The organism is Catellatospora aurea (genome assembly GCF_042663325.1).
GTDB lineage: Bacteria > Actinomycetota > Actinomycetes > Mycobacteriales > Micromonosporaceae > Catellatospora > Catellatospora aurea.
Genome location: NZ_JBHTAC010000012.1, coordinates 114,608 through 171,132, shown reverse-complemented (window position 1 = coordinate 171,132; position 56,525 = coordinate 114,608). Strand labels below are relative to the sequence as shown.

Sequence of the window (56,525 nt, the reverse complement as noted above, 5' to 3'; positions counted from 1 at the left end):
CACCAGACCATCTTGCCCCGAGACCGGTCCGGGCGGGCGCGCGGCGCGTCTGGCACACTGGTCGTCGGCGATACGCCAGGAGGGTTCGCCTAGTGGCCGATGGCGGTGGTCTTGAAAACCACTAAGGCAGCGATGTCTTCAAGGGTTCGAATCCCTTACCCTCCGCCGACGAGCAGCGAGGGCCGGCAGGAAGCGACCTGCCGGCCCTCGGCGTTCACACGGCCCGGGCGGGCGGCTCGTCGCCCCGGATGCGGGCGTGCAGGTGCATGTCGTGGCGGCCGTCGGCGTGCACGGCGTCGCTGCGCTTGGTGCCCTCCAGGGCGAAGCCGGCCTTGACGGCGACCCGGCAGGAGGCTTCGTTGCGGGTCGAGTGGTCCAGCTGCAGCCGGTGGAAACCGGCCTCGCCCAGCGCCCATTCGCTCAGGGCGTTCAGCGCGCGGGAGGCCACACCGGCTCCGCGGGCGGCGGGCAGCACCCAGTAGGCGCACCCCGCGACGCCGTCGTCGAGGTTCAGCGAACCGATGGCCAGGCGCCCCAGCACCTCGCCGCCGCCGCGGGTCACCGCCCAGCTCGCGCCGGTCTCCTGTGCCCAGGCCTGGCGGTACTGGTCGAACCATTCGCGGACCTGGTCCTCGGAGCGGGGCTGGCGGGTGTGCCAGCGCTGGATCGCGGGGTCCTGGTAAGCGCTGAGGAAGGCGGCGGCGTCGGCGCTCTCCCAAGGCCGCATGAGCAGGTCGCCCGGGGCGGAGAGCAGCGGCTGCGGGTGGGCGGCGAGACTTCCGGCGGGGATGGCGGCGGGGGTGGTGATCGTCCTCACGGCTCATCCTTTCGCGACGGCGGCGGCCGATGTCAAGCGGAAGCCCCACCCCGCAGCGGCGGGGTGGGGCCGGCCCTTACATTGGGGAGGTGCGGCCCTCGGACCCAGGATGTTCGAGGGCCGCACCCGTTTCAGGCCGTCACGCCGCGGCGAGCCGGCACGCCACGTCCGCCGTCGCCGGTGGCACGCTCAGCAGGGTGAGCTTCGTGGTGCAGAGGGTGTAGGACAGGTCGCCCAGGGTGCAGGCGAGCCCGTACTCGAGGCCGCCGTAGCCCGCCGCAGCCAGGAACGCGCTGCAGTCGCCGGGGGTGGCGTGGGCCGGGCTGGCCGTGATCGCCGACGCTCCCGCGAACGCGACGGTGGCCGCGCCGATGACGGCGAGCCGCTTGCCGATGCCGAGCTTGCGCATCGTGACACCTCCATAACTAGGAGTGATAGGAGATGTCAACATATCGATTCGTTCGGATCGGCGATAGCTCCCGTCACTCCTTCGGATACGGAGTGAATCGCCGGTGGAGGCGCGCGGATCGCAGCTCACGCCGTTCATCTACATAGGAATCGAAGTCGTGCCGTGGTCGTGGGGGCACGGCGGGGCCGACTCGTGAGAGGGTGCCGCAATCAGCGCAGGCAGCAGCCGGAGCAGACCTTGGGTTGCGGCAGGGTGAAGGCCAGGCAGCAGGTGCGCCGGTGGATCTCGGGCTCACCGCCGTCGCCCGTGCCGATGTCGACCAGGTCGCCCAGATCCAGCGCGTCGAGCAGTTGCTGGGCGGTGCCGGCCGCGGTCGAGCCCGGCAGGGCGGGCGCGCTGCGCAGCACCGCGTACGCGATGCCGGAGGCGACCGAGCCGAGCAGGGTGCGCCGGCCGACCTTGACCTCGGCGCGGATGCGCTCGGACAGCGGGTCGAGGTGCTGGTCGAGCAGGCTGGTGCGCAGCGTCTTGAGCAGCAGCGTCTCGTCGGGCACGACGGTGATGCCGGGCATCCCGGCGTGTGCCAGCGGGTCGTCGGGCAGCACCGCGACCTGGGGCGCGCGCAGACCGACCTGCACCAGGGCCGCGCCCGGCTCGTCGCCGCCGAAGCGCAGCAGGGTGCGGTCGGTCTCGATGATCGGCACCCGGCGTGCCGCGGCCCAGCTGAGCACGGCCGGCATGGCGACCCAGTAGGTGTACGACTTCCAGGCGAGCGTCGCGGCGGCATGCGGGGCCGCGCCCCAGCGCTTCACGGCGGTGTCGAACAGGGCGGGCAGTGCCGAACCGTCGAGCAGCCGGGAGGCGGGAGTCCAGCCCTCGTCGTCGGTGACCAGCAGCGGGTCGGCGAGCCCGTGCACCGCGGAGAACCCAAGGCGACGGCGAGTCGCACTGAGTGTGACGGTCAGGGGGCGCAGGGCGTCGGTCAGGACGAGAGGCGTCAGCGTACGCACTCGTTCCTCACCGATCCTCTCCTGCACAAGCACCAGCCAAGACGGGGTTGAGTTCACTGTACCCCGATAAGGCTAGGCTAACCAGACCAGGGTCAGTTTACTCACCCTGTGTCACTTCTGCGTCGGTTACGTGGAGTCCTGCACGGCCCGGCCGCTTGATCGCCTGTCAAGGTTTTTGTCAGGTAATCAGCAGTTCTCATTAACTGGTCCTCGGGCCACGAAGAATGAGGATTCACGACGAGCGGAGGAGGGGGCGAGGTGTGGCATGACCGAGCGGAGCGGGGCAGGGTCATGAGCGTTTCGCCGGTGGAACGTGCCGTCGAGGCGTTCGCCGCCGAGCTCGGCCGGTGGCGGATAGACCGCGGCATGACCAAGAAGCAGCTCGCCAGCAGGATGGGGTTCGATCCCTCGTACATCAGCCACATCGAGGGTCGAAGACATCGGCCGACCGAGGACTTCGCCCGCCGGGCCGAGGCCGTGCTCAACGCCGGCGGCGCGATCTGGCGGCGTTTCCAGGAGTACGAGGAGGCCAGGCAGGCCCGCGGACCGGCCACCCTGCTCACCAGGGAGCCCGCGGTGCCCACCCAGTGGCTGCCGCCCGGCACGGGCCTCGTCGTCGAGCTGGAGGAAGCCCAGCTGACCTACGTGGACGGCGACTACCACGTCATCGTGCGCCGCGCCCTCTACAACGCGGGCAACGAGCCGGTGACGCGCTACCTGATCCGGGTGGCCGTGGACCGCTACCCCGGCCAGCCGCAGCGTTCCAACGCCCACCACCGGGCGTACCCGCTCGGGCTGGACGAGCTGCACCTGGTGGCGTTCTGCGGCGAGCCCGGCGCGGCCGAGCCCATGGTGTGGCGGGCCAAGCAGGACCGCGACGCGTTCAAGGAGATCTGGCTGCTGTTCGAGAACGCCGACGGCCGCTTCCCGCTCTACCCGGGCGAGCGGACCACGGTGGAGTACCGCTATCGCGTCGACGAGCTGAAGTGGGGCACCTGGTTCGAGCGGGCGGTCCGGCTGCCCACCCGGCGGCTGGTGGTGCAGATGCGCTTCCCGGCCATGCTCGACCCGCAGGTGTGGGGCGTCGAGACGTCCATGGCCGCCGAGGAGGCCCCGCTGCGCACCCCGATCGTGCGCGAGCTGGAAGGCGACCGGGCCGTGTTCACCTGGCGCACCGAGGACCCGTCGCTGAACGCCCGGTTCCAGCTGCAGTGGCGCTTCCGCGCCGTCACCTCGGCCCCGCCCGTGGCCGCGGCACACTGAGAAACGAAGAGGCCCGCCGGTCAGGCGGGCCTCGGACCACGGACGCGGGCGCTCAGTGCTCGCTGAACGCGTCGTACCGGATGCGCGTCTGCGGCACCTTCAGCTGCGACAGCGAGCGCAGCGTGCCGCGGACCATGCTCGGCGAGCCGGAGACGAAGAAGTCGTGCTCCATCCACGGGCCGAACCTCGACAGCGCGTCGGCCACCGTGCCCTCCTCGCCGCCCCAGCCCGGGTCGTCGCTGCACACCGGCACGATGGACAGCCACGGGTAGGCGGCCGCCAGTTCCTGCAGGGACGCCAGGTCGTACAGGTCGTCGCGGTTGCGCGCGCCGAAGAAGACGTGCACCCAGCGCGTGCGGTTGAACGTGGTCAGGTCCTCCAGCAGCGCCTTGATGGGCGACAGGCCGGTGCCGCCGGCGACGAAGACGATGTCGCGGGTCGACCGCCGGTCCAGCACCATCGAGCCCATCGGGGCGGCCAGCCGCACCAGGTCGCCGGCCTGCACCCGGCGCACCAGCGCACCGGAGACCCAGCCCGCGCCCAGGGCCCGGACGTGGAAGTCCATGGTGTTGTCGGTGCGCGGCGCGTTGGCGACCGAGTAGGTGCGCCACACCCGCGGGTGGAACTTGGGCACCTCCACCGACAGGTACTGCCCCGCGCGATACTCCAGCTGCTGGAACGGGCGCACGGTCAGCATCGCGATGTCGCGGGAACGGCGCTCGTGGGCGACGACTTCGGCGTGCCACCAGGCCGGGTTGCTGTCGGCCGAGGCGCCCGCGAGCATCTTGCGCGCGATGACGTCGTACGCGTCCCGCCAGGCCTGGTCGTACTCGTAGGACCACTCGGGGCCCGCGAACGTGCGCATGGCCTCCAGCAGCGCCGCGCCGACCACCTCGTAGTGCTCCGGCACCACCTGGAACTTGCGGTGGTCCCGGCCGAGCGAGCGCAGGTATTCGTCGAACCGGTCGGGATCGTCGACGGACTGCACCGCGGTCACGATCGCGCCCAGCAGCCGGGCCCGCTGCACGTCCATCGTCACCGGGAACATGTCCCGCACGCCCGGATTGTTGAGGAAGATCCGCGCGTAGAAGTAGCCGGCCACTTTGTCCTGCTGTTCCTCGACAAGTGTCCAGCTCTCTTTCAACAGCCGCTGAAGGTCGCTCACGTTCATAACGATGTCAACGCAGCGCGTTCGGCCGTCGCACAGACTGTGCGACCCTGTTGTGTCATGGCTGCTGAAGAGCTCGTCCGGGGGATCTCCACCCCCACCCGCCCGGTCCTGCGCAACGAGGTCTGGTTGCTGCTCGGCGTCTCCCTCGGGCACTCCGCGGTGTGGTCGGCGCTGTCCCTCATCGACAAACTGACCCGCCCCGCGCCGCTGAACCAGCAGGCGTCCGAGCTCAACGTCGCCCGCACCCCCGACCGCCCCTGGCTCGATCTGGCCTTCCAGCTCGCCGGCATCTTCTTCGCGCTGGTCCCGGCCCTGTTCGCGGCCCACCTGCTCAATCGCGGCCCCGGCTGGGACGGCCGCTTCGGCGCGCGCGGCCTGCTCGGGCTCGACGGGACCCGTCGCGGTTTCGACGCCGGCTCCGGGGCACTGCTGGCCGCCGTGATCGGCATTCCCGGGCTGGCCCTCTACGTGGCCGCGCGGGAGTTGGGCCTGAACACCACGGTCGTCGCCGAGGGCCTCGGCGAGGTGTGGTGGGCGCTGCCGGTGCTGCTGCTGGCCGCGGTGCAGAACGCGATCCTGGAGGAGGTCGTGGTCGTCGGCTACCTGATCACCCGGCTGCGCCAGCTGTCCTGGGGGGTGCCCGCCGTGATCGCGGCCAGCGCGCTGCTGCGCGGCGCGTACCACCTCTACCAGGGCTTCGGGGGGTTCGTCGGCAACGCGATCATGGGCGTGGTGTTCGCGCTGTTCTTCCTGCGCTACAAGCGCACCGGGCCGCTGATCGTCGCGCACTCCCTGCTCGACATCGTCGCCTTCGTCGGATACGCCCTGCTCGCCAAGCATCTCGACTGGATCTGAGCGATCTTCGCCGCTCGGGGTGAGGATGGTGGCATGCGGACTCTCGCGACCGTGCTCGCCCCGCTGCAGTCGGGCGCGGCCTACCTGCTGCTGATCCCGTGGGACCTGCGCAACCGGCCGGAGCACCCCGGCGAGCTGATCGAGACGACGCCGGTGCGCACCTGGGCGGTGGTCGTGTTCACGCTGGTGCTGCTGGCGCTGGGGCTGTGGCTCGGCCGCTCGGGCGTGCCGCCCTGGCAGGCGATGCCGCTGGCCGCCGGGGTGCCGTCGGCGCTGCTGCTGGTGTCGTACCTGACCCACCGCACGCCGGACGCGAACCCGTGGCCGCCGGCCTGGGTCTGCTTCACCGTGCTGATGGCGGGCGGGGTGCTGCTCGCCGCTCTGGCCGGACGGTTCTCCGCCCGATGACGGGCGAGGGGGCGGCACAGGCCGATCGACGGCGGAGGGGGAGGGACCAGAGGGGGCGGGGCCGGGACGTCACCGTCCCGGCCCCGCCGTTCTCGCGAGTGGCCCGCTCAGCTGAGCACGATCACCGTGTTGCCGCCCGCCGGAACGGACACCGGTGTGGCGCTCGCCCGGTCGGTGCCGCCCCACCAGTTCCATCCGTCGCTGCCGATCCAGCGGATCTTCACTGTCTGCGGGCCGAGCACCCGGAACGTCGCCCCCTCGGCGAAGTTCTGCTCGGTCCAGCCCGCGCCGGAGATGTCGCCCGCGGCGGCGTTCTCGACCACGATGAAACCGTTGTCCAGCAGGCCCGGGATCTTGACGGTGATCAGGTTGCCCCGGGTCATCTTGTAGTCGTAGGTGGTGGTCTGGCCGGCCGTCACCGTGATCCGCTCGGAGATGAACCGGTTGCCGGTGCCGCCGCTCCACTGCGGAGCGTGGTCCAGCGCCTTGAACAGCAGCGGCCACTGGTACGGCCCGAGGAAGTCGATGGTGTACCGACCGTCCGTGCCGACCTCGACCGAGCCGATCCCGCCGCCGACGTTGAAGCTCTCGTCCAGCACCCGGACCGTGCCGTACTGGATGGTGCCGGTCTTCGTGGTGACCTTGCCGGTGATCGTGCCGGCGCGGTCCATCTTGATCGTCGGCGCGGTGAAGGTCTGCCCGGCGGTGAGGGTGAAGTCACGCGCCTGACCCTGCAGGCCGGTGCCGCCGTTGGCGCCGAGCCACTGCGCGCCATAACCGGGCGCTTCGGCCGGGAAGGCGAACAGCTGCACCTTGCCCGGATCCTCGTTCATGGTGACCTTGCCGTCGGTGCCCGTGAGGTCACCGCAGCCGTCCGGCACCGTCGGGTGGGCCGGCTCGATCGTGACGACGCAGACGCCGGCCAGCGGCCGGCCGGTCGCCTTGTCCACGACCTTGACGGTCAACTTGGCCTGCGGGGTCAGCAGCAGCGTGACCGTGGACTGCTGGCCCGCGGTGATGGTGACCGGGACGTCCGCCGACGCGTAACCGCTGGCCCACGAGTTCACCAGGTAGTCCCCGGCCCGCAGGTCGGCGAAGGTGACCACGCCGTTGTCGGTGTCCGCCGAGTTGTTGCCGACGTACACCGAGAACGTGTCGATCGCGGCTCCGGTGAGCGCGTTCTTGGCCGTCACCCGCAGGCTGCCGCTGGGCAGCTTGACGTCGTCGACCACGGTGTTCTGGCCGGCCGTGACGGTGACCCGGTCGGCGGAGCCGAAGCTGGTCTTGCCGTGCGCCCACTGGTCGACGCCGTTCCCGCCGTCGAACCGCACCACGTACTGGGCCGTGGGCAGCTCGGGGAAGGAGTAGCCGCCGTCCGCGTCGGTGGTGGCCGAGGCGTCCAGCCAGTTGCCGTCGGCGTACTGCAGGCCGACCTGCACGTCGGCCAGCCCGTTGCCGCCCGCGTCGGTGAAGTGCCCGGAGAGCGACCCGGTCGGCAGCAGCTGCTGGTTCACCGTGCGCACGTTGCCGGCCGTCACCGCGACGGACCCGGCTGCCTGCTCGGTCCACACGTTCGGGTACCACTGCTGCAGGCCGGACTCGCGGGTCACGCGCACCCGCCAGTCGCCGACGAACACGCCGTCGATGAGGTAGGAGCCGTCGGCTTCGGTGCGTGCGCTCGGGCCGTAGCTGCCGTCGGTCCCGAACAGCTGGACCTCGGCGCCGAAGACGGGGCCGCCGTCGACGGCGGTGATCCGGCCGGCCACGCTGCCGGTCGGCAGTTTGGTGTCGTTCACGGTGACCGACTGGCCGACGGCGACGTCGAAGAACGTGCCGTCGCCGTTGTCGCGCTTGCCGTACGCCCACTGGGAGGTGCCGTTGCCGAACTGGAACTGCACCTGGTAGCGGCCGGCGTGCACGCCGAGCGTGTAGTTGCCGTCCGAGGTCCAGGTGGAGGAGCTCAGTCCGGTCTCGCTCTGCGCGCTGACCCACGCGCTGAGGCCGTTGCCGTCGGCGTCGGCCAGGCGCCCGGTGATGCTTCCGTACGGGAGCAGGGTCTCGTCGGCCGTGGTGACACCCCCGGCGGTGACCGGGATCTGGGCCGCCTCGTCCCAGGTGCGGGCGTTGTGGGCGTACTGCTCCGGGTGGCCCGCGGCCTGGAACTGAACGACGTACGAGCCGGGCGTCAGCCCGGTGATCTCGTACCGTCCGGTCGCGTCGGTGGTGGCCGAGCCCCATCCGTCGCCGTATGCGTTGACCTGGGCGTCGGCGACGGGTTGGCCGTTGTCGGTGAGGTGTCCGGTGATGGTGCCGGTGTCCGGATCGGCGTGGGCAGGCGCGGACAACCCCATGGTGGCGATCGTCGCGGCGAGCAGCACGAGTCCGAGCCGGCGCAGTGGTGTCCTGCGCATGTGGTCCTCGACTGGTGAGAAGGAGGGGATGAACACAGCGCGGGGAAGTCCCCGTGCGCGACACGGTATCCGTTTTGCTCAAGGCCGTGGGGGCACGGTATTCTTCTGCGTCGGTGGTCATCGGGGAAACCCGGAGACCGCCATGGAGGCTTCGCCTAGTTCGGTCTATGGCGCCGCACTGCTAATGCGGTTGGGGTCTTAAAGCCCCTCCCGGGTTCGAATCCCGGAGCCTCCGCGCAGGACCACCTGAACGACCGGGAATCCGGCCGTGTATGCTGATCCCGCACCGAGCGCCCGTAGCTCAATGGATAGAGCATCTGACTACGGATCAGAAGGTTAGGGGTTCGAGTCCCTTCGGGCGCACGTAGGCCCCCCTGAGCAGCAATGTTCAGGGGGGCGTTTGCGTTTCCGGCCTGAGGCGCGGTGTCCGGGCCAGGCGGGTGCGCGGCCGGATCCGGCGCACACGCCGTCGCGCCCGCACCACCGTGGCGGCGCGGGCGTGCAGGCGTCGGAGGGTCAGTCCTTGCGGTTGGGGTCCTTGACGAAGACTCCGTCCCCTTGGCGTCCCTCGATCAGGCCCTCAGCCTTGAGCACCAGCATCGCGCCGCGGACCGAACCGTAGCTGATCTGGTACTCCTCTCGGATCTGGCTGATGGACGGCAGTTTGTCGCCCGGCTTCAGCTCCCCCGAGCGGATCTTCTCGCGGATGGCGTTAGCCAGCCGTTCGTACTTCGCGGTCATACCATCTCCCATGGCTCGCTTCAGTAGTAGATCACCGTCACTCGCCCCGAATCAACTCTTCAGCTGGATATCTAGACATAGTCAACTAGCTCGTTTATGGTGATGGCGGTCTCTCTCCCATGGCTCGCACCCCACGGGAAGAGAGATCGATGGTGTGCCGACTGCTGCGAGGGACGCGTAGGCGGTACGCCGGGCGCGGCGGACGCATCCGGGTTGGTGTGAGCCGCCGCGCCCTCCATCGCGCGCCCGGCTCGGCCGTCCGAATTGCATGGTCGGATGTCTATATATGATCCAGTCGGCGTCCGTACCTGGCCATTCGGTCGAGGGGAACCCGCTGCGCACAGCACCGTTACCAAACCGTTACTGATCGGTAAATCTCGACGGTGTGTGATCGCGACCACCCATGAATCGGGCGTCTCGGAAGAAAACCGAGATCGCTGATGACGATGCGTAGGCGTCGTGATGGCAACACGCCACCGACTGTTACTGGTCAGTAGCTTGCCACTTGTGGTCCGCGTCATAAGGCGGAAACATCGTCGGCACCCCGGCGCGGCCTCACCCTGCGCACGGCGAAGACAGACCCCGCAGGCGGAGCGCCGCGGGACGAAACCATCGCGAGGAGGTTCCTGTGAAGGACTCGCAAGGCAATCTGGTACTGGGGCGTACCAGATGGCGGCGCTTCGCCGCCGTGGTGATCCCGGCGACCATCGCGGTCTCCGGCCTGATGGCCGGCGTGGCCAACGGCGCCGTCCCGGTCACCTTCCACGTCTCCGGGCAGACCGCCAAGATCTCGGCGGACGCCCTGGTGGCCAACGGCTTCAGCCAGTACGGCAGCGTGGTCTTCGAGAAGAACGGCACGCCGCACCCGGTGGCGATGTCGGCGATCAAGGACGCGACGCTGACCAACCTGTGCCAGTCGGTCACCACGCCCATCCCGGGCCTGGGCAACGTCACGCTCTTCATCCGGGCCGGCCGTGAGGACGGCGCGCCGGTGAAGGCGAGCAACCTGCTCATCGGCATGGACAGCCTGGAGGGCGACGCCGTCTTCACCAACATCAACATCGGTGCGGACGCCTCCGAGCTGACCGCCGGCGGCCCTCACCACGGGCAGGCCGGACTGTTCGGCCAGGAGGCCGACAAGGCCGAGATCCAGGGCGTGAAGCAGATCGCCCGGTTGACCCAGGCCGGCACGTTCGCGCTGAACGGGCTGTCGCTGACGGTCTCCATGGACAGCACGGGCTGCTTCGCTGGCTGAGCTGTTGACCGGGGACGTGTTGGCTAGGCACGTTCCCGGTCTCCCGGATTCTTGGAGGCACCCGTGACCCTGTGGCAACGGTTCAGCGCCTGGCGGCGCAGCCGGCCCTTCTGGGGTGGTCTGCTGGCCGTGCTGGCCGGCGTGGAGATCATCGCCACCACGAAGATGACCCTGGACGGGGCCACCCTCAGCGTGGGCATCAACGGCTTCCAGGCGCTGCTCATCCCGCTGATGCTGGTGCTGGCCGGGCTGCTGGCCTGGTTCACGCCCGCGCAGCGGATGTTCTACGGCCTGATCGCCGTGTTCGTCGCGATCTACTCACTGCTCGCGGTGAACCTGGGCGGCTGGTTCCTCGGGACGCTGCTCGGCATCGCCGGCGGCGGCCTGATCTTCGCGTGGAACCCGGCCGAGCCGGGCGGCGACGCGGCGGACGGCGGCGAGCCGGAGCCCGACGGCGACCAGCACGCGGACATGGACGGCCTGCTCGACGGGCCGATGACGGACACCCTGCCGCAAGCGGTGAACCCGCTGCGCGACGGTGTGCCCGGCCCCCGGCAGCCCGCCGCCGACGAGACCGTCGTCGACGAGCGCCGGGGCGGCCCGCGCCACGCCGCCATGGTGATCGCCGTGGCGACGCTGGCGACCAGCGCACTCAGCCTGGTCGTCGCACAGCAGCCCGCGCGTGCCGCGGACTGCGGCACCACCCAGACGGCGGCCCGGACCGGGCCGGTACGCGAGATCATCGGCGGCATCGTCGAGGCGGTCGGCGGCCTGCTCGGCGCCGACCAGGCATCGCCGAGCGCGTCGCCGTCGGCATCGCCGTCACCGGAGCCGTGCCCCTCGCCGGAGCCGTCGCCGACCGGGGGGCCGAAGCCGTCGGCCTCCCCGAAGCCGGAGCCCTCCGGCAGCTTGTCGCCGAGCGGGACGGCCTCGCCCGACCCGACCGGCAGCCCCACCCCGTCGCCCGCGCCGACGCTCAAGGCCGCCCGCGGCCAGCAGCCGGTCGCCGAGCGCCCCGCGCTCATGACCGGCAGCCGGGTGACGATGTACGGGCTCACCTTCGACGGGATCGTGGAACTGCCCACGAAGGACGGCGGGACCGTGCGGACCCTCCGGTTCTCCATGGACAAGTCGGACACCAACGACTTCCGGCTGCGGGTGTACGGCAAGGACAGCTGGGTCACCGACATCACCACGCCCAAGCTCACGGTGGAGGGCGACCGGGTGTACTTCTACACCAGCCGGTTCCGGGGCAAGGCCCTCGGCGTGCTGGACGTGGACTACTCGCCGGACGAGCCGCCGCTGCTGACGCCGCCGCTGGTCTTCTTCACCGACCCGGTGATCGACCTGGTGTACGTCGACTCGCCCAAGCTGCGGGCGCCCGACATAAAAATCGACGAGCACAAGATCTGAGCACAAGTGCGAAGGCCCCCGGCCGCGGAGCGCTCCGCGGCCGGGGGCCTTCGTCGTGGGTGAGAGTGGATCAGCCGGCGACGACGGTGTCGAGCGCGATCTCGACCATCTGCGAGAACGTCTGCTCACGCTCCTGCGCCGTGGTGGCCTCGCCGCGCTTGATGTGGTCGCTGACGGTGAGGATGGTCAGCGCCCGCGCGTCGTAGCGGGCCGCGATCGTGTACAGCGCCGCCGACTCCATCTCCACCGCGAGCACGCCGTAGTCGGCGAGGGTGTCGTACAGGTCGGGGCGGTCGGTGTAGAAGGCGTCCGCGGCCAGGATCGGGCCGACGCGCATGGTGATGCCGCGCTGCTCGGCCACCTCGACGGCCTTGCGCAGCAGCTCGAAGTTGGCCACGGGCGCGTAGTCGATCAGGCCGTCGAAGCGCATCCGGTTCATGTTCGAGTCGGTGCTCGACCCGATCGCGGCGACCACGTCGCGCAGGTTCAGCGACTCGGCCAGGGCTCCGCAGGAACCCACCCGGATCAGCGTCTTCACGCCGTACTCGTTGATCAGCTCGTGGGCGTAGATGGAGGCCGAGGGCATGCCCATCCCGGAGCCCTGCACGGAGACCCGGGTGCCCTGGTAGGTGCCGGTGAAACCGAACATGTTGCGCACCGTCGAGTAGCACTTGGCGTCCTCGAGGTAGTTCTCCGCGATCCATTTGGCCCGAAGCGGGTCGCCCGGCATGAGGACCCGGTCCGCGATCTCACCAGGCTTGGCGCCGATATGCGTACTCATGACGCGATCTTCCCACGTGGCCGCAGGGCCCCGGCGGCAGATCAGGCCCCGGACGGCCGCACCAGCTCGATCTGCTCGCGCATCCCGGTGAACTCGGCCCGCGCCTGCTCGACGGTCGAGGAGTACCAGAGGATCCAGCCGTAGCTCTCCCGGTCGGCCCAGCCGCACGCCGGCAGCACCTTGCCGAGTTCGGGGACCCGCACCGTGCCGCAGGCGGCGCGTCCGCCGAGTGGGCCGGGCGGCACGTCGGCGCTGCCGAGCACCGGGAAGCCCTGCTCGGCCATCCCGGCGAACAGGTTGTCGAACGCGACCTCTTCACTCGCGAAACCACCCACCTGGGCGTACATGAGCAGCCCGTACTCGCCGTCCGCACCGCGGTAGAAGCTGCCGGTCCGGTGCACCCCCTCCTTCAGGAGCAGGTCGGGCAGAGCCTTGAGCAAGGTCTCCACGTGACGCGTGTCGTCCATCCGGGGACGGCCGCCGAGCACCGGCGGGGCGATCACCGAAATCTGCCGCGGTTCCGGCTCGGCGAGCACGGCCCGGGCCGTCAGCGCCGCTCCCACAGCGCCTGCCAGCAGGCCGCCGACCACGAGCCCCACGATCACGGCGGTGCGCCGGGAACGCCGCGCGGGCGGCGGCGCGGGGGAGTCGGGCAGGGCGGACTCGGGTACAGCGGTCTCAGACATGGTGCTCTTTCGGGGCGGGTAAAGGAGAACGCCCGGCTGTCCGTGAAGGACTGCCGGGCGTTCTGCCGTTGGCGGTGGCGGAGGGATTTGAACCCTCGGAGGAGTTACCCCCTCACACGCTTTCGAGGCGTGCTCCTTAGGCCGCTCGGACACGCCACCGCCGAAGACTCTACACGAGGGTTCAGCAGGCCCCGAAACCGGTATTGAAGAGTCGGGTCAGGTACTCCCCGTAACCGGCCACGGCCTTCTGCACGGTGGTCCCGTCGTGCAGGAACAGGTAGCCGCGGTCGCCCTCGGTGACCAGCAACCCGTCGAAGCGGTGGCTGCCGGCGGGCGCGGTCAGCACCTGCGCCTTCGGGTAGGCGGCCCGTGCCTCCTGCACGGTGCTGCCGGTGTGCACGCCCTCCGGGGTGCGCAGCGGCGCGTCGAACCACATCATGACCAGCCGGTCGTCGGCGGCGAAGACGAGATTGCCCTGCGGCATGCCGGTGACCTGGGTGCTGCAGCCGGTGCGTGCCTTGTCCAGGCGGTGTTCGAGGTCGGCGCGCTTGGCCCCGAAACGCACGTCGCGTACACCCTGCAGGTGCACGATGTCCGGGCCCTGGACCACCGGCGTGGCGCTGACGACCGGCGCCTGCTCGGGCACGGCCGGCGACTGGGCCGTCTGGGCGCACGCGCCACCCAGCATCATCACTGTCGCGAGGGCGAAAGCTCCGCGCATGGCTGTCCCCCTAAAGACACCGGCCTGTGAGGCGACTCCCACCGGGGGTGAGGTCGTGCCCTCGACTATACGACTACATTCCGTAACTGCCACTTCACGCTGAGGCTTTCTCGGGTCCGCTGGTTGACATATACATCCACTCACGCGCGGTTTTATGTATCACGAATACCTTCGAACAGGCACCAATCGGGCAGGCGATCGCGGTAAAGATTTTTCATGGCCACCGGCGAGGGAGGCCTGACCTAGGGACAACGGACGGTCGGTTTCGGCCGCTATGGTCTCGGCGCTGACGGAGGTCCCACATCACCCCGTGCGCGTGCTCCGTTCACCACTCACCTCGCGAGGACGCATGCGCAGTCATCTGCTGCGCCGGGTCGGGATCATGCTGCTCGCCGCGACGGTCGCCACCCCGGTGTCGATCCCGGCGACCGGGGAGAAGGTCGTCGTCTACCCGGACAGCTGACCCGGATACGCCAGGAGCCCGGATCGTGGTGATCCGGGCTCCTGCACGTTGCTGCTCAGTGAGCGGAGGATACGAGATTCGAACTCGTGAGGGTTTTATCCCAACACGCTTTCCAATGCTGTGGTCTGCTGTTCGGCGCGATGCGCTAGAGGATTTTCGCAGGTACCTGCAACTCCATGAACGCGGTTGAACGGCCCCGGACGACGCTGAATGAGACCAACTTTGAGACCAGCCGCAAGTGTAGGGCTAGATCAAGCCAGATAGATTCAGGCTGGTGACTGTGATGGCTGAGAGCATGGCCACCGCGCCGAGGAGCACGATCTTGCCGCGTGCAATCGCGGTTCTGTCGTACTCCGTGACGAGGTATGGGGCCATGACAAGCAGGACCACGAACAGGCCCAGGTAGATCAGCGTTCCCAAGATGCCGAGCAGTAGCGGAATCGCGAAGATTGCCACGGCCGGCTTGGTTGCTGGCCTCACGTCAGCGAAATAGATGACAAGCCATGCAATTACTTCGAAGACCAGCGAAATCACGGCCGTCGCAACGACGAAGCCGGTCAGAACGCCAAGGTTCCCGTAGGAATCTTCGTCGGGCTCCTCGTCATCTGGCGCTGCGCGGTTGGCGGTCTTGCTGCCAGACCTTCCCAGTAACACCGTGACGCCCCCTCCTCCGGTTGCGGCCTGTGCGGCAACGGGCCGGAAGAGGCTTACCGCTTGGAGTAGCGCCGCCGCTGCGCCCACTGCGCCTGCTAGCGCGCTTAACCATGTCAAGACCATAGCCACGCCTGCAGGATGGCATCACCGGGCAAGTTGATCATTCACCGGCGGGGCACTTTAGTCGTCAACATCATTACCCGGCAGGCTCAGAGGCTTTCAAGACGGAACCCTGAACCGTCTTTGAGCTGCGGGAGTGTTGATCCATTCGACAATCTGTCCGTGCACGGTCCCTGAGTGAGTGGTACCAAAAACTGCGAACGCGATATATGACCAAGTTGATGATGTATCTTTCCCGCGTCCTTTGCCGGAGGACAAAGGTGTGCCGCCCGTGTTGACCAGTAACGCGGATGCAGACAGGGGCACGCGGCTCGTACGCTCAGGCTGTGTCCAATACTTTCAAGGAAACGTGCCCGCATTGCGGCGCATACGCCATGTTCAAGATCGTATGGGAGTCCGGACAGGGCGTACGTTGGGGTACGGATACCGCGGTTCCCCTGGCCGCGGAATGTGCTGCCTGCCTGTACCCGGTCGCATGCTTGTTCACACCCTACGGACGTCGGCTACAGCTATGGCCCAAGAAGGTTAGCGGCAAAGACTTCCTCGATGTCCCGAACCACATCGCCAGCGCCGCAGATGAAGCACATCGCTCACTGTCTATGAATCTCAATCGCGCTGCCGTTCTCTTGGCGAGAGCGGTTGTGGAGGCTACCGCCAAAGAGAAGGGCGTAACCTCCGGTACCCTCGCCACGAAGATCGATGTCTTGTATGACCGGCGACTCATCCGCGAGCACGTCAAGGAAGGTGCCCACGAAATCCGCTTCCTTGGAAACGAGATGGCGCATGGGGACTTTGCAGATGAAGTTAGCGACGAAGACGCCACGGTGACGCTCGTGCTCATGGATGAGATCCTGCTTGAGGTCTTTCAGTCCCCCGCGCGCGTTTCCAAGGCTCGAGAGGCAAGACTTGCAAAGACCCCCCAGACATCGTGATCAACGCGGACAAACGACCACGTTGATTAAGTACCCGCTCCTGTGCTCTACGGTCTGAACCTTTGCTGAAACACAGGGGGCGCTGCTCTGTGTTTCAGCAAAGGTTCAGACCGTGCAACGTCGCCGCCGCAACCGGTCGCGAAGCGTCCGAAGGAATGAGGCTCGCGAAGCGAGTCCCCCTTAGTCCTCGTCTTGCCAATAGGACCGGCCAGGCGGTGACACGATGACAACCGGGCCCTCCAGGCCGCACCTGCCCAGCTCAAGCCCTTCCGAAGCTTGTCACCGCTTGCCGGTGACAAGCGGTGACAACGGTGACAGCGAAGATCGACAGTCCCGGGCGGTTTGGTTGGCCGATATGAACGTTGCGCGCGCCGCCCTCGCCCGGCCCGTTTGATCTCCGGTTGCCGCACAGGTTCGCCATTGGCGGTGCAAGCCAATCAGCGCTAGCGCTACGGACGAGCCTGATAGACGTTCTGTTCCTTTAGGGTTTCAGCCGATATAAGACCGTTAGCCATCGCCTTCATCAGGACATACGGCTGTAGTAACGGGTTGAGAAACCTATACCGGAATTTGTGGCTAGTGCCACGCTTATGCAGAATCGGTCCCCGCGTTACCTCGCAGAAGTCAGTTAAATGCCGCACGAAGGCCGGGATTTGATAGTTCTTCCCGGTGACCATCTGAAGAGGTTCTCTAACGTCTGAGGGCGCAAAGAATCCCAAGTCGTCACACTTAGCGAGAGCACATGCAGTTAGAACTTTTTCGTAAAGATGCTCTCGCTGAGGGCTTGTCGTTGCGGCATGATAGAGGCTCTTGATGCTTTGCTGTGCGCCTGCTACCGCCTGCGCGATTGCCTCCCTGACGTCTTCCACGCGAATCCGCTTCCGACCGCCGGACGCCGCACTTCTCGCAGCTTTCTGAGCGAGCAGATGAGTGTAGTGTGGAAGGCCCTGCGAAAGCCTGACCAGTTGGCTAATTGCGGCGGGCTCAGCAGTCATCTCTGCAGCTCTCAGGCCCGTCTTTACGATGTCCTGCAATTCTTCGGAGTTCATTCTGGGCATAAGAATTTGTACGAGGTTACGTCCAATCGACTCGTGCTCCATGATGAGCTCGTCGACCGTGTCGGCAACACCCACGAAAATAATCGTCGCGCGCACATTGTAGTCGGACAAAGCTTTCACGGTGTTAGCGAAAAGCGTCTTTGTCATATCATCGAGAACTGTGTCGAACTCGTCAATGAATACGACTACACTGTGGGCCTTAGCCAATATTGTAAGGCCGTCCACTGCCTCGCGGGGGCCGACCTCCATAGCCCCTAAGGCCTCAGCCGCCCGTTCAATCGCTTTAACCGAACCGGTCGGCAATTCACCGGACTCATGCATCCGACTCAGAGCGTCGACAAACTTTCCCCAAATCGAAGCAAAATTGTCAGTAACATCGCAATTTATCTTTACTGCGACAAACTGCCTACTGTTTGCGAGGGCACTCCTGCAAACTGATGCCAGGCTGGTCTTACCCACCCCTCGTTCGCCGTAGACGACACCGTGTTGACCGTCCGTGGTAGCAATTTCAACGAGACTTTGAAGCTGTGCAATGCGCCCAGCAAATAAATCGCGATCATCGATTGGTACTGAGGGCCGGAAGACACGGTTAATCCTGGCGACCATCGAAAGAAAGTCGTGATCGGGGTGGGACTTCGCTTGACCCACGCAGGCCTCCTAAGTAGGTACTTGCCGCTCGGCTGGCGGACGTGCCGACAGTCGCACATGTCGAGACAGGACACAACGCAGATGCCCACGTAGTCAACGAGAGTAGCGGTATGCTCGTGGGTTCCCTGGCGTCGACCCGACAGACTACCCAGCAGTAGCTTAGGCTTCCCCTTGATTTCTTGCCCTAGCCTACGTTTATCCAGGTCCGCGGCGGCGGAGGCGCAGCCACGCGCCTCAGCCGGCCAACCGCGTAGGTCAGTAGATAGGGCGCTTGGGTAGCGACCAGCCGCCGCGCGCCGGCCACGTCGCGAACGCCCGCCAGCAGCATGTGTCCCGATGACTAACGCACTGCACAGCGCAAACGCGCCGAGCTTCGTCTCTCCGGACAACCGCAGCAACCCCACGCTTGCGCCGCCCCAGGCCCGCAGGCGGCCAGCGTGAACGCGAGGGCCGCCAGCGGCGGCCCTCGCATGCCCTCCTTGAAGCTGTCTTGATCTCCATATGGAAGTCCTAGATCAGTGGATCCAGCTCACGGCCTCCACGAGCAGCGCCATTCCGCGTGGGCCACTAGCGATTGCGGCGGCTCCAGCGCGCCTCAGCACTTCGCTCTTCCCCTCCTTGTTCGCGAAGCCGATGCCCCACACGCCGGTTGCCACCGACACCTCCATATCCGTGCGTGAGTCACCTACAAGCACAGCGGCTTCGGCAGGCTCGCCGAGCCGGTCTAGGGCACTCAGTACGGACCAGGGGTGCGGCTTCATCAGATCCGGACGGGCGTGCGCTCGGCCAACAATCGGGCCGATGGCAGACCTGATCTGGTGCCTTTCCAGATACGCCTCTACCGCCTCTGCCGAGTTGTTGCTGACGATCGCGATCTTCTTGCTGGCCGCGACAGCCGCGCGCACGAATTCGATGGCGTAGGGCGTTGGCGCGGCCAGGGCCACGGCTTCAATCTCCGCCAACCGGAAGCGGTCATCAACTGCTGTAACGGTGGGGTCCCCCAGTGTGGCCGCGAACCGCAGCACTTCGAGTGGATCATTCTGGGGTTCTACTGCGGCTGGGACCTCGAAACCCAACCTGCGAATTTCCTCCCTGAGCACGTCTGAGACGGTCATGTCCGTGATGCCGGAAAACACGCCACACACCGGTCCGTCGAAGTCGAGCAGGATGGCGCGAGAACGGCCGAGGATTTCGGCTGCTACCTGAACCTCGCTCACCCGGCCACCTCGCGAGCGATTGTTGACCAGACGGTGTCGAACCAGATTTGCGCCTGCTCGATGAACTTGGGGTCGGTGGCGGTCGGATCATCCGTCGCCAAGAAGTGCATCAGCGTGGCGTCTTTGCCCATGGCGTCGTAGATCGCCACCTGCTCACCCTTGATGGCAACGACGTGCTCTACGACTGGATAGAAACCGAAGAACGCTTCCTCGCCGTTCAAGATGTAGAGCTTGAACAGCGGTCCGGCTCGATGGAACCGCACTTCGGTGCGAGCCTCCTTGACCAGCCCGAGTGCGCCGAGTTCTGCGACGGTGTCAGCGATGGCTTCAGTGTGTCGTCGCATAATGCGGTTCATTCGCTCCCGGACGCCTTGATCATCTGCGGCGCCCTCGGCGAGGCTCGGTATCGCTGTCGGCTGCGTCATGTCCGGCAGGAGCATGCGGATGACCAGCGAGGTCGGAGTCAGTTGGCCGGCACGAATCTTGTCAAGCGGCTCCGCGAGGATGCCGTGCAGCGTCTCGGCCGCAAAACCCGCAAAGTCGATCGTGACGGTGGGTCGCGTGAACAGATCCTCCACATGGGGCCGAAGGCCGACCGGGCGCTCTGTCTGTGCGCGCACGAACGCGCCGCTGCCCTGTCGCGTGACGATTAGCCGTTCGTCTCGTAGAGCACGGAGCGCGCTCTTTACGGTTTCCCGAGCGACGCCGTAGTGGTCCGCGAGCTCCGATTGAGTAGGCAGGCGATCTCCCGGCCCGAAGCCGCCGCCCCTGATGGCGGCGCGCAGCACGTTCGCAATCTGCTGGGACGCGGGTCGGCCGTCGTCCGGATCGAGGGCACCCAGTCCCTCTAGCTGCGTATTCATGGGTGGGAGCCTACACCTGACTAGCCAAGCTAGAAAAGTTTTGCGGGCGGCGTTGACATGACTAGCCAAGCTGGCCTACCTTCAGCACATCGACGAGTTGGCTAGCCAAGACGGCCAACCGAACCGAAGGCTTGGTAGCCACGGGGGATGACTTCCCGGTGCCCACGACTACCGATGACCGCTCGTTCATTGGCGAACTTCATAGCGACAGGAAAAGGCGCTGGCTACGGCTGTTCCGGCCAACACCCTGCGATGAGCCACACGGTGGCCGACCCCGGTAGATCCCGGGCGAGCGGGGCGAACGAACGGGCGGGCTGGCGCTGATCAAACAGAACATCTGGCCGCTTGTCGGCCGAGTGTTTCGTGCCGGGCGCGGTCCATGTGGCCGCGCCCGGTTGGCACTTGCTCCTACCGCATCTGACCTGGAAGAGGTGGACGTGATGACCCTCGCCGCATCTGTTCGTGTCTCGATCCGTTCGTCGGCCGCGTGGCGTGAGTGCCAGTGCGGTCGCTTGGTGACGCAGCCCTCCGATGACGGTTGCTGCGGCGACTGCCGCAAGCCCCGGTCCCGCCGGCCTCGCCTGCGCTGACGGCTTCCGTGCGGCCCCGGGCACTCGCCCGGCCCGCGCGGTGGCCGCCAACGAGGCGACCGGAAGGGACAGACGACATGACCGTAATGGCCGCGCCGCTGGCCGATGAGGCATCCGCCGAGCTGGACCGGTGGACCGCGAGCTTCACCCCCGACTACACGCCCGCCGAGCTGGCCTACGCCCTGCGGATGACGCTGCGGGTCCTGGCCGGCACGGGCCGCCGTCCTGAGCTGGCCGCCGCGATGCTGGCCGAGCTGGACCGCAGGCACCCTCCCGCGTGGGTCACCGTGATCCGCCCGGACGTGGTGTGGCACCTGGTCAACCGCCACGGCCAGCCCGTGGAGGCGGGCATCTACACCGCCGCCGATGGCGACTCCTTCAAGATCACCCAGGCGCCGGACATGGTGTTCGACAGCAACGACATGCCAGCCCGCGTGCGGCTGCGCTGGCTGCTGCCCGGCGTCGACAAGGTCGCGCCGGATTACCGCTACCTCGAAGAGATGGTGCACGGCTGGCGCTGGGTGCCCGAGCACCTTCCCCGGCACTGAGCTGCCGACAACCGCAGGCCGCGATACGGCCCGCACATCAAGACGGCCACGGCGGGGGCGCAACCCCGCCGTGGCCTGTTGCACCCCATCCCACCTGTTCAGAGAGGAATCACGATGCCTACCCAGGCTATCGCTTCGGCCCCGGCCGACGAACCGGCACACGCCCGGTTGACCATTGCCCACCCCCTGGCCGCGGTCGCGGCCCGCAACTGTGCCGACCACACCCACGACCTGGCGGACCTGGTCGGCGGTGTCGCCTGCGGCGGGGCCTGGAGCAAGGCCCTGCACGACGATTTCATGTTCGCCCTGGAGTGCGGCCTGCCCCTCGACCTGGAGGCGGACCCGTCCTACGTCGATGAGGTCGCGGTACGCCGGGCGATGCGCGGTGAGGACCTGGAGCTGACCGAGCTGGAGCGCGCCGAGGTGCGCCGCCGCCTGGCCGCTATCCGAGCCCGCCGCAACCGGCCCTACCGGTTCGCGTGCTCCCGCGCCGCCGCTGCCAGGCGGGAGGCGGCGCGGTGAACGGTCAGCTCGACCTGTTCACCGGCGCGGCCACCAACCGGCCCGCCGCGCCGCCGAAGGTGCGGCGGGCGGTCAAAGCCCCGCTGGAGCGCGGGCAGGTCCGCTACGCCTCGTTCGGCGGCACGCGCGACTGTGACGACTGCTGGCAGGCCCAGGCCGCCGCGAACGCGGCCGGCACGCGCGTGCCGCTTCGACGGCGGGCCAGCAGCAGCCGCGAGACCACCGCGGGCAAGGCGTACCTGTGCGAGCCACACAAGCTCGACCGCCAGGCCTCCGACAAGGAGGTGCAGGTCTAATGCCCCGCACCCGTGTAGGCCGTGCCATTGGTGACATCACCCGCCGCGCCGCCCGCGGTGAGTTGTCCGCAGCTCAGGCCGCCGCGCTGATCGCCCGGCTACGCGCCGGGCAGCGACACGACCTCTACCGCGCCGCCCTCGACTCCCTGGCCGCGCCGGGCGAACCGGTGCAGGTCCGGCTGATCGGCCCCACCGCCGATGTGGCCAACCTGCTGACCGTCCTGGACGACGCCACGACCCTGACCGGCGTCTCCGACCCCTACCCGACATCCCGGCCCGGCGTGGTGCGCGTGTACGCGACCGCCGAGCGCCGACACCCACTCACCGGAGGCTCGAAATGACCGCACCCACCAGCGTCTACCCGCCCGCGGTCGCCGCCATGGTCGACGACTTCACCGCGTGGGCTGCCGAGCTGGGCACCGCCCCGTCGCGTAACGCCACGATGAAGCGGTTCCGCATCGGTGACGAGAAGGCCAAAGCGCTACTGGCCACCCTCGCCGCGCCCGCGCCGGACGAGCGCCTGACCTCCGGCCCGGCCCCGCAGCAGCAGCCCGAGCCGACCGACACGGACCTGGAGCCGGAGATCACCCCGGAACCGATCACGGTCGAGCCGTCGCCGCTGACGGCGGTTGACGTGGCCCCAGAGCCGAAGATCACCGCCGCGCCGGTCGAGCGGCCCGCCGCCGACCCGATCCCCGTCGCGGCCCCGCCGCTGACCATCCCCGTGTCGGCCCCGGTGCCCGCGCCGGTCCGGCGCAAGCCTCAGATCCGGACCTGGCCGATCCTGGTCGTGGGTCTGGGCGCGTTCATCGCGATCTGGGCCGGGTGGGTCGAGCTGGGCAGGCTTACCGGGTTCGGGGTCGTTCACCCGCTGCCGGGCATCTGGGACAGCTTCAAGATTGACACCGCGATCACGCTGCCACTGGGCATGGACGCCTACGCCGCGTTCGCGCTGAAGGTGTGGTTCACCCCCGGCATCTCGGCGCGCGCCCGCAGGTTCGCCCGCTGGTCGACGATCGTGTCCCTGCTGGTCGGCATGTGCGGGCAGGTCGCCTACCACCTGATGGAGGCGCAGGGCATCAGTACCGCCCCGTGGCAGATCACCACCGCCGTGTCCTGCCTGCCCGTCATCGTGCTGGGCCTGGCCTCCGGGCTGGTGCACCTGGTCCGCGCCGACCAGGAGGCCGAGCAGTGAGCACGGTCGACGACTACCACCCGGATGACACCTACCCGGACCTGCGCCCGGACGACGACCTCGCCGGGCAGCTCCGGGCGCTGGCCACATGGGTGGACGAGCGGCTCAACAACGAGCACGCCGACCGGCAGTACGCCCTTGAACGGGCGCACGACTACCTGACGTGGCTGGCCTACCGGGCGGAGCAGGTCAGTCAGCAGCGCGGAATGCGGCTGGTGCCGGTACGCCCGGACAAGCGCATTCTCCCGGCGCGCGGGTACGCCCGCGTTCCACTCCCGCAGTTCCCTCGACGCTGACCGCTTCCGCGCGGGCCGGGCTCATCACCCCGGCCCGTCGCGGTGGCCGCCAGACCGGCGACCAGCTCACGCGGGACACGACCCAAGGCCTGAGAAACCGCGCCGTGTCCCGCTACCCCTCACAGAAGGAGCGCACCCAGTATGACCAGCACAACCGCCCCGGCCATCGGGGGTTCGGCGTGAGCGAGCAGCAGCCGTGCGGGCAGTGCCCGATGCTGCACGCCGAGATCGTCCGCCAGCGTGCCCTGATCGACCAGCTTCAGCAGATGTGCACCTGGCTGTCCAACCGCCTCGCCGAGCTGCGCGGCGCGGTCGCCGCTGCTGAGGCGCTGATGCGCAGCGAGGCTGAGCGGCCCACGATGCCGCGCGGCCGGCTGCTGACCCAGTTGCACGAACGCCTGATCACCGCCCTGTTCGACGCTGACCGGAGGTAGACCGATGGCACTGACCCCTGTCGTTTTCAGCGACGATGACGAGCCCGCCCGCGTCACGGTGCCCGCCCCGGGCGGCCCGGTCGACGCCGAGTCGTACACCGTGTACCGGCCCGACCAGGGCGTTCCTGTTGACGCGCCGGACACTGCGGTCACGCTGACGTGGTCGGACGTGTCCAGCGGCGACGCGCGACGGCGGGTGCCGCTGGTGCCCGCGTGGCTGGTGTCGGCGCACACCCGGCGCGCGACGCTGCGCGCCCTGGCTGACAACGTCGGCTACTTCGCTGCGTTCCACGCGCTGCGCGGCCCGAAGTACGCCATCAAGACGGCGCTGTACGCCCCTCGCGGCGCGGCCCGCATCGTCGGGCGGATGCTCTGGTGGGCCAGCGCGGAAGAGGGCAACTGGTCGCTTCGCCAGCACGCTGCGATCAGCAACGACGCCTACACCTGGCAGTCGCTGAACCGCACCCGGTCCAAGGAGTCCAAGCCGCGATGGATGCTGGTCGGCGCTGCGGCGCTGGCCGCGTGCGGCGGGGGTTCGGCCCTGGCGGTGTCGGACGCGGTCCCGCCGATCGGCTGGTACGCCGCCCTCACCGGCGCGGTGCTGCTGGCGGCGCGGGTCGGCCGACCGGCAGACAAGCCGATCACCGACCGCGTCAGCACCTCGCCGCGGTTCACCCGCCTGACCGCTGACCAGGTGCGGGCGGCGCTGGTGTCGCTGCGCCTGCCCGGCCTCACGGAGGGCTCGCAGGTCGAGTTCGTGCACCCGGGCATCCACCGCGACGGGCCGGGCTGGCTCGCGCGGGTGAACCTGCCCGCCGGCATGGAGGCAGTGCGGGTCCTGGACCGGCGCGGCAACCTGTCGTCGGCGCTGCGCTTGCCGGTCGACCAGGTGTGGCCGGGCGCTGGCCCCGACCACGCTGGGCAGCTCGACCTGTGGGTCGGCTACCAGCCCGCGTCGAAGATGGGGACCCCGCGGTGGGCGCTGGTCGCCTCGAACGCGCAGACCAGCGTGTTCAAGGAGGAGGAGTTCGGGTCGGACGAGCGTCAGCGGCCGGTCAAGACCAGCCTGTTCGCCCGGTCGTTCCTGATCGGCGGCCAGCCTGGTTCGGGCAAGTCGTACGCGGCGCGGGCGCTGGCGCTGATGGCGGCGCTCGATCCGACGGTGGAGTTCAAGATTGCCGAGTTCAAGGGCACCGGTGACTTCATCGACTTCGAGCCGCTGTGCTCGACGTACGTGGTCGGTGTCGACGAGGACGCGATCCGGCAGGGCGGGGCGATCCTGGCGTGGGCGCTGGGCGAGGCCGAGCGGCGCGGTAAGCGCATCCTGGCCGCCAAGCAGGCCGGACACGCCCCGGAGGGCAAGGTCACGCCCGAGCTGGCGCGCAAGCGCGGGTCCGGGCTGCACCCGATCGTCATCGTCATCGACGAGGCGCACGAGCTGTTCGCCGCCGACAGGGACGCCGCTGACGCGGCAGAGCGGCTGATCAAGCGGGCGCGGGCGCTGAACATGGTCGTGATCCTGGCGACCCAGATCCCGGACAAGACCAGCCTCCCGCCCAACATCACCCGCTGCGTCACCAACCGGTGGTGCCTGTCGGTGGCTGGCCAGGTCGAGAACGACATGATCCTGGGGACCGGGGCGTACAAGCGCGGGATCACCGGCACCGTGTACCGGCCCGTGGTCGACGCGGGTTGGGGCGTCATGACCGGCGGCCCGACCCCGACCGCCGTGCGGTCGCAGTACCCGACACCCGACCAGGCTGCCGCGATCCTCGCCCGGGCGCTGCTGCTGCGCGGCGGCAACCGGCAGGCCACCACCGAGCAGGCACCCGCCCGTGACCTGCTCGCCGATCTGGTCGACGTGGCCGCCGGCAACGGCCAGCACTGGACCGCCGCCGCACCGGCGCTGGTCGAGCGCTGGCCCGAGGCGTACCCCGGGCTGACCCCCGACGCCCTGTCGGAGATCGCCCGGTCTTTGGGCGTCGCGTCGGTGGACGTGAAGGTAGGCGGGAAGGTCCTCAAGGGCTACCGCCGGACCGATATCGGCAAGATCCTCGCCGCGCGAACCGGCCCGGACGGGCGGTAGCGCGACAGGTAGCGGCACACGACCGGGTAGCGCCAGCGCTACCCGGTCCGCTACCCCCCATCCGGCCCACTACCTGCGACGACGCGACCAGGTAGCGGGTAGCGCCATGCCCGAAACCAGCCCCGAATCGGCCTCGGGAGGCCCCTCGTGACACCGGAACTGACCGCTACCTTGATCCTCACCGCCGTGACAGTCGTCTATGTCTTGCTCTGTTGGGCGCTGCCGTTCGGTCGCTGCCGCTGGTGCTCGGGGACGGGCACCGCCAAGACGCTGATCATGCGCAGGCTCCGTTCCTGCCGGATGTGCGGCGGCTCCCGCAAGCGCCTGCGCATCGGACGCCGGATCTACAACGCCGTCCACAACGCCAACATTGACGCGGCCCGCGCCGCCCGTGCCAAGAACGGCAACGCGTCATGACCCGCGCACTCACGACCGGCCAGCGCACCATCCGGCCCGACAGCGAGAAGCGGTGCCCGAGCTGGTGCGCCCGCGCGCACCACTGCACCGCCCGCCGCCTGCCTGGCGGTGAGCACGCCTCCACGCCGGAGGTGTGGGTCACCGATGTGGGCCGGTTCGTCGCCACCCGCTACCGCGACCAGGCCGGACACGACCGCGTAGAGCTGCGCGTCGTGCTCGGCCTGGCCGACGACGAGCAGATTGCGCAGGCGCAGGCCCGCCACCTGCTGGCCGTGACCCGCGTCGTGGTCGATCGGGTGTTCGGCCCCGGCGACCGGGCCGCAGGAGGCCCGCGGTGAGCGCGATCCGTTCCGCCGTGGCGGAGCACGACGCGTCGCGCCCAGCTGGACCCGACGCCTACGAGCCGTCGCGTGACGCCGGTGTCACGCGACGGATGTGCGCCTGGTGCGAACAGGCCATCCCGCCCAGCGCGCGGCGCGACGCGGTGTGCTGCTCGACCAGATGCCGACAGGCCCGCCACCGCTTCGCCCGCACGGTCGGCACGCCGGCCGTAGCGGTCGACCCGGGCCGTCCGCTACGGCTGGCCTACGCCGACCCGCCCTACCCGGGCAAGGCGTGGCTCTACCGCGACCACCCCGACTACGGCGGGGAGGTAGACCACGCCGCGCTGATCGCCCACCTGACCGGCTATGACGGGTGGGCGCTGTCCACCTCCGCCCGCGCCCTGCCCGCCGTGCTGGCCCTGTGCCCGCCCGGCGTGCGGGTCGCCGCATGGCACCGCGGGGAACGGCCCACCGCCAGCCGGTGGCCGCTGTCCGCGTGGGAACCGGTCATCTACCACGGCGGACGCCCCGTCGACCCCGGCGACCAGCGGGTCCGGCGCACGGATTCCCTCGTGCATGGAGTCGCACCGATGACGACGCTGCCCGGACGCGTGATCGGCGCGAAACCAGCCGCGTTCACCCGCTGGATGTTCGACCTGCTCGGCGCGGCACCCGGCGACACCTTCGATGACCTGTTCCCCGGCTCCGGCGCGGTCGCCCGCGCCTGGACCGCCTTCACCGACCCGTCGCGCGTCGACGCGCGACGGCTGACCGACGAGCCGTCGCGTGTCGACGCGCTGCTGCAGACACGACGGCTCGCCGCCGACCCGTCGTGCCAGGCCCTGCACGACGCGTCGGCCCTGACGTCGCACGCGACACCTCACCATGGGAAGGAGCACGCCCGATGACCAGCACCAACACCGCCGCGCGGCTGCTGGACGCCGCGCTGACCGCCGCCGAACACGGATGGCGGGTGTTCCCCGTGACCCCCGACGACAAGACCCCCGCCGTCCGGGCGTGGGAGCAGCGCGCCACCACCGACCCCGACCGCATCCGGCGCTGCTGGTCGGCCGGTCCGTTCAACATCGGCCTGGCGACCGGCCCGTCCGGGCTGGTCGTCGTCGACCTGGACAGGCTCAAGGGCGGGGAGCTGCCCGCACCGTGGGAGTGCTGCGTACACGGCGGTGAGGTCCTGGCCGAGCTGGAGCGCCGCGCGGGTGTCGCGCCGGTCCGCACGTACACGGTCACGACCGGACGCGGCGGCGCGCACCTGTACTACCGCCACCCCGCAGGCGCTGAGCTGCGGAACACACAGGGCAAGCTGGGACCGCTCATCGACACCCGCGCCCACGGCGGCTACGTCCTGGCCGCGGGAAGCGTCGTCAACGGCCGCCCGTACCGGGCGGGCGCTGAGACTCAGGTCGCCGACCTGCCCGAATGGCTGGCCGCCGCGCTGGCCCCGGCGCCCTTGCCGCCACAGGCCCCGCTAACCGTCACCCTGCCCACCAACCGGGCGGGCCGGTACGTGTCGGCCGCGATCGACGCGCAACTGTCCCACCTGGCGCAGGCCGCGAAGGGCGGGCGCAACGCAGCCCTGTACGCCTCCGCCGTCGCGCTCGGGCAGCTCGCCGCCGGTGGCGCGGTCAAGGCACAGGAGGTAGAAGGCCTGCTGACGCAGGCTGCCCTCCGGCTCGGCCTGCGGCCGGCAGAGACCGCCCGCACGATCGCCTCCGGCCTGCGCGCCGGAGCGGCCCGCCCGCGGACGGTGGCGGCATGACCACGCAAGTTCGGCACCTGGCCGCCGTCCCGGCGGACCTGGCGGCGCAAGCGGGCTGGGACGTGCCCGTGCCAGTCGGCACCAACAGCACCGCGCCGCCACCGTTCCCGCTCGACGTGCTCCCACGGTGGGCGCGCGACATGGTCGAAGGCGTCGCGACGTTCACCCAGACCGACACGTCGATGGGCGCAGGAGTGTTCCTCTCCGTGATGTCGACCTGCGGCGGTCGCCGCCTGGTCGTGGAGGGCAAACCGGGCTGGGTCGAGCCGGTCAACTCCTACATCGCGACCGTCGCCGCGCCGGGCGAGCGCAAGACGCCCGTGCACGGCGCGATCACCCGACCCCTGTTCCAGGCACAGAAGCAGATGGCCGACCAGATCAAACCGATGATGGAGCAGGAGGCGGCGCGGCGCGACATCGCCCAGCGCGCGGCAGAGCAGGCCCGCGCCACCGCCGCCAAAGCCGACGCAGACAAGCGCGACGCGGCGACCGCGGAAGCTCTCGCAGCCGTGCTGGCCGTGGAGGAGATCACCGTGCCGACGCTGCCACGGTTGATCATCGACGACCACACCCCCGAAGCGCTCGTGTCGCGGATGGCGGAGAACGGCGGGCGCATCGCCGTGATCTCCGATGAGGGCGGGATCTTCGACACCCTTGCCGGGCGTTACTCCGGCACGCCGAACCTGGACCCCTACCTGAAGGGCTACAGCGGCGGGCACCTGTCCACCGACCGGCAGAGCAGGGCGGGCGAGACGATCGAGGACCCCGCGCTGACGGTGGGAGTCATGACTCAGCCGTCCGCGCTGCGCAAGTTCGGGTCCAACGCCGAACTGTTCGGCCGCGGGCTGCCTGCCCGATTCTGGTTCATCCTGCCGCGCAGCCTGGCCGGATACCGCGACCAGGATTCGCCCCCCGTGCCGGTCTCCGTGGCCGCGCGGTACGAGTCCACCGTGCGCATCCTGGCTACGACATTGGCCGAATGGGACGGACCGCGCGTGCTGACCCTCACCGACGAGGCCGGCCGCGTACGCGCCGCCGCCGCAGAGACCATCGAGGAGCAGTTGCGGCCCGGTGGCGCGCTGCACGACGTGCGCGAGTGGGCCAACAAGCTGTTCGGCGCGATGCTGCGGCTGGCCGGGCTGCTGCACCTGGCGCACCACCCCACCGACGCGTGGGAGCGCCAGATCAGCGGCGAGACCATGAGCCAGGCCGCGCAGGTCACCGCGTGGCTGATCGCCCACTACACCGCCGCCCTCGCCCTGGTCCACGGCGACCCCGCCGGCGAAACAGCGCATGACGTGCTGGCCGTGCTGGTCGCCAAGGACATGCGCACCTTCTCCCGCCGGGAGCTGCACCGGCGCGTGCAGCGCAAGCTGCCGCGCGCCGAGCAGGTCATGTCCGTGCTGGCCACCCTGGCCCAGCACGGATGGGTCCGCACCACCGCGGACGGGGACTACGAGCTACACCCCGACGCACCCACCTACATCAACGGCGGCGCACCGACCGGCCGTTGATCTTCCCTGTCACCGCTGTCACCGCCTGTCACCGGCAGGCGGTGACAGCATCTCAGCCCACTCACCAGGGAAAACACACGCACGGCGGAGCGATTGTCACCGTGTCACCGCTGTCACCGGCTCGCACAGCCCGTGCAAGTCGTCGACCACACAAAGACGCCGCCTGTGCGTGGCACAGGCGGCGCACCCATCTCCTACTGCCGGGACATCGCAGATCTTGGCCCAGAAGGGCATTCAGACCGCATTCCGAGGGAGGAACTGCGCATGACCACCCCTACCATGACCGACCCAAGCAAATTGCTACTCAAGGTAGAGGAAGCCGCCGCCTTGCTGGGGATCGGCCGGACGCTGCTCTACGAACTGATGCGCGAAGGGCAGATCCGATCTGTACAGGTCGGACGACTACGCCGCCTGCGACGCGCAGATCTCGAAACCTATGCCGCTCAGCTCTGACGATCCGCCCAACAGGAGGGACAGGCTTCATGCCACGCAAGAGACGCGCCGAGGGCACACGAGCACCCAACATGACGGCCACCATCTACCAGGGCAGTGACGGCCGCTGGCACGGCCGCGTGACCATGGGAACGCTGGACGACGGTAAACCCGATCGGCGGCACGTCAGCGCCAAGACAGAAGCCGAGGTAACGCAGAAGGTCCGCAGCCTTGAAAAGGACCGCGACGCGGGGCGGGTAGTGCGCCCAGGCCGGGGCTGGACAGTGGAGAAGTGGCTCAACCACTGGCTAGAGCACATTGCGGCACCCAAGGTGCGCGCGAACACCCTCAGCGGCTACAGCGTCGCCGTGCGCGTGCACCTGATCCCCGGGGTTGGCGCTCACCGGCTGGACAAGCTCACCCCTGAGCACCTGGAGAAGCTGTACGCCCGGATGCAGGCCAACGGCAGCGCCGCTGCCACTGCCCACCAGGCCCACCGGACGATCCGTGCGGCGCTCAACCAGGCGGTGAAGCGGCAGTACCTGGCCCGAAATCCGGCGGTCCATGCCACGGCACCGCAGCTTGACGACGAAGAGATCGAGCCCTACTCGATCGAGGAGGTACAGCGGTTCCTGTCGGAGGCTGGCAAGCACCGCAACAGCGCCAGGTGGGCGATCGCACTGGCGCTTGGGCTTCGCCAGGGTGAGGTGCTGGGCCTCCAGTGGTCCGACGTCGACCTGGACAAGGGAGAGCTGCGCGTACGCCGTAGTCGACTGCGGCCGAAGTACGCGCACGGCTGCGGCGGCACCTGCCAGCGGAAGGCTGGCTACTGTCCCGACAAGCAGCAAATCAACGCTGCGACGGACAAGACCAAGTCGCGCGCCGGCCGCCGCCGCGTCGGTCTGCCTGCCGAGCTGGTAGAGCTGCTGGAAGCCCACCGCGAGGAGCAAGAGAAGGAGCGGATCACGGCTTCCCAGCTCTGGAGCGAGGAGGGGTGGGTGTTCGCCAGCCCCACCGGCAGGCCGCTCAGTCCGAACACCGACTACCGGGAGTGGAAGCGGCTACTCGCTGCGGCGGGGCTGCGGGACGGGCGGCTGCACGACGCTCGGCACACCGCCGCGACGGTGCTTCTGATCCTGGGAGTGCAGCAGCGGGCTGTGATGGGGCTCATGGGCTGGTCGAGCACCGGCATGGCGGCCCGCTACCAGCACGTCACCGACCCGATCCGCCAGGCTGTGGCGAAGCAGGTCGGGGGAGCGATCTGGAAGCGGACGAAGAAGCAGAAGAAGGGCAAGAAGCGCGGGAAGGACGACGGCGCGAGCGGTGTCCCGGCCCTGGTCTAGGGGGTCAACTGAGACCGAAACTGAGACCACAGAGCGAAAGAGGGCCAGCCCTGGTGGGCTGGCCCTCTTGTCGTTGCTGCTCGTGAGAGCGGAGGATACGAGATTCGAACTCGTGAGGGTTTTATCCCAACACGCTTTCCAAGCGTGCGCCCTAGGCCTCTAGGCGAATCCTCCGTCGAGAAGGATACATACCGGGGTCGGGGTCGGCACGTGCACCCCCGCCGGGTACAGTTGCTTAGCCCCCGTGCGGCGGCACCCTGTGAACCTCCCCAGGGCCGGAAGGCAGCAAGGATAAGCAGGCAATACCGGGTGCACGGGGGCCCTTTCATGCCCGCGGACGCTCGTCGGCCGGGACGGACGGGCGATTTCGCGACACGCCCGCACGGCTTCCGCTCGCCTTCATGATCAATGCTGGTGACGGTGGCGGGGACTAGGCTGAGGGCGACATCCGACGGGTGACTGAGGGAGTGCGGCGATGCGGCCGGGTGGACAGCCGAACATGCAGCAGCTGATGAAGCAGGCGCAGAAGATGCAGGCGCAGCTCGCCTCGGCGCAGGCGGCGCTGGCGGAGGCGGAGGTCACCGGCACGGCCGGGGGCGGCCTGGTCACCGTGAAGATGACCGGTTCCGGCGAGTTCCGCGGCATCTCCATCGACCCGAAGGCGGTCGACCCGGACGACGTCGAGACGCTGGAGGACCTGGTGTCCGCCGCGTTCACCAACGCCGCCGACGAGGTGCGCAAGCTGACCGAGCAGAAGATGGGTCCGCTCTCCGCCGGTCTCGGCGGCATGGGCCTCCCCTTCTAGGCCCGGCCGACCGTGTACGAAGGCGCGATCCAGGACCTCATCGACGAGCTCGGCCGGCTGCCCGGAGTGGGGCCCAAGAGCGCCCAGCGCATCGCGTTCCACGTGCTGTCGGCCGATCCGACCGACATCAAGCGACTGGCGGCCGCGCTGTCCCGGGTCAAGGAGCAGGTGCGCTTCTGCGTGCTGTGCTTCAACGTCGCCGAGGAGGAGCAGTGCCGCATCTGCCGCGACCCGCGGCGGCGTGAGGACGCGCTGTGTGTGGTCGAGGAGCCCAAGGACGTCGTGGCGATCGAGCGGACCAACGAGTTCCGCGGCCGCTACCACGTGCTCGGCGGGGCGATCAATCCGCTGGAGGGCATCGGGCCCGACCACCTGCGCATCCGGGAGCTGATGGCCCGGCTCAGCTCGGGTCAGGTGACCGAGCTGATCCTCGCCACGGACCCGAACACCGAGGGCGAGGCGACGGCGACGTATCTCGCGCTGCTGGTCAAGCCGATGGGCATCACCGTGACCCGGCTGGCGAGCGGCCTGCCCGTCGGCGGCGACCTCGAATACGCCGACGAGATCACTCTGGGTCGCGCTTTTGAGGGACGACGGACCCTCTGAGCGGCCCGCCAATCTCGCAAAGATTCGCATAGTTCGATATCTTCTTGGCTTTTACCTGCGATTTTCTTCGTACTTCGCGTCCGTTTTTTATAACGCCCTCATCACGGACCGGCCTGAACTTGGTTACAGGCACCCTGTGAACTTGACGCCGGGCGAACTTGCGAAGAATGCTCTGATCATGCGGTGGCGTGCACCACACTCCACCGCTGTCGCCCTGTCATCCGACCGCCCCCACGGTGGACAGAGGGTCGGGCGGCGCGAATCACGCAGGTAACAACCGAGCGGATGTCGCGCGCGGCGCACCGCCCCCCGCCCGTCCGGGCAGACCGGTGCGACGTCGTCGCCTCCGCAGGGAGGCAGCCGGTATATGGCCACGCGAACCGAAACCTCGGCCCCTGAGGGGACCAAGGCACCCGCGAAGGCGATCGAGGGACGCTCCCTCGGCCGCATCGCCTGGACGCGCCTCAAGCGCGACAAGGCGGCCATGGCCGGCGGCGTGGTGGTGATCCTGCTGATCCTGATGGCGGTCTTCGCGCCGCTGATCGTCAGCTGGTTCGGCCACCCCCCGAACGAGTTCCACCAGGACGCCGACCTGCTCGCGGCGGAACTGGGCGGGCTGCCCCGCGGCGACTTCCTGTTCTTCGAGAACAGCGGGATGAGCGGCGACTTCCTCTTCGGCCTGGAGCCGCAGAACGGCCGCGACCTGTTCAGCGAGGTCGTCTACGGCGCCCGGGTGTCGCTGCTGATCGCCTTCCTCGCCACCCTGGTGTCGGTGCTCATCGGCTCCGCCCTCGGCGTGATCGCGGGCTTCTTCGGCGGCATCGTGGACACCGTCATCAGCTTCCTGATGAACGTCTTCCTGGCGTTCCCGCTGCTGCTGTTCGCGATCGCCCTGGTCGGCGTGCTGCCCGACCGGGCGTTCGGGCTGTCCGGCAACTCGCTGCGCATCGCCCTGCTGATCTTCATCATCGGCTTCTTCAACTGGCCGTACATCGCCCGGATCGTGCGCGGGCAGACGCTGTCGCTGCGCGAGCGCGAGTTCGTCGACGCCGCCCGCAGCCTGGGCGCCCGCGGGCCGTACATCATCGTCAAGGAGATGCTGCCGAACCTGGTGGCGCCCATCCTGGTGTACGCCACCCTGCTCATCCCCACGAACATCCTGTTCGAGGCCGCGCTGTCCTTCCTCGGCGTCGGCGTGCAGCGCCAGGTCGTCGGCGAGCCCGGCGTCACCTGGGGCGGCCTGCTGGCCGACGCGGCGCGCAACTCGGTGGTCCACTTCATGTTCTTCCCCGGCATGGCGATCTTCATCACCGTGCTGGCCTTCAACCTCTTCGGCGACGGACTCCGCGACGCGCTCGATCCCAAGAGCAAGCGCTGACCCCAGCCACGCAACACCACCCACAGCGCGGTTCGAGAAACGAACCGTTCCCCCCAGGGAGGAAGTTAGTGAGAAACAAGGGAAGGGTGCTGGCGGCGGCCTCGGCCGTCTTCGCACTCGCGGTGACCGCAGCTTGCGGCTCCGGTGAGGAAACTCCGAAGACCAATGAGGTGAAGCCGGAGTTCAACGCCGCGCTCACCTCGGTGTTCAACCCGTCTGACAAGCCGGGTGGCACGCTCAAGATGGCCATCTCGTCGGACTGGGACTCGGTTGACCCCGGCGACACCTACTACGGCCTCTCCTGGAACCTGCTGCGCCTCTACGGTCGCTCGCTGGTCATGTTCAAGCCGGCGCCGGGCGCTGCCAGCGGCGAGCTCGTCCCGGACCTCGCCGAGACGCTGGGTGTGCCCAGCGACGGCGGCAAGACCTGGACGTACAAGCTGCGGGCCGGCGTCAAGTTCGAGGACGGCACGCCGATCACGGCCAAGGACGTGAAGTACGCGGTCATGCGGTCGATGGACAAGGAGGTGCTGGTCAACGGCTACACCTACTTCAACGACTTCCTGGCGCTCGAGGCCGACTACAAGGGCCCGTTCAAGGACGAGGCCGCCGACACCAAGGCGATCGAGACCCCGGACGACCAGACCATCGTCTTCCACCTGAAGCAGGCCTTCGGCGGCTTCGACTACTTCGCGATGCTGCCGGCCACCGTGCCGGTGCCGGCCGCGAAGGACACCGGTGTGAAGTACAAGGAGCACGTCGTCGCCTCCGGCCCGTACATGTTCGACAAGTACGAGGCGGGCAAGGGCTTCACGCTCAAGCGCAACCCGAACTGGGACAAGGCGACCGACCCGAACCGCAAGGCTCTGCCGGACGCGTACGACGTCAAGATCGGCCTGAACGCCGACGACATCGACAACCAGCTGATCTCGGGTGACCTGCACGTCGACATCGCGGGCACCGGTGTGCAGCCGGCCGCGCTGCCGAAGGTGCTGCAGGACGCCGACAAGAAGGCGTACGCCGACAACCCGTCGGTCGCCCGCCTCTGGTACACCTCGATCAACCCCAAGGTCGCTCCCTTCGACAAGAAGGAGTGCCGCGAGGCTGTCATGTACGCGATGGACCGCACCTCGTACCAGGCCGCCTTCGGTGGCGAGTTCGCGGGTGGCCAGATCGCTACCAGCATCATGCCGCCGCAGATCCCGGGCTACGCGCCGACCAACGTCTACCCGGCGGGTGCGGACAACAAGGGTGACCTCGAGAAGGCGAAGGCTTCGCTCGAGGCTTGCGGCAAGAAGGACGGCTTCGAGGTGACGATGGGCTTCCGGGCCGAGCGTCCCAAGGAGAAGGCGACCGCCGAGGCGTTCCAGCAGGCGCTGGCCCGCGTGGGCATCAAGGTCACCCTGAAGGGCTTCCCGGTCGGCGACTACTTCTCGCTGTACGCCGGCAAGCCGTCCTACCGCAACAGCCCGTCCACCGGCCTGGGCCTGATGGTCAACGGCTGGGGCGCGGACTGGAACGACGGCTACGGCTTCCTGTCGCAGATCGTGGACAGCCGGGTCATCCGCGAGTCGGGTGGTTCGTCCAACCTCTCCGTCATGATCCCCGAGGTCGACCAGATGATCGACCAGGCGCTGGCCGAGACCGACGTCAAGAAGCGCGAAGCGCTCTGGGCGCAGATCGACAAGCGCGTCATGGAAGAGGCGGTCATCCTGCCGGGTGTCTGGGCCAAGGCTCTGACGCTGCGTGGCAAGGGCGTGACCAACGTGTTCGTCAACGAGGCGTTCGGTCAGTACGACTACCTCTCCATGGGTGTGGCGCAGTAAGCAGCACACCTGCTCCAACCCACCTGGCAATTACCAAAGGTAGGTGAAGGCGCAGGGTGGCCGGTCCGGTCGGGTTCACGCCCGGCCGGACCGGCTGCCCAAGCCGAAATCGTGGTCACTTTCTTCATCCGCCGGACCATCGGCGCGGCGCTGATGCTCTTCGTGGTCAGCATCTCGACATTCCTGATCTTCTTCGGGCTCCCGCGCCTCGCCGGCGCGACGCCCGAGACCTTCGCCGCGCGATACCTCAGCCGAACCGCCGACGCGCACGCCCAGCAGGTGTTCGCCGAGAAGCTGGGTTTCTACGACCCGCTCTGGCTGCAGTACTGGAACTGGATCAAGGCAGTCTTCGTCGGCACCGACTACGACTACGGCACCGGCGTCGAGCACTGCGCCGCTCCCTGCTTCGGCTACTCCTTCCGCACCAACCACGCCGTCTGGGACGACCTGGTGGACCGGCTTCCGGTCACCGTCTCGCTGACCGTCGGCGCGTCGATCCTCTGGCTGCTCACCGGTGTCGCGGTCGGCGTGCTGAGCGCGCTGCGCAAGGGCAGCTTCTTCGACCGGGCCGCGATGACGGGCGCGCTGGCGGGTGTGTCGCTGCCGCCGTACTTCACCGGCCTGATGTTCCTGTACTTCTTCAGCTACCAGTTCGACCTGACCGCGCCCGGCGGCACCTACGTCAACTTCACCGACGATCCAGGTGAATGGGCGTACAGCCTGATCCTGCCCTGGATCACGCTGGCGATGCTGAACGCGGCCGCCTACGCCCGGTTCACCCGGGCCGGCATGCTCGACACGATGGGCGAGGACTTCATCCGCACCGCGCGGGCCAAGGGCCTGCACGAACGGGTCGTGGTCACCAAGCACGGCCTGCGCGCCGCGCTGACCCCCATCATCACGATCTTCGGCCTCGACGTCGGTCTGCTGCTCGGCGGCGCGATCCTCACGGAGAGCACGTTCGGGCTCAAGGGCCTCGGCTACTTCGCCATCGACGCCATCAACAAGCAGGACTTCCCCCAGATCATGGGCGTGACGATGTTCGCGGCGTTCTTCGTCGTCGTCGCCAACCTGATCGTCGATATGCTCTACGCGGTGGTCGACCCGCGGGTGAGGCTGTCATGAACACTGTGATCTCTCCTCGGCAGGATCCCACCGCGCGGCCGTTCCTCGAACTGCGCGACCTGAAGATTCACTTCCCGACCGACGACGGCGTGGTCAAGTCCGTCGACGGGCTGACCTTCTCCCTGGAGCGGGGCAAGACGCTCGGCATCGTGGGCGAGTCGGGCTCCGGCAAGTCGGTGTCCAGCCTGGGCATCCTTGGCATCTACCACCGCGGCAACGCCAAGATGTCGGGCGAGATCTGGCTGGACGGCCAGGAGCTGGTCGGCGCGTCGCCGGAGACCGTGCGCGGGCTGCGCGGCAAGCGGATGGCGATGATCTTCCAGGACCCGCTGTCGGCGATGCACCCGTACTACACCGTCGGTGACCAGATCGTCGAGGCGTACCGGGTGCACCACAAGGTGTCCAAGAAGGTCGCCCGCAAGCACGCGATCGACCTGCTGGCCCGGGTCGGCATCCCGCAGCCGGACCGGCGGGTCGACGACTACCCGCACCAGTTCTCCGGCGGTATGCGGCAGCGCGCGATGATCGCGATGGCGCTGTCCTGCGACCCCGAGCTGCTGATCGCCGACGAGCCGACCACGGCCCTCGACGTGACGGTGCAGGCGCAGATCCTCGACCTCATGCGTGACCTGCAGCAGGAGTTCAACTCCGCGCTGATCATCATCACGCACGACCTGGGTGTCACCGCCGAACTCGCCGACGACGTGCTGGTCATGTACGGCGGCAAGTGCATCGAGTACGGCACCGCCACGGAGATCTTCGAGAACCCCGAGCACCCGTACACCTGGGGTCTGCTCGGCTCGATGCCGCGCCTGGACCAGCCGGTCACCGAGCGGCTGCTGCCCATCAAGGGCACCCCGCCGTCGCTGATCAACGTGCCGTCCGGCTGCGCCTTCCACCCGCGCTGCGCCTTCGACGGGCGCACCGGCGGAGCCAGCGACACGGTCGTGCCCGAGCTGGAGCTCACCGGCACCAGCGGCCATCGGGTGCGCTGCCACATGCCCGCGCACGTGCGTCAGCAGATCTGGCTCAACGAGATCAAGCCGACCCTGGAGGGCACCGGCGGGCTCGCGGTGGCGGACATGTCCGCCCTGCCGTCCGCCTCTGAAGAGCACAGCGAGGAGACAGCATGAGCAGCTCGGACAACGCCCTGCTGTCGGTACGCGGCCTGCAGAAGCACTTCCCGATCCACAAGGGCGTGCTGCGCCGCAAGGTCGGCGCGGTGCAGGCCGTGGACGGGCTCGACTTCGACGTGCTGCCGGGTGAGACGCTCGGCCTGGTCGGGGAGTCGGGCTGCGGCAAGACGACGACGGGCCGGCTGCTGACCAGGCTCATCGAGCCGACCGGCGGCAGCATCACGTTCGAGGGCAAGGACATCTCGCACATGTCGCAGGGGCGGCTCCGCCCGTTCCGGCGCGACCTGCAGATGATCTTCCAGGACCCGTACTCGTCGCTGAACCCCCGGCACACGGTCGGCGCCATCGTCGGCGCGCCGTTCCGGATCCAGGGCGTGAAGACCGAGCTCGGCGTCAAGCGCGAGGTGCAGAAGCTGCTGGAGCTGGTCGGCCTCAACCCCGAGCACTACAACCGCTACCCGCACGAGTTCTCCGGCGGCCAGCGCCAGCGCATCGGCATCGCCCGTACGCTGGCCCTGAAGCCGAAGATGATCATCGCGGACGAGCCGGTGTCGGCGCTGGACGTGTCCATCCAGGCCCAGGTGGTCAACCTGCTGGAGGACCTGCAGACCGAGCTCGGCCTGACCTACGTCGTGATCGCGCACGACCTGTCGGTGGTGCGCCACATCTCCGACCGGGTCGCGGTGATGTACCTCGGCAAGATCGTCGAGATCGCGGACCGGGAGTCGCTGTACAAGGCGCCGCGGCACCCGTACACGGCGGCGCTGCTGTCGGCGGTGCCGGTGCCCGACCCGCGCCGGCGGCAGGGCGACCAGCGCGAGCGCATCCTGCTCACCGGTGACGTGCCCAGCCCGATCAACCCGCCGTCGGGTTGCCGGTTCCGCACCCGGTGCTGGAAGGCGCAGGACATCTGTGCCACCACGCCGCCGCCGCTGGTCCGCCACGGCGACGACAACGCCGCTCACCTGGCCGCCTGCCACTTCCCGATGGCCGTGGGCGAGAAGCGCTGACCCACCCTACGGCGAAGGCCCCGCGGCTACCCCGTGGGGCCTTCGCCGTCTGCCCACCCACCCCCTGCCGCAACTCTTAAAGAGTCGCGGTCATGAGGCGGCGTGAAGGCGCGACTCCTTAAGAGTTGCGGCGGAGGGGCGGGTCAGTCGAGTTTTTCGAGGTTGAAGCTGCGGCGGAGGGAGTCGACGGCAGCCTGTTCGGTGGTCTGCCGGGCTACGGCGGCGTCGACGATCTCGTCGGTGGGCTCGTCGCCGGGGTCGAAGCCTTCGATGGTGCGCGGCGGCGGGCCGTCGTACTCCGGGTCGTACGGCGGCTCCTCCAGCGGCGGCCCGTCGTCGACGACCGGTGCGCGGCGGCCCGTCTGCTGTGCCGGTGCGGCCGGGGCGGCCCCGCCGACCCGGGCCGGGGTCGGCCAGTCGTCGGCGGCGGGCGCGGGCGCGCGGGCCGGGGCAGCGGCCTTCGGCGGTGCGTTGCGGGGCGGCGCTGAGGCCGGGGCGGCGGCCGCGGCCCGCGACGCGGCACGGGGATCCCCGCCGACCTCGCAGCGCAGCTGCCACTTGCCGCCGAGCACCTGGTGCACCGCCTCCATCAGCGGCGCGGGGTCGTTCTCCACGCCGTTCGCATGGATCTTGTGCTTGAACAGCAGCACCAGCGTGTTGCCGTCGATGTCGCGGACCACCGCCTCCCGGGCGAACGCCGCCGCCTTCTTGCTGCTGCGGCCCACCATACGCACGATCTCGTCCCAGGACCGGCGCACCGCGGCGGCATCGTCGGCCCCGCCCGCCGGGGCGCTTGCCGCAGCGGGTGTCCGGGCGGGCTGCGCGGGGGCAGCGGACTCGGGCACGCGGGCCGGTTCGGCCGAGGCCCAGGAGTCGGCCGCCTGGCGGGCCGCACCGTCGGGCTGGGCCGTCGCCGGCTGCCGGACCGGGCCGCCGTCGGGCGAGACCGCCCCGGGACGCGAGGCCGTGCCGGGACTCTCGGACGTCGCGGCTCGAGCTTCGCGGCCGGTGCCCGGCCGGTCGTGGCCGGCGGCGGCACTGGCCGCTGCGGCCCGCGCGGCCTCGCGGCCCGTGGCGGCCGGAGCGGCGCTCGGCGCATCGGGCGTGGTGCCGGTGTCGCGCTGGGCATGGCCCGGCTCGGCCTGGGCGCGGACCGGGGAGTCGACGGCCGGGCGGGCGACCGCGCCGGGCACGAAGCCGGTCTCCAGCCGCTCCAGGCGCTGGAGCAGGGCGGTGCCGGACTCGTCGGCGGCGGGCAGCAGCATGCGGGCCGCGATCAGTTCGAGCAGCAGCCGGGGCGAGGTCGCGCCGCGCATCTCCACCAGGCCGTTGGCCACGATGTCGGCGCAGCGGGACAGGGTCGCCGAGCCGAGCTGGGTCGCCTGCGCCTGCATCCGCGCGAGCTGCTCCTCCGGCACGTCGATCAGGCCCTTGGCGGCGGCGTCCGGCACCTGCCGCAGGATGATCAGATCGCGCAGCCGTTCCAGCAGGTCGTTGGCGTATCGGCGGGAGTCGTGGCCGGCTTCCGCGACCCGGTCGATGGCCCCGAACGCGGCCGCGCCGTCGCCCGCGGCCAGCGCGTCGACCATCTCGTCGATGAGCGCGTTGTCGGTGACCCCGAGCAGCGCCACCGCGCGGGCGTAGGTCACCCCTTCCGGGCCCGAGCCCGCGATGAGTTGATCGAGCACGGAGAGGCTGTCCCGGGCCGAACCACCGCCCGCCCGCACCACCAGGGGCAGCACCAGCGGCTCGACCGCGACGCCCTCGAGCTGGCAGAGCTGCTCCAGGTACGGCCGGAGGGCGCTCGGCGGGATGAGGCGGAACGGGTAGTGGTGGGTGCGCGAGCGGATGGTGCCGAGCACCTTCTCCGGCTCGGTGGTGGCGAAGATGAACTTGACGTAGTCCGGCGGCTCCTCGACGAGCTTCAGCAGCGCGTTGAAGCCCGCCGACGAGACCATGTGCGCCTCATCGATGATGTAGATCTTGTAGCGGCTGATCGCGGGCGCGAAGAAAGCGCGCTCGCGCAGCTCGCGCGCGTCGTCGACACCGCCGTGGCTGGCCGCGTCGATCTCGATCACGTCGATCGAGCCCGCGCCGTCGGGAGCCAGCGCCTTGCACGACTCGCACTCGCCGCACGGCTCGGGGGTCGGGCCCTGGGTGCAGTTCAGCGAGCGGGCCAGGATGCGCGCGCTGGAAGTCTTGCCGCAGCCGCGGGGGCCGGAGAAGAGGTAGGCGTGGTTCAGCCGACCGCTCTTGAGCGCCTGGATGAGCGGCTCGGTGACATGGTCCTGGCCGATCACCTCGGCGAAGGTGCGAGGCCGGTACCTGCGATACAGCGCCAGCGCCACGGGGCGTACACCTCCTACGAACGTCGCCCGCTACCGTACCGCGCAGGTCTGACCACCGCCCTGCTGGACCGGCGCGCGCTGCGGGGGTGCTGGGCGATATGTCACCGCTGTCCGGGCCGATGCCGAACAACGGTTCGGTATCACTTGCCCGCTCGCCCGTGCGAGCACACATCGACGGCCGTTAGGGTCGGCCCTGGGTGACCCTGCGTCGTCGAGTAATCACGCAAATAGGACAGAGGTGGCCGCGATGCGCGCGCGACGGTGGCGGATCTGGTCGGCGACGGCCACAGCGGCGGCCCTGCTGCTCGCCGCCGGCTGCACCGACGACGACGGCGACCCGGCGGCCCCGGCGTCGAGCGCGCCGCCGGCCGTGAGCACCGAGGACACCCTGGTCTTCGCCATGGGCCAGATCCGCATCCTGGACCCGGCGCTGTCGCCCGACGCCGAGTCGCTGCGCATCACCAGGCAGGTGCTGGAGACCCTGGTCCAGGCCGAGCCGGGGGCCGCGGTGGCCGCCCCGGGTCTGGCGGAGAGCTTCTCCGTCGACGGCACGGGCACGGTCTGGACCTTCCGCCTGCGGCAGGGCGTGCGGTTCCACGACGGCACCGCCCTCGACGCGGCGGCGGTCTGCGCCAACTTCGACCGCTGGCACCGCTTCCCCGCCGCGCTGCAGGCGGGCGACATCAGCGCGGCCTGGCAGGCGGTCTTCGGCGGCTTCGCCAAGAACTCGTCGAGCCGGCTCGGGGCGAGCCTGTTCAAGTCGTGCACGGCCGCCGACCCGGCCACCGCCCAGATCGCGCTCACGCGGCCGAGCAGCCGCTTCCCGGCCGCCTTCACCCTGCCGTCGTTCGCCATCTCCAGCCCGAAGGCGCTGCGCGAGCAGCAGGCGGACAAGCCCGTCGCGGGCAGCCGCTACCCGGCGTACGGGAACAGCCCCGTCGGCACCGGGCCCTACCGCTTCGTGTCGTGGGACAAGCCGGGGCGCAAGGTGGAGTTGGCGGCGTTCGACGGTTACCACGGCACCGCCGCCAAGGTGAAGCACCTGGTGTTCCAGACCGTCGAGGCGGGGCGGCGCAAGCAGGCGCTGCTCGACGGGAAGATCGACGGATACGACCTGGTCGCGTTCGAGGATCGCAAGCCGCTGGCCGAGCAGGGCTTCCATGTGCTGACCCGCCCCGCGTTCAACACTCTCTACCTGGGCATCAACCAGAGCGGCAATCCGGCCCTGGCCAAGCCGGAGGTGCGCCAGGCGATCGCGTACGCCGTCGACCGGCAGCGCCTGCTCGCCGAGGCGTTCCCGGAGGGCGCCAAGCTCGCGCTGAACTTCCACCCCGAGCTGCTCCCCGGCTGGAACCCCGACGTCGCGGCCTACCCGCACGATCCGGCGAAGGCGAAGGAGCTGCTGGCGGCCGCGGGCTACGGCAGCGGGCTGAAGCTGCGCTTCCACTACCCGCGCGACGTGACCCGGCCGTACCTGCCCGACCCCAAGAAGATCTTCGAGCTGCTCGCCGCCGACCTGCGCGCGGCCGGGATCGAGGTCGAAGGGATCGAGCAGCGGTGGACGCCCGCCTACCTCAACACGGTGTCCAAGGGCAAAGCCCATGACCTGCACCTGTACGGCGTGACCGGCAACTACGGCGAGGCCTACGACTTCATGGGCCAGCTGTTCGCCAAACCCACCGCCGAGTTCGGGTTCACCGACACCGACCTGTTCGCCCGGCTCAAGGAGGTCGACGGCATCGGCGACCCGGTCCGACGCCGCCCGCTGTACGAGCAGCTGAACGCGCGGCTGCTGGAACTGCTGCCTGCCGTGCCGCTCGTGCACGGGCCGGACGCGCTGGTGCTGGACAAGAACCTGATCGGGATCACGCCGAGCCCGCTCACCGACGAGGACTTCGCCGCCGCGCTGTTCACCTGAGCCGGGCCGGATCGCTCCCGCGCGCGGGAACGGCGCGTGTCGCACCGGGTGGAATGTCCGCTTATCGACTGATACGCGGTAGCCTGCCACCTTGCCAAAGCAAATCGACCCGCGTCGTGCGGGCCGCGCAACGTGCCCGGCCGACGCGCCGCGCTCGATGGGGGAATCGTGGTTCGTGCCTGGATAACCGTCGCGTTCGGGGCAGCGCTGGGCCTTGCCGCCGGCCTGCCCGCAGCCGCCGCCCCGGCCGCGGACTGGCTCAAGTTCGACCTGCCAGCCACGGCCGGGGCGACCGAACTCGGCGGCGGCGACACCGCGATCGGCCTGAAGAACACCACCGGCCACGACATCGGCAAGGTGGTGCTGCAGGTGCGGCTGACCGGCGGGCTCGCCCAGCGGGTCGAGCTCGCGTCGGCGGACTGGTGCGACCACACCAAGACCACGGCCACCTGCAGGGTCGACCGGATCAGCCCCGGACAGGGCTTCTCCATCCGGCTGGACCTGCGGGCCCGCAAGAACGCCCCGACGGGCGCGGCGGGCACGGTGTCCGTGAGCGCCCGGGGCATCGGGGTGCCCGCGGCGGCCGGCACGTTCGGGGTCGAGATCGCGCCGCCGCCCTACGTCGACGTCGCGGCGACCGCGGAGCAGCCACGGGTGGACCTGCACACCGGGGACACCGCGCACCTCGGCGTGCTCTACCGCAACACCGGCCCGGTGCCCGCCCGGCTGCGGATCGCCGATCCCGTCGCGGCCGGGTTCGACGACGTGACCTGGTCCGACTGCCCCGAGGATGACGGCGACGCCTGCCTGGTCGAGCTGCCGGCGGGGCAGTCCCGGCGGCTCGCCTTCACCATGCGCCTGGCCGCGGCGTCGCCGGCGGAGCCGCACGTGGCGATGACGGTCGAGGGCGCTTACGACCGGATCGTCACCGACAACCTGGCCGTTTACATGGTCTGCGTGTACGACACCGGCCGCTGCACCCGGCACCTGCCCGGCACCCGCAGCGACGTGTTCGCCGCCCCCGCGCCGCGGGCCGTGGCGGCCGATCCGGCTCCGGTCGGGGATGGGACGGAAGGCGAGAACCAGGCGGTCGCGCTGACCGAGCCCGAGCACGTGCCGGTGGCGGTGCAGGACGAGCTGGCCGCCGAGGAGCCGTACAGCTTCATCGACGAGGTGACCGGCATCCTGGCGTACTCCCTGCTGGCCCTGTTCATCGTCGGGACCAGCGTCGCGCTGGCACTGCGCAAGCGGGCCGCCGACCGCGCCTGAGGGCGGCTCAGCCCTCGGGACGGTTCAGCAGGCCCACGGCCAGCAGGTGCAGGGCCTGGGCGGGGTCGGTGACCGGCACGGTCGCGCCGGTCACCGTGTACCACTCCTCGGCGCCCAGATACTGCACGCGGAGCCGGGCGGTGCCGTCGCCGCCCAGCTCCGTGGCGAGCGTCAGCTCACCGGTGACCACGCCCACCTCGTCGGTCATGACACCGCCAGGTCCGGCCATGATGTTCGTGGTCAGCGCGCTCATGCTGCGCTCGCGCAAAAAGTCGCACCGGTGAGGATGACGCGCTCACTCATACACAGGTCCCCAGCATGTCGGTCAGGGCGGCCTTCTCGGCCGTGGTCACGGTGAGCTTCCAGTAGGTCTTCACCGTGATCCATTGTTGCGCATAAGTGCACCAATAGTCCTTGCTTGGCGGTTTCCACGTCGACGGGTCCTGGTCGCCCTTGGACCGGTTGCTGGTCGCCGACACCGCGAACAGCTGCGGCCGGTCCAGGTCGTTCGCGAACTGCGAGCGCTTCTCGTTGGTCCACTCGTCCGCCCCGGACCGCCAGGCGTTGGCCAGCGGCACCATGTGGTCGATGTCGACCTTGAGCGGGTCGGTGGTCTTCAGGCCGTCGTACACGCTGGACCATTCGCCGCCGGTGACGTTGCAGCCGTCCAGCTTGACGTTCTTGCCGTCGCGGGCGAGGACGGTGTCCCGCACGTCGCAGTTGGACCCGGCCTTGTTCCAGTGCGGGAACTTCTCCCGCGTGTAGCCGGTCATCGGCCGCGCGGCGGCGACCTTCAGGTTGGACAGCGAAGCGAGCGCGTTGCTGCCCGCGTTCGGGTCGACGTTGACGCCGCCGGGCTTGGCCGGCCCGGCCGGAGTGGTGGCCGGGTCGCACGCGGTGCTGGTCGCGGCGGCCGCGACGGCCGCCACCAGGAGTAGGAGGACTCTGGCACGTCTGGGGGGTTTGGGGGATCGCACCCGCTCACCATACGAGCAGTCCTCACCATCACCACGTATCCCTCACCTTCGCGTTCCCCGGCGCGGCGGGCCGACCGGGGACGACAATGGACCGAATGGAGGAGGCCGGGCTGCGGATGGGCAGTGCCGCCGGGCGGGGCACCCTCGCCGCGGCGGTGCTGGCCTCAGGCATGGCCTTCCTTGACTCCACCGTGGTCAACGTGGCATTGCCGACGCTCGGGCGCGAGCTGGGCGCGAGCCTGGCGCAGCTGCAGTGGGTCATCAACGGATACACCCTGACCCTGGCCTCGTTCGTGCTGCTCGGCGGAGCGCTCGGGGACCGCCTCGGGCGGCGTCGGATATTCGTCACCGGGGTCGTCTGGTTCACCCTGGCCTCGCTGGTGTGCGGCATCGCGCCGAACGTGGAGACGCTGATCGCGGCGCGGGTGGTGCAGGGCATGGGCGGGGCGCTGCTGGCGCCCGGCTCGCTCGCCCTGCTGCAGTCGTCGTTCCGGGAGGAGGACCGGGCACGCGCCATCGGCGCCTGGTCCGGCCTGGCCGGCACGACCACCGCGCTCGGCCCGTTCGTCGGCGGAGTGCTCATCGACCAGGCTTCCTGGCGCTGGATCTTCCTGATCAACCTGCCGCTGGCGGCGGCCGTCGTCTGGCTGAGCAAGGCGTACGTCCCGGAGAGCCGCAACACCGCGTCGACGCAGCACTTCGACGTGGCCGGGGCGCTGCTCGGCGCGACCGCGCTGGGCGGTGTCACCTACGCCCTGATCGCCTGGCCGGAGCGCGGGTTCGGCTCGGTCCCGGTGCTGGGCGGATTCGCGGTCGGGCTGGCCGCGGCGATCGCCTTCCTGCTGGTGGAACGGGCGCGGGCGATGGGCGCGATGATGCCGCTGCGGCTGTTCAGCTCACGGGTGTTCTCCGTGCTCAACCTCTACACGGTGCTGACCTACGGCGCGTTCGGCGGCTTCTTCTTCCTGCTCGTCATCTACCTGCAGACCGGGCTCGGCTACGACGCGCTGGAGGCGGGCCTGGCCACGCTGCCGATGACGCTGCTGATGCTGCTCGGCTCGGAGCTGTCCGGCGCGGCGGCCACGAAGTTCGGCCCGAAGCTGCAGCTGACGGTCGGCCCGCTGTGCTGCGCGGTCGGTGTGCTGCTGATCCGCGAGATCACTCCCGGGGTGAACTACTGGACCGGGATCCTGCCCGGTGTGCTCGCCTACGGAATCGGGCTGACGCTGCTCGTCGCGCCGCTGACCGCCTCGGTGCTGTCCGCCGTCGAGGTGAGTTTCGCCGGGGTCGCCAGCGGCGTCAACAACACCGCGGCTCGGGCCGGCTCGCTGCTCGCCGTGGCGGCGCTGCCGCTGGTGGTGGGCCTGTCAGGGGAGGAGTACGAGAACGGGCCCGCCCTGGGCTCGGCGTTCTACGACGCCGGGATGTGGTGCGCCGGGGCGATGGTCGTCGCCGCCGTGCTGGCGCTGTTCGTCTGCGGCAAGGTCCGCCTGGACCGCCCCGACCGCCCACCCCCCGCCGAACACCTTCCGCAGGTCCTCCAACGCGGCCGCTGCCCCTGACCAGGAAGAAAGGAAGGGCGCCTGCTCAACGCTCCGCGTTGTAGAAGGCGCCCTTCCTCCGCTTTCGGGGTCAGTGGCGGTTGACGGCGCTGGCGACGGCCTTCAGGGAGGCCGTCACGATGTTGGCGTCGACGCCGACGCCCCAGCGGGTCTCGCCGTCCACGTCGCACTCGACGTACGCGGCGGCCTGGGCGTCGCCGCCGGAGGTCAGTGCATGCTCGGCGTAGTCCAGCACCCGCACGCTCACCCCGTGGTCGCTCAGCGCATGGATGAACGCGTCGATCGGGCCGTTGCCGACGCCGGTCAGGCGACACGCGCCGCCGTCCAGATCGGCCTCCGCGACCAGCTCCACCTTGCCGTCGACGGTGGCCACCGAGTACGAGCGCACCGCCAGGCGGCGGTCGGTCAGGTACTCGTCGGCGAACGCGGCGTACATCTCGGCTGGCGTGACCTCGCCACCGGCGTCGTCGGTGCGGCGCTGGATGACGCCCGAGAACTCGATCTGCAGGCGGCGCGGCAGGTCCAGCTGGTGCTCGGACTTCATGATGTACGCGACCCCGCCCTTGCCGGACTGCGAGTTCACCCGGATCACGGCCTCGTACGAGCGCCCCAGGTCCTTCGGGTCGATCGGCAGGTACGGCACCGCCCACTCGAACTGCTCCACCGGCACCCCGGCCTTGCCGGCCTTGCGAGCGTGCGCGTCCAGGCCCTTCTTGATCGCGTCCTGGTGCGAGCCGGAGAACGCCGTGTAGACCAGGTCCCCGGCGTACGGGTGGCGCTCGTGCACGGGCAGCTGGTTGCAGTACTCCACGGCGCGCTTGATCTCGTCGATGCCGGTGAAGTCGATCTGCGGGTCGATGCCCTGGCTGAACAGGTTCAGGCCCAGCGTGACCAGGTCGACGTTGCCGGTGCGCTCGCCGTTGCCGAACAGGCAGCCCTCGATCCGGTCCGCGCCGGCCAGCAGGCCCAGCTCGGCGGCGGCGACACCGGTGCCGCGGTCGTTGTGCGGGTGCAGGCTCAGGATGACCGAATCGCGGCGCGGCAGGCGGCGGTCCATCCACTCGATCGAGTCGGCGTACACGTTCGGCGACGCCATCTCGACCGTGGCGGGCAGGTTGATGATCAGCGGGCGGTCCGGCGTCGGGTCGATGACCTCGATGACCGCCGAGCAGACCTCCAGCGCGTACTCCAGCTCGGTGCCGGTGTAGGACTCGGGGGAGTACTCGTACCGGATCTCGGTGTCCGGCGTGATGATCTCGGCGTACTTCTGGCACATCCGCGCGCCGTCCGTCGCGATCGCGGTGATGCCCTCCTTGTCCAGGCCGAACACCACCTCGCGCTGCAGCGTGGAGGTCGAGTTGTAGAAGTGCACGATCGCCCGCTTCGCGCCGCGCAGGCTCTCGAAGGTCCGCTCGATCAGGTGCTCGCGGCACTGGACCAGCACCTGGATGGTCACGTCGTCCGGGATCAGCTGCTCGGAGATGAGCTGCCGCACGAACGAGAAGTCGGTCTCGCTGGCCGCCGGGAAACCGACCTCGATCTCCTTGTATCCCATCCGCACCAGCAGCTCGAACATGCGGCGCTTGCGGTCGGGGGACATCGGGTCGATCAGGGCCTGGTTGCCGTCGCGCAGGTCCACCGCGCACCACTGCGGGGCGGCCGTGACGCGGCGGGTCGGCCAGGCGCGGTCCGGCACCTCTACCTGGAACTGTTCGTGGTAGCCGCGGTAACGCTGGTACGGCATCTTGCTGGGGCGCTGAGCAGCAGCAGACATGGCTTCCATGCTCCTAGACATCATGTGTTTCGCGCGTGGTCCGGCGGCGGATTGTGCCCAAGGGAACATCGGCCGCTATCAAGATTCGTTGAACCGGCAACTTCTGCGGTCAACCAGAAAAGTGGAGGGACCAGCGGGCGAGCGCACGTCGCTACTCCGCGACGAGGTGCCGGTCGGTCAGACCTCGTCGCGGCGGCGAAGCAGGAGGCTCACGCAGCACATGATGTGGGCCACTGTACGCCCATAGATCGCCGTCCGGGCGCGATGTCCACGAAATGGGACGCCGTGTCCCGTCAGGCAGGCACGGGAGTCGGCACGCTGGGCACTTGCTCGCGGGACCGGGCCGCGAGCCGGGACGCCGGGCCGATCAGCAGCGCCGCGCCGAGGAACAGTCCCGCGATGGCGAACCAGCCCCAGCCGCCCGAGGTCACCGCCAGTGCGATCAGCGACGCCGGGGCGATCATGGACTGCGCGGAGCCGCCCATCCGGAACGCGCCGATGTACTCCCCGCGCCGGTCGGCGGGCGGCAGCTCGGCCATGAACGTCCAGGCGCCGGCCGACTGCCACAGCTCGGCCATCGTCAGCAGGATCGTCGCCAGCACCAGCAGCACCATGGTCCAGATGCCGCTGGTGTTCCCGGTCAGCAGGTAGACGGGGCAGCCCAGCGCGGCGACCAGGCCCGCCCGGCGCGAGGCCGCCGCCGCCCCGCCGATGGTGTGCGCCCCCTTGGTCACCGCGACCTGCAGCGTCGTGGCCATGAGCGTGTTGGTCACCGTCATCACGCCGAGCCACCACTTCGGCGCGTCGGTCCGGTGCAGCAGCCACAGCGGGGCCACCTCCATCAGCACGGTCATGTAACAGGTCAGCACGGCGCAGACCGCGGTGACGGCGAGGAAGGGCCGGTCCGCGAACACCGCGCCGACCCGCCGCCGGGCGGTCGCGGTCGCGCTCCGTGCCACCCGCGGCAGGCGGCTGATGAAGTACGCGTTCGCGAGCAGCAGCGCGCTGTTGAGCAGGACCAGCGTGTAGTACGCCGGGACGGTGTCGATCGCCAGCGCCAGCGCGGCCAGCCCGGCCCCCAGCGACCAGCCCACGTTCAGCCACGAGCGCGAGAACGCCTGCGTGCGCACCCGCGTCTCCGGGTCGAGCGCCTCGATCAGGTACACGTTGCGCCCGGCCTGGCCGACCGTGGCGACCAGTTCCAGGCAGGCGATGACGAGCAGGAAACTCCAGAAGCCCCGGGCGAACGGCCAGGCCGCGAAGAGCAGGCCCTGCGCCACGACCCCGCCGGTCCACATCCGGTGCGCGCCGAACCGGTCGGTCAGCGCGCTCAGCGGCACGGCGGTGACCAGCGCGATTGCCGCCGCCAGCGACAGCCCGATGCCGATCTCGTGCGGCCGCAGGCCGACCACCCGGGTGAAGAAGACGGCGCTGCCGGTGAGGAAGGTGCCCGCGCCGATGCCGAAGAGCAGGTTCTGGGTGGCGAGGCGGCGGGGGAGTCCGGGCGGCGGGATGAGGTTGTCGCGTAAGGCCATGGCACCGATTCCAGCCTGATGCGGCCGGGTTTCTCCAGCCGATATCCACCATCCGGCGCTTTCCTTCACCCGATCCACACAACCGGGCGCGCGGGACGGCGGGCCGCGGCCGGATCTGCTAAAAGCCCGGCCCGCGACGCAGGGCTCCCGGTCAGGCCTTCGGCGAGGGCGAAGCGGACGTGCTGGCGGACGGCTTCGGCGACGGCGGTGCGTTCAGCGGCAGCGGGTTGCCGGGCACGACCGGGCCGGGCAGCTGCACCGCCGGCGGAGCCAGCCCGGGAGTGCCCTCCAGCAGCAGGGTGCCGAAAGCGACCTTGGCCGCGGTCAGCGTGCCGTCGGTCTCGTAGCAGTAGATGCCCGCGTCCATCGGCAGCGTCATGCTGGCCGCGGACGACTCGACCGAGTAGCACTTGCCGCGGGCTCCGGGCAGCGGGGCGACCTCGGCGACGGCGATCGCGAGCCGCCGGTCGGTGAGCATGTTCTGCCAGTCCGTGATCAGATGCTGGATCTTCAGGTCGGCCTTCGCGGGCAGCGCCCCGTTGACCTTCACACACCCCGAGTACGGGTGGTTGCCCGCCGCCAGCGCGCACTGGTGCAGGGTGTTCGCCGCGAAGACCAGCGCGATGTCCACCGCGCCGCCGTGCGCCCCGCCGGGCACGTCGATGCGCCAGGTGCCGTCGACGGCCCGGGTGACCACCACGCGGCGGTCGGGGCGCTTCGGGCTCTTGAAGGTGTACATCGCCACCTGGCGCAGATCCTTGGCGGCGGCCGCGCGGGCGGCCAGCTGCGCCCGCGCCCCGGCGGGCTCGGGGAGCGCGGTGGAGACCGGGGCGGCCGACGTCGGCGTGGTCTCCGGCGTGTCGCCGCCGCAGGCGGAGACCGACCAGCAGGCGGCGATGAGACAGAGGGAGAGGAGAGCCCGGCGCACGCGCCCATTCTCAACCCAACGTGCGTCATCTTCGGCATGACGCGCCCCGGTCTACACAAGATCGCCAAATGATCAGGCAACCCGCGGTCTGTGGCGCGCGTCACAAGCGTTAAATCCTGCGGCGGCGATGCGGGGGAGGCGGGCGACTGCGCGGTGACGGGAGCCGTACGAAAGAGGATCTCGGACTTTCCCGGGCGGTGCTGCCCGACAGCTGGGATCGATCGGTGAGGAGCGGCGGGAGCCGCCGCTAAGCTGAAGCGTCTTTAGTCCCTGAGGTGGAGAGGAGCCGTGCAACCGTGGCCCTCGTCGTGCAGAAGTACGGCGGCTCGTCAGTCGCCAACGCTGAGCGGATCAAGCGGGTCGCCGAGCGCATCGTCGCGACGCGGAAGGCCGGCAACGACGTCTGCGTGGTCGTCTCCGCGATGGGCGACACGACCGACGAGCTGATCGACCTGGCGCACCAGGTCAGCCCGCTGCCCCCGGGGCGCGAGTTCGACATGCTGCTCACCGCGGGCGAGCGCATCTCGATGGCGCTGCTCGCCATGGCCATCCACAACCTCGGCTACGAGGCGCGCTCGTACACCGGGTCGCAGGCCGGCGTCATCACCACGTCGGTGCACGGCAAGGCGCGCATCATCGACGTCACCCCGGGCCGCCTGCGCGGCGCGCTCGACGAGGGCGCGATCGTGATCGTGGCCGGCTTCCAGGGCGTCGCCCAGGACACCAAGGACATCACCACGCTCGGCCGCGGCGGCTCGGACACGACCGCGGTGGCGCTGGCCGCCGCGCTGAAGGCCGACGTCTGCGAGATCTACACCGACGTGGACGGCGTGTACACCGCCGACCCGCGCATCGTGCCCAACGCGGCCAAGGTCGACCAGATCACCTATGAGGAGATGCTGGAGCTGGCCGCGTCCGGCGCCAAGATCCTGCACCTGCGCAGCGTGGAGTACGCCCGCCGGTTCGGGCTGCCGATCCACGTCCGCTCGTCGTACTCGAACAACACCGGCACCCTGGTGACGGGATCAATGGAGGACCTTTCCGTGGAGCAGGCACTCATCACCGGCGTCGCGCACGACCGGAACGAAGCGAAGATCACCATCGTCTCCGTGCCGGACGAGCCGGGCGAGGCCGCATCGATCTTCCGTACGCTGGCCGACGCCGAGATCAACATCGACATGATCGTGCAGAACGTCTCCACCGAGGCCTCCGGCCGTACCGACATCTCCTTCACGCTGCCCAAGGACGACGGCCCCACCGCGATGGCCGCCCTGCAGAAGATCCAGGAGCGGGTCGGCTTCAAGGGCCTGCTCTACGACGACCACATCGGCAAGATCTCCCTGGTCGGGGCGGGCATGCGGTCGAACCCGGGCGTCACCGCCACCTTCTGCGAGGCGCTGGCCCGCGCGGGCGTCAACATCGAGATCATCTCCACCTCGGAGATCCGCATCTCGGTGGTCTGCCGCGACACCGACCTCGACGCCGCGGTGCGCGCCGTGCACGACGCGTTCGAACTCGGCGGCGACGAAGAGGCCGTGGTGTACGCCGGGACCGGCCGGTAGCGCGATGAACCCCCGAAACAAGCCAACCGGCGGCCGCACCTGGAGCGAGGAGAAGGCATGAGCCACAAACTGCCCACCCTCGCCGTCGTCGGGGCCACCGGCGCCGTCGGCACGGTGATGCTCGACATCCTCAGCAACCGCCGCAACGTGTGGGGCGACATCCGGCTGGTCGCGTCCGCGCGCTCGGCCGGCCGCCGCCTGCTCGTCCGCGGTCAGGAGGTCGAGGTCGTCGCGCTCACCGAGGAGGCCTTCGACGGCGTCGACGTCGCCATGTTCGACGTGCCCGACGAGGTCTCCGCCTACTGGGCGCCCATCGCGGCGGCCCGGGGCGCGGTCGCGGTCGACAACTCCGGCGCGTTCCGGATGGACCCGGACGTGCCCCTGGTCGTCCCCGAGATCAACCCGGCGCAGATCCGCAACCGGCCCAAGGGCATCATCGCCAACGCCAACTGCACCACGCTGGCGATGATCGTGGCGATCGCCCCGCTGCACAACGCGTACGGCCTCAAGGAGCTGGTGCTGGCCTCGTACCAGGCCGTGTCCGGGGCCGGGCAGATCGGGGTGGACACCCTGCACGACCAGATCGCCAAGGTCGCGGGGGACCGGGTGCTCGGCACCCGGCCCGGCAACGTGCGGCACGCCGTCGGCGACGACCTGGGGCCGTTCGCCGCGCCGGTCGCGCTGAACGTGGTGCCGTTCGCAGGGTCCCTCAAGGACGGCGGCTGGTCCAGCGAAGAGCTGAAGATGCGCAACGAGTCCCGCAAGATCCTGGGGCTGCCGGATCTGAAGGTCAGCGCGACGTGTGTGCGCGTGCCGGTGGTCACCGGGCACTCGGTCGCGGTGCACGCGGTCTTCGGTTCCGAGGTCGACGCCATCGGGGCCCGTGAGGTGCTGCAGGGCGCGCCTGGCGTGATCGTCGTCGACGATCCGGCGGCAGGGGAGTTCCCGATGCCGATCGACGCCGTTGGCACCGATCCGTCGTGGGTCGGCCGGATCCGCCGCTCCGTCGACGACCCCCGTGCCCTCGACTTCTTCGTGACCGGCGACAACCTCCGCAAGGGCGCTGCCCTCAACACCGCCCAGATCGCCGAACTCCTCGCCGCCGACCTCTCCCGCTAGTTGTTGAAAGAAGGGCACCTTCTTAACGCTCCGCGTTGTAGAAGGTGCCCTTCTTGACGTCTGACCTGCGTTGAGCTGCGCCAACGCAGCGGCGAACCCGCGTGGCGGTCTGCTGCGGCGCTCGCGGCGGGTGGCGATTTTTGGATCTAGAAGAGTTGTGGTCGCCCCGGCGACCACAACTCTTCTAGATCCAGCGGTTTCAGGGTGGGTGGCTACGGGGCCAGGCGTACGCCGTTGCGGCCGTTCCGCTTCACGGCGTAGAGGGCCTGGTCGGCGCGGTACATCGCGGCTTCCGGCGGCTCCAGCTCGCCCTGGATCGCCACCCCGACGCTGATCGTGCGCCCGGTGGCCCGGGCCGCCGCGACGAGGCGCTCGGCGACCAGCAGCGCCTCGGCGGCACTGGGCACGTCGACCACGGCCACGAACTCGTCACCGCCGACTCGGAACAGCTCGTCGCCGAGCCGCAGCGCCTGCTGCAGCGCGCTGGACATCTGCACCAGCACCCGGTCGCCCGCGGCGTGGCCGAGCGTGTCGTTGACCGACTTGAACTGGTCGATGTCGATGGCGAGCAGCGCGGTCCGGCCGGGCGTCGCGTTGGCGAGGCGGTCGCCGAAGGGCCCGCCGTGCCCCAGGCCGGTCAGCGGGTCGGAGTTGGCCTGCAGGTGCAGCCGCCGCAGCGTGGTCAGCTTCTCCAGGCAGGTGCTGGCCTGCGCGGCCAGCAGCTCCAGCAGGTTCACCAGCGCGCTGTCGGGCACGATCGCGGTCTCGTCCAGCACCACCAGCGCGCCGACCGAGGAGGACACCACGGGCGTGCCGGCTCCGAGCGGTACGGCGATCATGGTGCGCACCCCGGCGGCGGTCAACGCCTCGAACCCGCGAGCGTCGAGCACCGCGGGATCACCGAGGGTGTACGAGGCGCCGTACCGGCAGGCCTCGTCGAGCAGCGCGGCGAGCCGGTCGGGGTCGATCTGCGCCAGCCGGGCGACCAGCGGCCGGTCCCGGGGCTCCGGGGAGCTGGCCGCGATGACCACCCGCAGCTCCTGCTCCTCGGGCAGCAGGTCCGGGGCGGGCCGCAGCAGCACGGCGGCAGCCAGGCCGGTCACCTCCCGTGCCGCGCGGCAGGCACGGACCAGCACGTCGGCGTCGGTCTCGGCGTTGGTGAGCGCGAGCGCGTGGCGCAGCAGCTGCTCACTGCGGGTCTCCGCGGGCGGTCCGCCGAGCTCGGACAGGCGCGCGCCGAGCAGCCGGCCGGCCTCGGTCAGGGTCTCCGCCCAACCGTCCAGCGGCTGCGCCTCGGCCCACTCGGCGTTGATCACGCCGACCGGGTGCCCGGTCCGGTCGATGATCGGCGCACAGATCTCGGACGTGATGGGCGGCCCGAGCCGGATGTAGTCCGGGTCGTTGGCGACGTCGAGGATGGTGACGGCCTTGCCGCTGGCGTACACCCGGCCGACCACGCCGTGCCCCAGCGGCACGGCGGAGAACACCTGCCAGGCTCCGCTCGCCGAGACGCACCGCAGCTGATCCTTCACATGCAGCAGCGCCTCGATCAGCGCGGGGGTGTGCCGGCTGAGCACGGAGACCGTGGCATTGCAGGCTTCCACCGCGCTGCGGGAGGTCCGCAGTGCTACGGAAACATCATCAATGATGCGAGGAAGGGGCACGGGGCAGAATTTCGCTCTTCGTCAGGGGTCAGGGGCCTTACGGCGGCCAAGCTTACTCACCGTAGGCGGGTTAAGCGGCCATTATGAAAATCGTTCGCCCGACGTGACCATCGGATGAGTGGGCATGCCTGCCCTGCTTACGGCCCATCGGGGCAGGTGACTCTCATCGCCGCGGCGCCGACGGGGACATCGATGCCCGCCGGGGGTGATCGCGAACTTCGGGCACGGTGTTCGGTAGTGGGTGATCGGTCACAGCGCGTCGATCCTCGCGTTCGACGATCTCGGTCACGTAGCGGTGCCCGCAGCGTAGAAGG

52 protein-coding genes, 5 tRNA genes, 1 other RNA gene and 2 pseudogenes (1 of these 60 cut by a window edge) are annotated in these 56,525 nt (G+C 69.5%); 37 read left to right on the top strand and 23 right to left on the bottom strand.

Annotated features, from left to right (window positions below):
* On the bottom strand, positions 1-3 hold the 5' end (the start) of the coding sequence (locus ACFQO7_RS14650; protein WP_376806840.1) for an NAD(P)H-quinone oxidoreductase. The gene continues 969 nt to the left of window position 1, outside the view; the window shows 3 of its 972 coding nt (coding positions 1-3); the start codon lies at positions 1-3; its stop codon lies off the left edge, out of view.
* Positions 4-78: 75 nt separating this feature from the next.
* Here ACFQO7_RS14650 and ACFQO7_RS14645 point away from each other — a divergent pair.
* Positions 79-165: transfer RNA gene (locus ACFQO7_RS14645), tRNA-Ser, on the top strand.
* 49 nt (positions 166-214) lie between these two features.
* On the opposite strand, the gene ACFQO7_RS14640 is transcribed toward ACFQO7_RS14645, so the two are convergent.
* From ACFQO7_RS14640 to ACFQO7_RS14630, 3 genes are all read right to left on the bottom strand, one after another.
* Positions 215-817 carry a GNAT family N-acetyltransferase gene (locus tag ACFQO7_RS14640; protein WP_376806839.1) on the bottom strand — a complete coding sequence of 201 codons (603 nt, stop codon included), beginning with the start codon at positions 815-817 and terminating at the stop codon, positions 215-217.
* 139 nt (positions 818-956) lie between these two features.
* Positions 957-1,226 carry a hypothetical protein gene (locus ACFQO7_RS14635; protein WP_360523779.1) on the bottom strand — a complete coding sequence of 90 codons (270 nt, stop codon included), beginning with the start codon at positions 1,224-1,226 and terminating at the stop codon, positions 957-959.
* A gap of 209 nt (positions 1,227-1,435) precedes the next feature.
* On the bottom strand, positions 1,436-2,212 hold the full coding sequence (locus ACFQO7_RS14630) for an IucA/IucC family C-terminal-domain containing protein (RefSeq protein ID WP_376806861.1): 777 nt from the start codon (positions 2,210-2,212) through the stop codon (positions 1,436-1,438).
* A 315-nt stretch (positions 2,213-2,527) separates the two neighbouring features.
* Here ACFQO7_RS14630 and ACFQO7_RS14625 point away from each other — a divergent pair.
* Positions 2,528-3,481, top strand: a pseudogene (locus tag ACFQO7_RS14625) (helix-turn-helix domain-containing protein); the annotation flags it as partial.
* Positions 3,482-3,551: 70 nt separating this feature from the next.
* Here the strand turns inward: ACFQO7_RS14625 and ACFQO7_RS14620 are convergent.
* Positions 3,552-4,664: a globin domain-containing protein gene (locus ACFQO7_RS14620; RefSeq protein WP_376806838.1), complete on the bottom strand. Its 1,113-nt coding sequence runs from the start codon at positions 4,662-4,664 to the stop codon at positions 3,552-3,554.
* A gap of 63 nt (positions 4,665-4,727) precedes the next feature.
* Here ACFQO7_RS14620 and ACFQO7_RS14615 point away from each other — a divergent pair, with 63 nt between their 5' ends.
* The gene (locus ACFQO7_RS14615; protein WP_361046586.1) at positions 4,728-5,525 is read left to right on the top strand and encodes a CPBP family intramembrane glutamic endopeptidase; all 798 of its coding nucleotides are present in this window, start codon (positions 4,728-4,730) and stop codon (positions 5,523-5,525) included.
* Positions 5,526-5,558: 33 nt separating this feature from the next.
* Positions 5,559-5,933, top strand: a complete 375-nt coding sequence (locus ACFQO7_RS14610; protein WP_376806837.1) for a hypothetical protein — start codon at positions 5,559-5,561, stop codon at positions 5,931-5,933.
* Between the two features lie 107 nt (positions 5,934-6,040).
* On the opposite strand, the gene ACFQO7_RS14605 is transcribed toward ACFQO7_RS14610, so the two are convergent.
* The gene (locus ACFQO7_RS14605; protein WP_376806836.1) at positions 6,041-8,344 is read right to left on the bottom strand and encodes a carboxypeptidase regulatory-like domain-containing protein; all 2,304 of its coding nucleotides are present in this window, start codon (positions 8,342-8,344) and stop codon (positions 6,041-6,043) included.
* Positions 8,345-8,488: 144 nt separating this feature from the next.
* Between ACFQO7_RS14605 and ACFQO7_RS14600 the strand changes: the two genes are divergently transcribed.
* A tRNA-Ser gene (locus ACFQO7_RS14600) sits at positions 8,489-8,579 on the top strand.
* Between the two features lie 55 nt (positions 8,580-8,634).
* Positions 8,635-8,707, top strand: a tRNA-Arg gene (locus ACFQO7_RS14595).
* Positions 8,708-8,860: 153 nt separating this feature from the next.
* Here the strand turns inward: ACFQO7_RS14595 and ACFQO7_RS14590 are convergent.
* Positions 8,861-9,085 (bottom strand): winged helix-turn-helix domain-containing protein, encoded by a 225-nt coding sequence (locus ACFQO7_RS14590; protein WP_144119775.1) that lies wholly within the window; start codon positions 9,083-9,085, stop codon positions 8,861-8,863.
* 628 nt (positions 9,086-9,713) lie between these two features.
* Here ACFQO7_RS14590 and ACFQO7_RS14585 point away from each other — a divergent pair.
* Positions 9,714-10,340 (top strand): DUF6230 family protein, encoded by a 627-nt coding sequence (locus ACFQO7_RS14585; RefSeq protein ID WP_360523799.1) that lies wholly within the window; start codon positions 9,714-9,716, stop codon positions 10,338-10,340.
* A gap of 63 nt (positions 10,341-10,403) precedes the next feature.
* Entirely contained in the window at positions 10,404-11,753 is a 1,350-nt protein-coding gene (locus ACFQO7_RS14580) for a DUF6114 domain-containing protein (protein WP_376806835.1), read from the top strand.
* A 70-nt stretch (positions 11,754-11,823) separates the two neighbouring features.
* On the opposite strand, the gene deoD is transcribed toward ACFQO7_RS14580, so the two are convergent.
* The 5 genes from deoD to ACFQO7_RS14555 form a co-directional block, all read right to left on the bottom strand.
* Positions 11,824-12,534 carry a purine-nucleoside phosphorylase gene (gene deoD, locus ACFQO7_RS14575; protein WP_203698501.1) on the bottom strand — a complete coding sequence of 237 codons (711 nt, stop codon included), beginning with the start codon at positions 12,532-12,534 and terminating at the stop codon, positions 11,824-11,826.
* Between the two features lie 41 nt (positions 12,535-12,575).
* A complete protein-coding gene (locus ACFQO7_RS14570; protein ID WP_376806834.1) occupies positions 12,576-13,220 on the bottom strand; it encodes a hypothetical protein in 645 nt (214 codons plus the stop codon).
* 69 nt (positions 13,221-13,289) lie between these two features.
* Positions 13,290-13,379: transfer RNA gene (locus ACFQO7_RS14565), tRNA-Ser, on the bottom strand.
* Between the two features lie 22 nt (positions 13,380-13,401).
* Positions 13,402-13,941 carry a hypothetical protein gene (locus ACFQO7_RS14560; protein ID WP_376806833.1) on the bottom strand — a complete coding sequence of 180 codons (540 nt, stop codon included), beginning with the start codon at positions 13,939-13,941 and terminating at the stop codon, positions 13,402-13,404.
* Positions 13,942-14,650: 709 nt separating this feature from the next.
* On the bottom strand, positions 14,651-15,187 hold the full coding sequence (locus ACFQO7_RS14555; protein ID WP_376806832.1) for a hypothetical protein: 537 nt from the start codon (positions 15,185-15,187) through the stop codon (positions 14,651-14,653).
* 317 nt (positions 15,188-15,504) lie between these two features.
* Between ACFQO7_RS14555 and ACFQO7_RS14550 the strand changes: the two genes are divergently transcribed.
* Complete coding sequence (locus ACFQO7_RS14550) at positions 15,505-16,110, top strand: DUF4145 domain-containing protein (protein ID WP_376806831.1); 606 nt, start codon at positions 15,505-15,507, stop codon at positions 16,108-16,110.
* Between the two features lie 449 nt (positions 16,111-16,559).
* On the opposite strand, the gene ACFQO7_RS14545 is transcribed toward ACFQO7_RS14550, so the two are convergent.
* From ACFQO7_RS14545 to ACFQO7_RS14535, 3 genes are all read right to left on the bottom strand, one after another.
* On the bottom strand, positions 16,560-17,816 hold the full coding sequence (locus ACFQO7_RS14545) for an AAA family ATPase (protein ID WP_376806830.1): 1,257 nt from the start codon (positions 17,814-17,816) through the stop codon (positions 16,560-16,562).
* A gap of 515 nt (positions 17,817-18,331) precedes the next feature.
* Positions 18,332-19,033, bottom strand: coding sequence for an HAD family hydrolase (locus ACFQO7_RS14540; protein WP_376806829.1), 702 nt, complete (start codon positions 19,031-19,033; stop codon positions 18,332-18,334).
* Entirely contained in the window at positions 19,030-19,896 is an 867-nt protein-coding gene (locus ACFQO7_RS14535; protein ID WP_376806828.1) for a winged helix-turn-helix domain-containing protein, read from the bottom strand. Before ACFQO7_RS14535 ends, ACFQO7_RS14540 begins: the two co-directional genes overlap by 4 nt.
* 667 nt (positions 19,897-20,563) lie before the next feature.
* On the opposite strand from ACFQO7_RS14535, the gene ACFQO7_RS14530 reads away from it, so the two are divergent.
* From ACFQO7_RS14530 to ACFQO7_RS14460, 15 genes are all read left to right on the top strand, one after another.
* A complete protein-coding gene (locus tag ACFQO7_RS14530) occupies positions 20,564-21,034 on the top strand; it encodes a hypothetical protein (protein WP_376806827.1) in 471 nt (156 codons plus the stop codon).
* A 114-nt stretch (positions 21,035-21,148) separates the two neighbouring features.
* Complete coding sequence (locus ACFQO7_RS14525) at positions 21,149-21,556, top strand: hypothetical protein (RefSeq protein WP_376806826.1); 408 nt, start codon at positions 21,149-21,151, stop codon at positions 21,554-21,556.
* Positions 21,553-21,852 carry a hypothetical protein gene (locus ACFQO7_RS14520; RefSeq protein WP_376806825.1) on the top strand — a complete coding sequence of 100 codons (300 nt, stop codon included), beginning with the start codon at positions 21,553-21,555 and terminating at the stop codon, positions 21,850-21,852. The genes ACFQO7_RS14525 and ACFQO7_RS14520 overlap by 4 nt, the downstream gene beginning before the upstream one ends.
* The gene (locus ACFQO7_RS14515; RefSeq protein WP_376806824.1) at positions 21,852-22,193 is read left to right on the top strand and encodes a hypothetical protein; all 342 of its coding nucleotides are present in this window, start codon (positions 21,852-21,854) and stop codon (positions 22,191-22,193) included. Before ACFQO7_RS14520 ends, ACFQO7_RS14515 begins: the two co-directional genes overlap by 1 nt.
* The gene (locus ACFQO7_RS14510) at positions 22,190-23,047 is read left to right on the top strand and encodes an ABC transporter permease (RefSeq protein ID WP_376806823.1); all 858 of its coding nucleotides are present in this window, start codon (positions 22,190-22,192) and stop codon (positions 23,045-23,047) included. The genes ACFQO7_RS14515 and ACFQO7_RS14510 overlap by 4 nt, the downstream gene beginning before the upstream one ends.
* The gene (locus ACFQO7_RS14505; RefSeq protein ID WP_376806822.1) at positions 23,044-23,343 is read left to right on the top strand and encodes a hypothetical protein; all 300 of its coding nucleotides are present in this window, start codon (positions 23,044-23,046) and stop codon (positions 23,341-23,343) included. The genes ACFQO7_RS14510 and ACFQO7_RS14505 overlap by 4 nt, the downstream gene beginning before the upstream one ends.
* Before the next feature lie 179 nt (positions 23,344-23,522).
* Positions 23,523-23,777 (top strand): hypothetical protein, encoded by a 255-nt coding sequence (locus ACFQO7_RS14500; RefSeq protein ID WP_376806821.1) that lies wholly within the window; start codon positions 23,523-23,525, stop codon positions 23,775-23,777.
* Positions 23,778-23,781: 4 nt separating this feature from the next.
* On the top strand, positions 23,782-25,863 hold the full coding sequence (locus tag ACFQO7_RS14495; RefSeq protein ID WP_376806820.1) for an AAA family ATPase: 2,082 nt from the start codon (positions 23,782-23,784) through the stop codon (positions 25,861-25,863).
* Positions 25,864-26,010: 147 nt separating this feature from the next.
* Complete coding sequence (locus ACFQO7_RS14490; protein WP_376806819.1) at positions 26,011-26,280, top strand: hypothetical protein; 270 nt, start codon at positions 26,011-26,013, stop codon at positions 26,278-26,280.
* A complete protein-coding gene (locus tag ACFQO7_RS14485) occupies positions 26,277-26,618 on the top strand; it encodes a hypothetical protein (RefSeq protein WP_376806818.1) in 342 nt (113 codons plus the stop codon). Before ACFQO7_RS14490 ends, ACFQO7_RS14485 begins: the two co-directional genes overlap by 4 nt.
* The gene (locus ACFQO7_RS14480) at positions 26,615-27,511 is read left to right on the top strand and encodes a hypothetical protein (RefSeq protein ID WP_376806817.1); all 897 of its coding nucleotides are present in this window, start codon (positions 26,615-26,617) and stop codon (positions 27,509-27,511) included. Before ACFQO7_RS14485 ends, ACFQO7_RS14480 begins: the two co-directional genes overlap by 4 nt.
* Positions 27,508-28,380 (top strand): bifunctional DNA primase/polymerase, encoded by an 873-nt coding sequence (locus ACFQO7_RS14475; RefSeq protein WP_376806816.1) that lies wholly within the window; start codon positions 27,508-27,510, stop codon positions 28,378-28,380. Before ACFQO7_RS14480 ends, ACFQO7_RS14475 begins: the two co-directional genes overlap by 4 nt.
* Positions 28,377-29,894, top strand: coding sequence for a YfjI family protein (locus ACFQO7_RS14470; protein WP_376806815.1), 1,518 nt, complete (start codon positions 28,377-28,379; stop codon positions 29,892-29,894). Before ACFQO7_RS14475 ends, ACFQO7_RS14470 begins: the two co-directional genes overlap by 4 nt.
* A gap of 264 nt (positions 29,895-30,158) precedes the next feature.
* Complete coding sequence (locus tag ACFQO7_RS14465; protein ID WP_376806814.1) at positions 30,159-30,347, top strand: helix-turn-helix domain-containing protein; 189 nt, start codon at positions 30,159-30,161, stop codon at positions 30,345-30,347.
* Between the two features lie 71 nt (positions 30,348-30,418).
* Positions 30,419-31,669, top strand: coding sequence for a tyrosine-type recombinase/integrase (locus tag ACFQO7_RS14460; RefSeq protein ID WP_376806813.1), 1,251 nt, complete (start codon positions 30,419-30,421; stop codon positions 31,667-31,669).
* An 89-nt stretch (positions 31,670-31,758) separates the two neighbouring features.
* Here ACFQO7_RS14460 and ACFQO7_RS14455 read toward each other — a convergent pair.
* Positions 31,759-31,843, bottom strand: a tRNA-Ser gene (locus ACFQO7_RS14455).
* 59 nt (positions 31,844-31,902) lie between these two features.
* On the opposite strand from ACFQO7_RS14455, the gene ffs reads away from it, so the two are divergent.
* The 8 genes from ffs (at position 31,903) to ACFQO7_RS14415 (ending at position 39,555) form a co-directional block, all read left to right on the top strand.
* Positions 31,903-31,998, top strand: an RNA gene (gene ffs, locus ACFQO7_RS14450) — signal recognition particle sRNA small type.
* Between the two features lie 170 nt (positions 31,999-32,168).
* Positions 32,169-32,474: a YbaB/EbfC family nucleoid-associated protein gene (locus ACFQO7_RS14445; RefSeq protein ID WP_239167937.1), complete on the top strand. Its 306-nt coding sequence runs from the start codon at positions 32,169-32,171 to the stop codon at positions 32,472-32,474.
* 12 nt (positions 32,475-32,486) lie between these two features.
* The gene (gene recR, locus ACFQO7_RS14440) at positions 32,487-33,080 is read left to right on the top strand and encodes a recombination mediator RecR (RefSeq protein WP_376806812.1); all 594 of its coding nucleotides are present in this window, start codon (positions 32,487-32,489) and stop codon (positions 33,078-33,080) included.
* A gap of 367 nt (positions 33,081-33,447) precedes the next feature.
* A complete protein-coding gene (locus ACFQO7_RS14435; protein ID WP_361046612.1) occupies positions 33,448-34,458 on the top strand; it encodes an ABC transporter permease in 1,011 nt (336 codons plus the stop codon).
* Positions 34,459-34,526: 68 nt separating this feature from the next.
* Positions 34,527-36,284, top strand: coding sequence for an ABC transporter substrate-binding protein (locus ACFQO7_RS14430; protein ID WP_376806811.1), 1,758 nt, complete (start codon positions 34,527-34,529; stop codon positions 36,282-36,284).
* A 111-nt stretch (positions 36,285-36,395) separates the two neighbouring features.
* Complete coding sequence (locus ACFQO7_RS14425) at positions 36,396-37,409, top strand: ABC transporter permease (protein WP_360523824.1); 1,014 nt, start codon at positions 36,396-36,398, stop codon at positions 37,407-37,409.
* Positions 37,406-38,542, top strand: coding sequence for an ABC transporter ATP-binding protein (locus ACFQO7_RS14420; protein WP_376806810.1), 1,137 nt, complete (start codon positions 37,406-37,408; stop codon positions 38,540-38,542). The genes ACFQO7_RS14425 and ACFQO7_RS14420 overlap by 4 nt, the downstream gene beginning before the upstream one ends.
* On the top strand, positions 38,539-39,555 hold the full coding sequence (locus ACFQO7_RS14415; RefSeq protein ID WP_376806809.1) for an ABC transporter ATP-binding protein: 1,017 nt from the start codon (positions 38,539-38,541) through the stop codon (positions 39,553-39,555). Before ACFQO7_RS14420 ends, ACFQO7_RS14415 begins: the two co-directional genes overlap by 4 nt.
* Before the next feature lie 143 nt (positions 39,556-39,698).
* Here ACFQO7_RS14415 and ACFQO7_RS14410 read toward each other — a convergent pair whose 3' ends face one another.
* Entirely contained in the window at positions 39,699-41,903 is a 2,205-nt protein-coding gene (locus ACFQO7_RS14410; RefSeq protein ID WP_376806808.1) for a DNA polymerase III subunit gamma and tau, read from the bottom strand.
* Positions 41,904-42,150: 247 nt separating this feature from the next.
* Between ACFQO7_RS14410 and ACFQO7_RS14405 the strand changes: the two genes are divergently transcribed.
* Together ACFQO7_RS14405 and ACFQO7_RS14400 are read left to right on the top strand one after the other, a co-directional pair.
* Positions 42,151-43,821, top strand: a complete 1,671-nt coding sequence (locus ACFQO7_RS14405; protein ID WP_376806807.1) for an ABC transporter substrate-binding protein — start codon at positions 42,151-42,153, stop codon at positions 43,819-43,821.
* A 168-nt stretch (positions 43,822-43,989) separates the two neighbouring features.
* Positions 43,990-45,090, top strand: a complete 1,101-nt coding sequence (locus ACFQO7_RS14400) for a COG1361 family protein (protein ID WP_376806806.1) — start codon at positions 43,990-43,992, stop codon at positions 45,088-45,090.
* Positions 45,091-45,097: 7 nt separating this feature from the next.
* Here ACFQO7_RS14400 and ACFQO7_RS14395 read toward each other — a convergent pair.
* Together ACFQO7_RS14395 and ACFQO7_RS14390 are read right to left on the bottom strand one after the other, a co-directional pair.
* A pseudogene (locus ACFQO7_RS14395) lies at positions 45,098-45,337 on the bottom strand (hypothetical protein); the annotation flags it as partial.
* Positions 45,338-45,389: 52 nt separating this feature from the next.
* On the bottom strand, positions 45,390-46,019 hold the full coding sequence (locus ACFQO7_RS14390) for an HNH endonuclease family protein (RefSeq protein WP_376806805.1): 630 nt from the start codon (positions 46,017-46,019) through the stop codon (positions 45,390-45,392).
* 143 nt (positions 46,020-46,162) lie between these two features.
* On the opposite strand from ACFQO7_RS14390, the gene ACFQO7_RS14385 reads away from it, so the two are divergent.
* Positions 46,163-47,629 (top strand): MFS transporter, encoded by a 1,467-nt coding sequence (locus ACFQO7_RS14385; protein ID WP_376806804.1) that lies wholly within the window; start codon positions 46,163-46,165, stop codon positions 47,627-47,629.
* 70 nt (positions 47,630-47,699) lie between these two features.
* On the opposite strand, the gene leuA is transcribed toward ACFQO7_RS14385, so the two are convergent.
* The 3 genes from leuA to ACFQO7_RS14370 all read right to left on the bottom strand — a co-directional run bounded on the left by leuA (position 47,700) and on the right by ACFQO7_RS14370 (position 51,866).
* Positions 47,700-49,403, bottom strand: coding sequence for a 2-isopropylmalate synthase (leuA, locus tag ACFQO7_RS14380; RefSeq protein WP_376806803.1), 1,704 nt, complete (start codon positions 49,401-49,403; stop codon positions 47,700-47,702).
* Between the two features lie 293 nt (positions 49,404-49,696).
* Complete coding sequence (locus tag ACFQO7_RS14375) at positions 49,697-50,938, bottom strand: MFS transporter (RefSeq protein WP_376806802.1); 1,242 nt, start codon at positions 50,936-50,938, stop codon at positions 49,697-49,699.
* Positions 50,939-51,089: 151 nt separating this feature from the next.
* The gene (locus ACFQO7_RS14370) at positions 51,090-51,866 is read right to left on the bottom strand and encodes a hypothetical protein (protein ID WP_376806801.1); all 777 of its coding nucleotides are present in this window, start codon (positions 51,864-51,866) and stop codon (positions 51,090-51,092) included.
* Positions 51,867-52,162: 296 nt separating this feature from the next.
* Between ACFQO7_RS14370 and ACFQO7_RS14365 the strand changes: the two genes are divergently transcribed.
* Both ACFQO7_RS14365 and ACFQO7_RS14360 read left to right on the top strand, forming a co-directional pair.
* A complete protein-coding gene (locus ACFQO7_RS14365; RefSeq protein ID WP_360523857.1) occupies positions 52,163-53,428 on the top strand; it encodes an aspartate kinase in 1,266 nt (421 codons plus the stop codon).
* A 57-nt stretch (positions 53,429-53,485) separates the two neighbouring features.
* Positions 53,486-54,547: an aspartate-semialdehyde dehydrogenase gene (locus ACFQO7_RS14360; RefSeq protein ID WP_360523860.1), complete on the top strand. Its 1,062-nt coding sequence runs from the start codon at positions 53,486-53,488 to the stop codon at positions 54,545-54,547.
* Between the two features lie 212 nt (positions 54,548-54,759).
* Here the strand turns inward: ACFQO7_RS14360 and ACFQO7_RS14355 are convergent, their stop codons facing one another.
* Entirely contained in the window at positions 54,760-56,211 is a 1,452-nt protein-coding gene (locus tag ACFQO7_RS14355; protein WP_417281899.1) for a diguanylate cyclase, read from the bottom strand.
* Positions 56,212-56,525 lie beyond the last annotated feature (314 nt).

Excerpts from the sequence above, each read along its gene's own strand:
- ACFQO7_RS14635 (WP_360523779.1), bottom strand. The coding sequence starts at position 1,226 with ATGCGCAAGCTCGGCATCGGCAAGCGGCTCGCCGTCATCGGCGCGGCC.
- ACFQO7_RS14615 (WP_361046586.1), top strand. The coding sequence starts at position 4,728 with ATGGCTGCTGAAGAGCTCGTCCGGGGGATCTCCACCCCCACCCGCCCG.
- ACFQO7_RS14610 (WP_376806837.1), top strand. The coding sequence starts at position 5,559 with ATGCGGACTCTCGCGACCGTGCTCGCCCCGCTGCAGTCGGGCGCGGCC.
- ACFQO7_RS14605 (WP_376806836.1), bottom strand. The coding sequence starts at position 8,344 with ATGCGCAGGACACCACTGCGCCGGCTCGGACTCGTGCTGCTCGCCGCG.
- ACFQO7_RS14590 (WP_144119775.1), bottom strand. The coding sequence starts at position 9,085 with ATGACCGCGAAGTACGAACGGCTGGCTAACGCCATCCGCGAGAAGATC.
- deoD (WP_203698501.1), bottom strand. The coding sequence starts at position 12,534 with ATGAGTACGCATATCGGCGCCAAGCCTGGTGAGATCGCGGACCGGGTC.
- ACFQO7_RS14570 (WP_376806834.1), bottom strand. The coding sequence starts at position 13,220 with ATGTCTGAGACCGCTGTACCCGAGTCCGCCCTGCCCGACTCCCCCGCG.
- ACFQO7_RS14560 (WP_376806833.1), bottom strand. The coding sequence starts at position 13,941 with ATGCGCGGAGCTTTCGCCCTCGCGACAGTGATGATGCTGGGTGGCGCG.
- ACFQO7_RS14535 (WP_376806828.1), bottom strand. The coding sequence starts at position 19,896 with ATGAATACGCAGCTAGAGGGACTGGGTGCCCTCGATCCGGACGACGGC.
- ACFQO7_RS14530 (WP_376806827.1), top strand. The coding sequence starts at position 20,564 with ATGACCGTAATGGCCGCGCCGCTGGCCGATGAGGCATCCGCCGAGCTG.
- ACFQO7_RS14525 (WP_376806826.1), top strand. The coding sequence starts at position 21,149 with ATGCCTACCCAGGCTATCGCTTCGGCCCCGGCCGACGAACCGGCACAC.
- ACFQO7_RS14515 (WP_376806824.1), top strand. The coding sequence starts at position 21,852 with ATGCCCCGCACCCGTGTAGGCCGTGCCATTGGTGACATCACCCGCCGC.
- ACFQO7_RS14510 (WP_376806823.1), top strand. The coding sequence starts at position 22,190 with ATGACCGCACCCACCAGCGTCTACCCGCCCGCGGTCGCCGCCATGGTC.
- ACFQO7_RS14495 (WP_376806820.1), top strand. The coding sequence starts at position 23,782 with ATGGCACTGACCCCTGTCGTTTTCAGCGACGATGACGAGCCCGCCCGC.
- ACFQO7_RS14485 (WP_376806818.1), top strand. The coding sequence starts at position 26,277 with ATGACCCGCGCACTCACGACCGGCCAGCGCACCATCCGGCCCGACAGC.
- ACFQO7_RS14475 (WP_376806816.1), top strand. The coding sequence starts at position 27,508 with ATGACCAGCACCAACACCGCCGCGCGGCTGCTGGACGCCGCGCTGACC.
- ACFQO7_RS14470 (WP_376806815.1), top strand. The coding sequence starts at position 28,377 with ATGACCACGCAAGTTCGGCACCTGGCCGCCGTCCCGGCGGACCTGGCG.
- ACFQO7_RS14465 (WP_376806814.1), top strand. The coding sequence starts at position 30,159 with ATGACCACCCCTACCATGACCGACCCAAGCAAATTGCTACTCAAGGTA.
- ACFQO7_RS14460 (WP_376806813.1), top strand. The coding sequence starts at position 30,419 with ATGACGGCCACCATCTACCAGGGCAGTGACGGCCGCTGGCACGGCCGC.
- ACFQO7_RS14445 (WP_239167937.1), top strand. The coding sequence starts at position 32,169 with ATGCAGCAGCTGATGAAGCAGGCGCAGAAGATGCAGGCGCAGCTCGCC.
- ACFQO7_RS14435 (WP_361046612.1), top strand. The coding sequence starts at position 33,448 with ATGGCCACGCGAACCGAAACCTCGGCCCCTGAGGGGACCAAGGCACCC.
- ACFQO7_RS14420 (WP_376806810.1), top strand. The coding sequence starts at position 37,406 with ATGAACACTGTGATCTCTCCTCGGCAGGATCCCACCGCGCGGCCGTTC.
- ACFQO7_RS14415 (WP_376806809.1), top strand. The coding sequence starts at position 38,539 with ATGAGCAGCTCGGACAACGCCCTGCTGTCGGTACGCGGCCTGCAGAAG.
- ACFQO7_RS14405 (WP_376806807.1), top strand. The coding sequence starts at position 42,151 with ATGCGCGCGCGACGGTGGCGGATCTGGTCGGCGACGGCCACAGCGGCG.
- ACFQO7_RS14385 (WP_376806804.1), top strand. The coding sequence starts at position 46,163 with ATGGAGGAGGCCGGGCTGCGGATGGGCAGTGCCGCCGGGCGGGGCACC.
- leuA (WP_376806803.1), bottom strand. The coding sequence starts at position 49,403 with ATGTCTGCTGCTGCTCAGCGCCCCAGCAAGATGCCGTACCAGCGTTAC.
- ACFQO7_RS14375 (WP_376806802.1), bottom strand. The coding sequence starts at position 50,938 with ATGGCCTTACGCGACAACCTCATCCCGCCGCCCGGACTCCCCCGCCGC.
- ACFQO7_RS14360 (WP_360523860.1), top strand. The coding sequence starts at position 53,486 with ATGAGCCACAAACTGCCCACCCTCGCCGTCGTCGGGGCCACCGGCGCC.